General features: G+C 64.9%; 45 protein-coding genes (1 of these 45 running past the window's edge). 25 read left to right on the plus strand and 20 right to left on the minus strand.

The window, feature by feature from the left end:
- From ON43_RS39490 to ON43_RS39520, 7 genes are all read left to right on the plus strand, one after another.
- The coding region (locus tag ON43_RS39490; RefSeq protein ID WP_040815935.1) for a MetQ/NlpA family ABC transporter substrate-binding protein at window positions 1–698 on the plus strand (698 nt) is incomplete at its 5' end.
- A 191-nt stretch (window positions 699–889) separates the two neighbouring features.
- Window positions 890–2101, plus strand: a complete 1212-nt coding sequence (locus tag ON43_RS39495) for an ABC transporter substrate-binding protein (protein ID WP_218003504.1) — start codon at window positions 890–892, stop codon at window positions 2099–2101.
- A complete protein-coding gene (locus ON43_RS39500) occupies window positions 2101–3189 on the plus strand; it encodes an ABC transporter ATP-binding protein (RefSeq protein WP_051180045.1) in 1089 nt (362 codons plus the stop codon). Before ON43_RS39495 ends, ON43_RS39500 begins: the two co-directional genes overlap by 1 nt.
- A complete protein-coding gene (locus tag ON43_RS39505) occupies window positions 3186–4082 on the plus strand; it encodes an ABC transporter permease (RefSeq protein WP_040815936.1) in 897 nt (298 codons plus the stop codon). Before ON43_RS39500 ends, ON43_RS39505 begins: the two co-directional genes overlap by 4 nt.
- Before the next feature lies 1 nt (window position 4083).
- The gene (locus tag ON43_RS39510; protein WP_040815937.1) at window positions 4084–4902 is read left to right on the plus strand and encodes an ABC transporter permease; all 819 of its coding nucleotides are present in this window, start codon (window positions 4084–4086) and stop codon (window positions 4900–4902) included.
- Window positions 4903–4915: 13 nt separating this feature from the next.
- Window positions 4916–6334: an NAD(P)/FAD-dependent oxidoreductase gene (locus ON43_RS39515; RefSeq protein WP_040815938.1), complete on the plus strand. Its 1419-nt coding sequence runs from the start codon at window positions 4916–4918 to the stop codon at window positions 6332–6334.
- A 78-nt stretch (window positions 6335–6412) separates the two neighbouring features.
- Window positions 6413–7807: an aspartate aminotransferase family protein gene (locus tag ON43_RS39520; RefSeq protein WP_040815940.1), complete on the plus strand. Its 1395-nt coding sequence runs from the start codon at window positions 6413–6415 to the stop codon at window positions 7805–7807.
- Window positions 7808–7946: 139 nt separating this feature from the next.
- Here ON43_RS39520 and ON43_RS39525 read toward each other — a convergent pair whose 3' ends face one another.
- The 5 genes from ON43_RS39525 to ON43_RS39545 all read right to left on the minus strand — a co-directional run bounded on the left by ON43_RS39525 (window position 7947) and on the right by ON43_RS39545 (window position 13625).
- On the minus strand, window positions 7947–8975 hold the full coding sequence (locus ON43_RS39525; RefSeq protein ID WP_040815941.1) for a hypothetical protein: 1029 nt from the start codon (window positions 8973–8975) through the stop codon (window positions 7947–7949).
- A 55-nt stretch (window positions 8976–9030) separates the two neighbouring features.
- The gene (locus tag ON43_RS39530) at window positions 9031–9834 is read right to left on the minus strand and encodes a bestrophin-like domain (RefSeq protein ID WP_051180046.1); all 804 of its coding nucleotides are present in this window, start codon (window positions 9832–9834) and stop codon (window positions 9031–9033) included.
- 136 nt (window positions 9835–9970) lie between these two features.
- Window positions 9971–10717: an adenosylcobinamide-GDP ribazoletransferase gene (locus ON43_RS39535; protein ID WP_040815942.1), complete on the minus strand. Its 747-nt coding sequence runs from the start codon at window positions 10715–10717 to the stop codon at window positions 9971–9973.
- Window positions 10718–10729: 12 nt separating this feature from the next.
- Complete coding sequence (gene cobT / locus ON43_RS39540) at window positions 10730–12583, minus strand: nicotinate-nucleotide--dimethylbenzimidazole phosphoribosyltransferase (RefSeq protein WP_245569023.1); 1854 nt, start codon at window positions 12581–12583, stop codon at window positions 10730–10732.
- Between the two features lie 76 nt (window positions 12584–12659).
- On the minus strand, window positions 12660–13625 hold the full coding sequence (locus ON43_RS39545) for a helix-turn-helix domain-containing protein (protein ID WP_040815946.1): 966 nt from the start codon (window positions 13623–13625) through the stop codon (window positions 12660–12662).
- 86 nt (window positions 13626–13711) lie between these two features.
- On the opposite strand from ON43_RS39545, the gene ON43_RS46985 reads away from it, so the two are divergent.
- On the plus strand, window positions 13712–13834 hold the full coding sequence (locus tag ON43_RS46985; RefSeq protein ID WP_281033412.1) for a hypothetical protein: 123 nt from the start codon (window positions 13712–13714) through the stop codon (window positions 13832–13834).
- Window positions 13831–14061 carry a hypothetical protein gene (locus ON43_RS39550; protein WP_040815947.1) on the plus strand — a complete coding sequence of 77 codons (231 nt, stop codon included), beginning with the start codon at window positions 13831–13833 and terminating at the stop codon, window positions 14059–14061. The genes ON43_RS46985 and ON43_RS39550 overlap by 4 nt, the downstream gene beginning before the upstream one ends.
- Window positions 14062–14133: 72 nt before the next feature.
- On the opposite strand, the gene ON43_RS39555 is transcribed toward ON43_RS39550, so the two are convergent.
- Window positions 14134–14781: a DUF3043 domain-containing protein gene (locus ON43_RS39555; RefSeq protein WP_040815949.1), complete on the minus strand. Its 648-nt coding sequence runs from the start codon at window positions 14779–14781 to the stop codon at window positions 14134–14136.
- Between the two features lie 218 nt (window positions 14782–14999).
- On the opposite strand from ON43_RS39555, the gene ON43_RS39560 reads away from it, so the two are divergent.
- On the plus strand, window positions 15000–15350 hold the full coding sequence (locus ON43_RS39560; protein WP_040815950.1) for a HesB/IscA family protein: 351 nt from the start codon (window positions 15000–15002) through the stop codon (window positions 15348–15350).
- A gap of 297 nt (window positions 15351–15647) precedes the next feature.
- Window positions 15648–16613 (plus strand): carbohydrate kinase family protein, encoded by a 966-nt coding sequence (locus ON43_RS39565; protein ID WP_040815952.1) that lies wholly within the window; start codon window positions 15648–15650, stop codon window positions 16611–16613.
- A 22-nt stretch (window positions 16614–16635) separates the two neighbouring features.
- Here ON43_RS39565 and ON43_RS39570 read toward each other — a convergent pair whose 3' ends face one another.
- Window positions 16636–16965, minus strand: a complete 330-nt coding sequence (locus ON43_RS39570) for a hypothetical protein (RefSeq protein ID WP_040815953.1) — start codon at window positions 16963–16965, stop codon at window positions 16636–16638.
- Window positions 16966–17829, minus strand: a complete 864-nt coding sequence (locus ON43_RS39575; RefSeq protein ID WP_040815954.1) for a hypothetical protein — start codon at window positions 17827–17829, stop codon at window positions 16966–16968.
- Window positions 17830–17989: 160 nt separating this feature from the next.
- Here ON43_RS39575 and ON43_RS39580 point away from each other — a divergent pair, with 160 nt between their 5' ends.
- A complete protein-coding gene (locus tag ON43_RS39580; RefSeq protein WP_040815956.1) occupies window positions 17990–18706 on the plus strand; it encodes an MBL fold metallo-hydrolase in 717 nt (238 codons plus the stop codon).
- Between the two features lie 311 nt (window positions 18707–19017).
- On the opposite strand, the gene ON43_RS39585 is transcribed toward ON43_RS39580, so the two are convergent.
- Window positions 19018–20118, minus strand: coding sequence for a branched-chain amino acid aminotransferase (locus ON43_RS39585; RefSeq protein ID WP_040815957.1), 1101 nt, complete (start codon window positions 20116–20118; stop codon window positions 19018–19020).
- A 113-nt stretch (window positions 20119–20231) separates the two neighbouring features.
- On the opposite strand from ON43_RS39585, the gene ON43_RS39590 reads away from it, so the two are divergent.
- Entirely contained in the window at window positions 20232–21068 is an 837-nt protein-coding gene (locus ON43_RS39590; protein ID WP_157514408.1) for a DUF8017 domain-containing protein, read from the plus strand.
- A gap of 3 nt (window positions 21069–21071) precedes the next feature.
- Here the strand turns inward: ON43_RS39590 and ON43_RS39595 are convergent, their stop codons facing one another.
- The 4 genes from ON43_RS39595 to ON43_RS39610 form a co-directional block, all read right to left on the minus strand.
- Window positions 21072–21527, minus strand: a complete 456-nt coding sequence (locus ON43_RS39595) for a GNAT family N-acetyltransferase (RefSeq protein ID WP_040815961.1) — start codon at window positions 21525–21527, stop codon at window positions 21072–21074.
- A 31-nt stretch (window positions 21528–21558) separates the two neighbouring features.
- Complete coding sequence (gene gcvT, locus ON43_RS39600; RefSeq protein WP_040815963.1) at window positions 21559–22659, minus strand: glycine cleavage system aminomethyltransferase GcvT; 1101 nt, start codon at window positions 22657–22659, stop codon at window positions 21559–21561.
- A 108-nt stretch (window positions 22660–22767) separates the two neighbouring features.
- Entirely contained in the window at window positions 22768–23757 is a 990-nt protein-coding gene (locus ON43_RS39605) for an exonuclease domain-containing protein (RefSeq protein WP_040815965.1), read from the minus strand.
- Window positions 23758–23759: 2 nt separating this feature from the next.
- Window positions 23760–24296 (minus strand): hypothetical protein, encoded by a 537-nt coding sequence (locus ON43_RS39610; RefSeq protein WP_157514409.1) that lies wholly within the window; start codon window positions 24294–24296, stop codon window positions 23760–23762.
- 254 nt (window positions 24297–24550) lie between these two features.
- Here ON43_RS39610 and ON43_RS44225 point away from each other — a divergent pair, with 254 nt between their 5' ends.
- From ON43_RS44225 to ON43_RS44230, 6 genes are all read left to right on the plus strand, one after another.
- Window positions 24551–24949 carry a DUF3311 domain-containing protein gene (locus ON43_RS44225; protein WP_083914233.1) on the plus strand — a complete coding sequence of 133 codons (399 nt, stop codon included), beginning with the start codon at window positions 24551–24553 and terminating at the stop codon, window positions 24947–24949.
- On the plus strand, window positions 24946–26418 hold the full coding sequence (locus ON43_RS39615) for a sodium:solute symporter family protein (RefSeq protein WP_040815968.1): 1473 nt from the start codon (window positions 24946–24948) through the stop codon (window positions 26416–26418). Before ON43_RS44225 ends, ON43_RS39615 begins: the two co-directional genes overlap by 4 nt.
- 122 nt (window positions 26419–26540) lie before the next feature.
- The gene (locus ON43_RS39620; RefSeq protein WP_051180049.1) at window positions 26541–26852 is read left to right on the plus strand and encodes a hypothetical protein; all 312 of its coding nucleotides are present in this window, start codon (window positions 26541–26543) and stop codon (window positions 26850–26852) included.
- On the plus strand, window positions 26852–29401 hold the full coding sequence (locus ON43_RS39625; RefSeq protein WP_040815971.1) for a TPR repeat domain-containing protein: 2550 nt from the start codon (window positions 26852–26854) through the stop codon (window positions 29399–29401). The genes ON43_RS39620 and ON43_RS39625 overlap by 1 nt, the downstream gene beginning before the upstream one ends.
- A 711-nt stretch (window positions 29402–30112) precedes the next feature.
- Window positions 30113–30418, plus strand: coding sequence for a hypothetical protein (locus ON43_RS45350; RefSeq protein WP_157514410.1), 306 nt, complete (start codon window positions 30113–30115; stop codon window positions 30416–30418).
- A 52-nt stretch (window positions 30419–30470) separates the two neighbouring features.
- A complete protein-coding gene (locus ON43_RS44230; protein WP_157514411.1) occupies window positions 30471–31127 on the plus strand; it encodes an IS1096 element passenger TnpR family protein in 657 nt (218 codons plus the stop codon).
- Between the two features lie 160 nt (window positions 31128–31287).
- Here ON43_RS44230 and ON43_RS39640 read toward each other — a convergent pair whose 3' ends face one another.
- Entirely contained in the window at window positions 31288–32661 is a 1374-nt protein-coding gene (locus ON43_RS39640) for a hypothetical protein (protein WP_040815978.1), read from the minus strand.
- A gap of 3 nt (window positions 32662–32664) precedes the next feature.
- Window positions 32665–34590, minus strand: coding sequence for a UvrD-helicase domain-containing protein (locus ON43_RS39645; protein WP_083914239.1), 1926 nt, complete (start codon window positions 34588–34590; stop codon window positions 32665–32667).
- A gap of 291 nt (window positions 34591–34881) precedes the next feature.
- Here ON43_RS39645 and ON43_RS39650 point away from each other — a divergent pair, with 291 nt between their 5' ends.
- Complete coding sequence (locus ON43_RS39650) at window positions 34882–38280, plus strand: aminoglycoside phosphotransferase family protein (protein ID WP_167333504.1); 3399 nt, start codon at window positions 34882–34884, stop codon at window positions 38278–38280.
- On the opposite strand, the gene ON43_RS44235 is transcribed toward ON43_RS39650, so the two are convergent.
- Together ON43_RS44235 and ON43_RS39655 are read right to left on the minus strand one after the other, a co-directional pair.
- The gene (locus ON43_RS44235; RefSeq protein ID WP_083914242.1) at window positions 38277–38483 is read right to left on the minus strand and encodes a DUF397 domain-containing protein; all 207 of its coding nucleotides are present in this window, start codon (window positions 38481–38483) and stop codon (window positions 38277–38279) included. The genes ON43_RS39650 and ON43_RS44235 overlap by 4 nt on opposite strands.
- Window positions 38480–39382 carry a helix-turn-helix domain-containing protein gene (locus ON43_RS39655; protein ID WP_040815980.1) on the minus strand — a complete coding sequence of 301 codons (903 nt, stop codon included), beginning with the start codon at window positions 39380–39382 and terminating at the stop codon, window positions 38480–38482. Before ON43_RS39655 ends, ON43_RS44235 begins: the two co-directional genes overlap by 4 nt.
- Before the next feature lie 417 nt (window positions 39383–39799).
- Here ON43_RS39655 and ON43_RS39660 point away from each other — a divergent pair, with 417 nt between their 5' ends.
- Window positions 39800–40027: a hypothetical protein gene (locus ON43_RS39660; RefSeq protein WP_040815982.1), complete on the plus strand. Its 228-nt coding sequence runs from the start codon at window positions 39800–39802 to the stop codon at window positions 40025–40027.
- Window positions 40028–40179: 152 nt separating this feature from the next.
- Here ON43_RS39660 and ON43_RS39665 read toward each other — a convergent pair whose 3' ends face one another.
- The 3 genes from ON43_RS39665 to ON43_RS39675 form a co-directional block, all read right to left on the minus strand.
- Complete coding sequence (locus tag ON43_RS39665; protein ID WP_167333505.1) at window positions 40180–42111, minus strand: DUF262 domain-containing protein; 1932 nt, start codon at window positions 42109–42111, stop codon at window positions 40180–40182.
- A 334-nt stretch (window positions 42112–42445) separates the two neighbouring features.
- Entirely contained in the window at window positions 42446–43087 is a 642-nt protein-coding gene (locus ON43_RS39670) for a hypothetical protein (RefSeq protein WP_157514412.1), read from the minus strand.
- A gap of 724 nt (window positions 43088–43811) precedes the next feature.
- Window positions 43812–44375, minus strand: coding sequence for a hypothetical protein (locus ON43_RS39675; protein ID WP_051180056.1), 564 nt, complete (start codon window positions 44373–44375; stop codon window positions 43812–43814).
- A 36-nt stretch (window positions 44376–44411) separates the two neighbouring features.
- On the opposite strand from ON43_RS39675, the gene ON43_RS39680 reads away from it, so the two are divergent.
- The 4 genes in view from ON43_RS39680 to ON43_RS39695 are tightly spaced (at most 4 nt apart) and all read left to right on the plus strand, a layout consistent with a single transcriptional unit that may run on beyond the window.
- Window positions 44412–49775: a DEAD/DEAH box helicase family protein gene (locus ON43_RS39680; protein ID WP_245569031.1), complete on the plus strand. Its 5364-nt coding sequence runs from the start codon at window positions 44412–44414 to the stop codon at window positions 49773–49775.
- A 4-nt stretch (window positions 49776–49779) separates the two neighbouring features.
- Entirely contained in the window at window positions 49780–52593 is a 2814-nt protein-coding gene (locus ON43_RS39685; RefSeq protein WP_040815990.1) for a DUF8741 domain-containing protein, read from the plus strand.
- Window positions 52594–56517, plus strand: coding sequence for an Eco57I restriction-modification methylase domain-containing protein (locus ON43_RS39690; RefSeq protein WP_051180058.1), 3924 nt, complete (start codon window positions 52594–52596; stop codon window positions 56515–56517).
- Window positions 56514–57671: the 5' portion of an McrB family protein gene (locus ON43_RS39695; RefSeq protein WP_040815992.1), read on the plus strand. 1062 nt of this gene lie beyond the right edge of the window; only the first 1158 of its 2220 coding nucleotides appear in the window; the start codon lies at window positions 56514–56516; its stop codon lies beyond the right edge, outside the window. Before ON43_RS39690 ends, ON43_RS39695 begins: the two co-directional genes overlap by 4 nt.

The raw sequence follows: 57671 nt of genomic DNA on the forward strand, positions 1-57671 counted from the left end.
AGGTCGAGTTCACCAACTTCACCGATTACAACCAGCCCAATCCCGCACTCTCCCAGGGCCGCGTCGATATCAACAAGTTCCAGCACATCCGGTACCTGGCCAACTACAACGCCCGCAACAACGACACGCTGGTGCCGATCGGGGCCACGGAGATCTACCCGCTGGGCCTGTACTCCAAGAAGCACAAGACCGTCGGCGAGATTCCGCAGGGCGGCGAGATCACGCTGAGCAACAATCCCGCGAATCAGGTGCGGCCGCTGCTGAACCTCGCCGCCGCCGGGCTCATCGTGCTGCGCAACGGCGGCTCCTGGGATTCGAAGCTCGAGGATGTCGACAAGTCCGCCTCCAAGGTCCGGCTCACCACCATCGACCCCACCCTCACCGCCGCCTCCCTGGACAGCGTGGACGCCGCCTACGTCGACGACACCTGGGCCCGGCAGGCCGGTCTCACCAACGACCAGATCATCTACACCGACGACCCCAACCGCCCGGACCTGAAGCAGTACATCAATATCTTCGCCGCCCGCGCCGCGGACAAGGACAACCCGAAGTACCTGCGCCTCACCGAGATCTACCACGATCCGGAGGTCGAGGCCGCGATCAAGGCCGAGGCGGGCTTCCAGGGCATCTTCAAGACCAACACCGCCGCCGACCTCCAGGCCACCGCCACCGACCTGGAGACCAAGTTCCGCAAGTGACACCGGCGGCAGGGTGATCCAGGGAATCCCACTGAGCGGACACCGAATTTCTTTCACCACGACTGATTTCGTTGCGTAACGCGGATTTTGCAATGGAATCGCTTGTCCCGTAACAAGGCGCTGAGAACCTCGTCCAGACCGCAGCACCGCTGCGATCTTGGTTCTCCCCGCTTGGTGAAGGTGCGCTCCGCATGAACTCCTCCGATTCCCTGCCGCCCCCGATTCGCTCCGCGCTCGCCCGGCCCACCCGGCGCGGCCTGCTGCAGGCCGGTGCGCTCCTCGCACTGGGCGGCGCGGTCGCGGCCTGCGGCACCAAGGGTTCCGCCGCCAAGAACGGCGAGCTGGCCTGCGCGGTACCCGCCGACGCCTCGGCGAGCGAGAAGTCCATCAACTTCTCGAACTGGCCCGGCTACCTCGACGAAGATCCCGGCAATGCCGAAATCCACCCGACCATGGCGGCATTCACCGACAAGTCGGGCATCAAGGTCTCCTATGTCGCCGATATCAATGACAACAACGAGTTCTGGGGCAAGGTCGGCGCGGAACTGACCGCCTGCAAGTCCATCGACCGCGACCTCATCGTGCTGTCGGATTCGACCGCGGTGAAGGTCGTGCGGCAGGGCTACACCCAGAAGCTCGATGTGTCCAAGATGCCGAACTTCGTGCGCAACCTGCATCCCATGCTGCGCGGCGCCTCCATCGATCCGGCCAACGACCACCTGGTGCCCTGGCAGTCCGGACTGGTCGGCATCGGCGTGAACACCAATGTGACGGGCGAGGTCCACAGCATCGACGAACTGCTCACCCGCCCCGATCTCAAGGGCAAGGTGACCTGCCTGACCGAGATGCCCGACACCATGGGCCTGATGCTGCACTCCATCGGCAAGAGCGCCGCGCAGTTCACCGACGCCGACTACGACAACGCGCTCGCGAAACTCCAGAAGGCCGTGCAGTCCGGCCACGTTCGCAAGTTCACCGGCAACGAGTACGTGCAGGATCTGGCCAAGGGCGATATCGCGGCCTGTATGGCGTGGTCGGGGGACGTCATCCAGCTCACCGCCAACGATCCGAAGATCAAGTTCATCATGCCCGACGAGGGCCCGGTGCTGTACTCCGACAATGCCATGATCCCGGTGACCTCGAAGCACGCCGCGAATGCCATGGCGCTGCTGGACTTCTACTACGACCCGGCCATCGCCGCCAAGCTCGCCGCCTTCGTGAACTACGTCTGCCCGGTGGCCGGCGCGCAGGAGGAGATGGCGAAGTTCAACCCGACCCTCGCGCAGAATCCGCTGATCTTCCCCGATGCCGCGACCCAGAAGAAGCTGCAGATCTTCATGTCGCTGGACGAGGCCAAGGAGAAGGACTACCAGGCCAAGTTCCAGACCGTCACGGGTGCGTGATGAGCGCCCAGGACCTGCGCCTGGACGGCGTGACAAAGACTTTCGGCGATTTCACCGCGGTGCGGGAGCTGAACCTCACCATCCCCGACGGCTCCTTCTTCGCGGTGCTGGGCGCCTCGGGCTGCGGCAAGACCACCACGCTGCGCATGATCGCCGGGCTGGACGAGCCGACCGGCGGCCGGATCACCCTGGGCGAGCAGGACATCACGCACCTGCGCCCGTACCGGCGGCCGATCAATACGGTGTTCCAGAGCTACGCGCTGTTCCCGCACCTGACCGTCGCCGAGAACGTCGGATACGGCCTGCGCCGCAAGGGAATCGACAAGCGCGCCGCCCGGCAGCAGAGCGATCAGATGCTGAAACTGGTGCAGTTGGAGGGCTTCGGCGCGCGCAAGCCCGCCCAGCTCTCCGGCGGCCAGCAACAGCGCGTGGCACTGGCCCGCGCTCTGGTCAACCACCCCGAGGTGTTGCTGCTCGACGAGCCGCTGGGCGCACTGGATCTGAAGCTGCGCCGCCAGATGCAGCTGGAGCTCAAGCGGCTGCAGACCGAGGTCGGCATCACCTTCGTGCACATCACCCATGACCAGGAGGAGGCCATGAGCATGGCCGACACCGTGGCGGTGATGAACGGCGGGCGGCTCGAGCAATCCGGTGCGCCACAACAGATCTACGATTTCCCGGCCACCGCGTTCGTGGCGAACTTCCTCGGCCAGTCCAATCTGCTCGAGGCGACCGCGACCGGCGGCGAGGACACCGTCGGGCTGGACGTGCACGGGCATCGGCTCTCGATCCCCGCGTCGCGGTGCCGGGTCACCTCGGGCGAGGCGCTGCTCGGGATTCGTCCCGAAAAGCTGGGCCTGGCAGCGGATTCCGCGGACGTGCCCGCCGGACGGGAGCAGATTCCGGGCGTGGTCACCGACACCATCTTCCTGGGCGTCTCCACGCAATACCTAGTGAAATCCAGGTGGGGCCAGGAAATGTGCGCGCACGTCCCCAATACGGGCGCGGGGACGGTGCTGGCGCCGGGGACACAGGTCAGCGTGCACTGGAGTCCCGAGCACGCCTTCCTGCTGGGGCGGTCCGAATGACGGCCGTCCTATCCGCCCCGCCGGCCGCCGAGGCCGCCGAACCCCGTGAAAAACGCGGCCTCACACCGTATTTCCTGTTGGCGCCCGGCATGCTGTTCCTGCTGGCCTTCTTCGCGGTGCCGGTGGTGCAGTTGCTGGCCGCCAGCATGTACGACCGCGCGGGATCGCTCGAATCCGGTTATGCCCAGACGTTTTCCCTGGACAACTTCGGCTACGCCTGGCATCTCTACCATCCGCAGATCCTGCGCTCGATCGTCTATTCGCTGCTGTGCACCGGGATCTGCGTGCTGCTCGGCTATCCGCTGGCGTATGCGATCGCGCTCAAGAGCGGCCGGTGGAAGAACCTCATGCTGATCGCCGTCGTCGCACCGTTCTTCACCAGCTTCCTGGTGCGCACCTTCGCGTGGAAGGCGATCCTCGCCGACAGCGGTGAATTCGTCGGATTCCTGCGCGCCATCCATCTACTCGGCCCGGACGGGCGGCTGCTGGCCACCCCGTTCGCGGTCATCGCCGGACTCGTCTACAACTTCCTGCCGTTCATGGTGCTGCCGTTGTACGCCAGCCTGGACAAGCTCGATCCGCGACTGCTGGAGGCCTCCGCGGATCTGGCGCACGGACCGGTCCGCACCTTCCGGCGGGTGACGCTGCCCTTGACGCTGCCGGGTCTGGTGGCGGGCACGCTGCTCACCTTCGTCCCGGCGACCGGCGACTACGTGAACTCGCAACTGCTCGGCAACACCAATACGACCATGATCGGCAATGTGATCCAGTCCCGGCTGCTGGTGGTCAAGGACCTGCCGGTGGGCTCGGCGCTCTCGGTCATGCTCATGGTCGCGATTCTGGTGCTGGTGCTGCTGTATCTGCGCAAGACCGACAGCGACGAGGTGGTGTGAGATGCTCCGTCGCCTGCGCGCGAACTGGGTGCTGCTACTGGGCCTGCTGATCCTGATCTACCTGCTCACCCCCATCGCCGTCGTGCTGCTGCTGTCGTTCAATCAGCCCGGCAGCCGCAACACCACCTATGTCCTGGACTTCGACGACTTCCACTTCACCTGGCACAACTGGACCGACATGTTCGGCCCGGCCGGGCTGCGCGACGCGCTGATCATGAGCCTGATCATCGGCGCCCTGGCGGCGGTGATCGCCACCGTGCTCGGCACCGCGATCGCGTTCGCGCTGGCCCGGTATCGCTTCCGCGGCCGATCCGTGGTGCAGGCGTTCATCTTCCTGCCCATGGCCACCCCCGAGATCGTGATGGGCTCCTCGCTGCTGACGCTGTTCGTGAGTTTCGGTATCCCCCTGGGCTTCTGGGCTGTCCTCATCGCGCACATCATGTTCTGCCTGTCGTTCGTGGTGGTGACCGTGAAGGCCCGGGTGGCCGGGCTGGACCCGCGGCTGCAAGAGGCCGCCATGGACCTGTACGCGACGCCGGTGCAGGCGTTCCGTTCGGTGGTGCTGCCGCTGGTGTGGCCCGGCATCATCGCCGGTGCGCTGCTTGCCTTCTCGCTGTCCTTCGACGATTTCGTCGTCACCAATTTCACCGCCGGTACGGCGGAGACCTTCCCCATGTACGTGTGGGGCATCAACCTGCGCGGCATTCCGCCGCAGGTGAACGCCGTCGCCAGCGCGACCTTCCTGATCTCGCTGGTGTTCGTCGTCGCCGGGCAGGTTTTCACCCGGTCGGGCGGCCGGACCGCTCGCCAAGAGAAATAGGAGTTGATCGGCCATGCAGGCCAAAGGAAGCAAACTGTGGGCGTCGGCACTCGCTGAGGCAGCGCCGACGCCGTTCTGGACCGACCGGAAGGAGCGTCCCGCTCCGACCGACCCATTGACCACCGCCACCACCGCGGATCTGGCCGTCATCGGCGGCGGCTACAGCGGGCTCTGGACGGCCCTGCTGGCCAAGGAAAGAGATCCGGGCACCGATGTGGTGCTCGTCGAATCGGCCATGTGCGGGCACGCCGCCTCCGGACGCAACGGCGGGTTCTGCGCGGCCAGCCTCACCCACGGGCTCGCCAACGGGATGGAGCGATTCCCCGACGAGATCGACGATCTCGAGCGCCTGGGCCGCGCCAATCTCGATGCCATCGAGGCGGCCATCGGCCGATACGGCATCGACTGCGATTTCGAGCGCACCGGCGAAATGGAGGTGGCCACCGCGCCGCACGAGCTGGAGTGGCTGCGCGAAAGCCATGACGCCGCAACGGCTCTCGGCCATCGCAGCGAGCTGCTGGACGCGCCCACCGTGCAGAACATGGTGCACTCGCCCACGTATCTGGGCGGCTGGTGGGATCGCGACGGTGTCGCCATGCTCGATCCGGCGCGACTGGCCTGGGGACTGCGGCGCGCCTGCCTCGAACTGGGTGTGCGGATCTTCGAAGGCACTCCGGTGCAGCGGATTTCGAAATCACGCGGTGGCGCGCTGACCCTGCACACGCCGCACGGCGAGGTTCGTGCGCCCCGGGTCGCGTTGTGCACCAGCGCCTTCGCCGGGCCGCTGCCCAAGGTGTCGCGGCATGTGGTGCCGGTCTACGACTACGCGCTCATGACCGAACCGCTCACCGCCGAACAGCTCGAGTCGATCGGGTGGGCGCGGCATCGCATGGGTCTGGGCGACGCCTCCTACCGGTTCCACTATTACCGCCTGACCAGCGACAACCGCATTCTGTTCGGCGGCTGGGACGCCATCTACCACTACGGTGGCCGGGTCTCGCCGAGTCTGGAGTACAACGAGGCCACCTTCGAGACCCTGGCCGCGCACTTCTTCCAGACCTTCCCTCAGCTCGACGGTCTGCGCTTCACCCATCGCTGGGGCGGCATCATCGATACCTGCGGGCGGTTCTGCGCGTTCTTCGGCTCGGCGTACAAGGGCAGGCTGGTCTACGGGGCCGGATACACCGGATTGGGTGTCGGCGCAACGCGATTCGGCGCTGAGGTGATGCTCGATCAGCTCTACGGGCTGGACACCGAGCTGACCCGGCTGCGAATGGTGCGTTCCCGGCCGCTGCCGCTGCCGCCGGAGCCGCTGCGGTCGGCGGGCATCAATCTCACCCGCTGGTCGCTCGCGCGCGCCGATTCACGTCAGGGTCGCCGCAATCTGTGGTTGAAGACCCTCGACTACACGGGTCTGGGCTTCGACAGCTGATTTCGCCCCTCGGCGGCCCGGCTTCCGCGCCGGGCCGCCGGGATGACCGGAGTACCAACGACATTCGAGGAGTCCCTCATGACCGCCACCGCCGAGCCCTTGTCTTTCACGGGCGGCAACACCGCGTCGCGCGTGCTGCGCGACAACCTCTGGATGCACTTCACCACCCACAACGGGCGCGATGAAGGCGACGCGCCACTCATCGTGCGGGGGGAGGGCGCATATCTCTTCGATGGCTCCGGCAAGCGCTACCTGGACGGGCTGGCGGGCCTGTTCGCGGTCCAGGTAGGGCACGGGCGCACCGAACTCGCCGAGGCCGCGGCCCGGCAGATGCGGGAATTGCCGTACTTCCCGCTGTGGGGGTACGCGCATCCGCCGGCCGTGGAACTGGCGGAGCGGCTGGCGGATTCGGCGCCCGGCGATCTCAACCGCGTGTTCTTCACCGTCAGCGGCGGCGAATCCGTGGAAACCGCGTGGAAACTCGCGCGCCAATATTTCAAGTTGGCCGGGCAGCCGACCAAGCACAAGGTGATCAGCCGCTCGATGGCCTATCACGGCACCTCGCTGGGGGCGCTGTCGATCACCGGAATCCCCGGGGCCAAGGCGCCTTTCGAGCCGCTGGTGCCCAGCACACAGCGCGTCCCGAACACCAATTTCTATCGCGCGACCGAGCATGCCGACGACTACGAGGCGTACGGGCTGTGGGCGGCGGACCGCATCGAGGAGGCCATCCTCTTCGAGGGACCGGAGACCGTGGCCGCGGTCTTCCTCGAACCCGTGCAGAACACCGGCGGCTGCTTCGTGCCGCCGCCCGGGTACTTCCAGCGGGTGCGTGAGATCTGCGATCGCCACGACGTGCTGCTGGTCTCCGACGAGGTGATCTGTGCCTTCGGGCGGCTCGGAACCGCCTTCGGCGCAGAGCGTTTCGGGTATCAGCCGGACATGATCACCACCGCCAAGGGACTCACCTCCGGCTACGCCCCGCTGGGCGCGGTGCTCATCAGCGACCGCCTGGCGGAGCCGTTCCACCGGAGCGGAACCCCGTTCATGCACGGTTCCACCTACGGCGGTCACCCGGTCTCCTGCGCGGTGGCGCTGGCCAACCTCGACATCCTCGAGCGCGAGGGACTCTACGAGCACGTTCGCACCAATGAAGCGGGCTTCCGGAGCACCCTCGAGCGGCTCACCGATCTCCCGATCGTGGGCGAGGTCCGGGGGGCCGGATACTTCTGGGCCGTCGAACTGGTGAAGGACAAGGCCACCAGGGAACGGTTCACCGCCGAGGATTCGGTCCGCATCCTGCGCGAATTCCTCTCCAAGGAGCTCTTCGCCAACGGCCTCTACTGCCGCGCCGACGACCGCGCCGAACCGGTGATCCAGCTGGCTCCACCGCTGATCTGCGACCAGGCGCAGTTCACGGAGATCGAGCAGATCCTGCGCGAATCGCTCACGGCCGCTTGGAAGTTGGTCTAAGCACTTCGACGGAATCCAACCCGTCATCCCGGCGTGCCAACCCGTCATCCCGGCGTGCATTTGGCCGGGATCTCGCTGCACGGGGTGGATTCCGGCCAAAGGCACGCCGGAATGACGAGGTGAGCTTTCAACCAGGCGCTTAGCCGACGCCGCCGGGGCGATGGCTGCGGGCGATTCGGGCGCGGGCACCGGCGATGATGGTGATGATCATGACGGTCATGACTTGCAGGGCCGTCCAGTTGATCGGTGCCGGAGCAGGAGTCGGTGCGACGTAGGCGACCGGCGGGGGCGGTGGCGGCGGTGGTGGCGGCGGAACCGGCTGCGGCGCAGGCGGAACCACCTCTGGCGCCGGTACCACCGCCACGGGCGCCGCCACCGGCGCGGCGGCTGGTGGGTGCGGAATCTCCAGCGGTACAGCGGGTTCCGGTGGCATCGGGATCGGCAGCAGGAGCAGGCAGGTGAGCAACGCGCTGCCGGTCACGGCACTGCCGACCACCACGCTGCCCGCACCGACGGAACCGGGGCCGACCAAACCGCTGGAGCCGGGGATGAATCCTGGTCCGAGCAGGCCGGATCCGGTGCCGCTGCCGGTCAGCAGTCCCAGACCCAGTACTGCGCTGCCGACGACCGCGCTGCCCGCGCAGGCGGTGAGGACGCTGCCGGAATCCAATCCGGCCAGTCCGCCGAGCGTGTTCGGTGCGGCGACCGGCTGCGGCGGAGCGGCATCCACCGGCCTCGACCGTTCCATCAGCGGATTCACGTGCGGCAGCGCCAGACTCGCGACATTCGCGGCGACTCCGCTGCCGGTCTCGGCGCTACCCGACACGCTGCTGCCGGTGCTCAGCCCGCCGCCCGCGGCCGGTGTCGGGTTGAGGCCCAGGGCACTGCCGGAGGTTACGCCGCCGGTGCCCGGCCCGGACTGGCTGCCGCTGTAACTGCTGCCCGTGCCGAGCCCGAGCGCGCTCCCGGTCGGGGCGTCGATCTGGCCGAGGGTGCCGGTCGATCCGTCGGATCCCGCACTGCCGCTGAGGATTTCCCCGATCGGCGGCACCGCGGGCGCGTCCGGATCGGCCGCGGCCGGGCCGGGCCGCACGGCTAGCAGCGCCGCGGCCAGCGGTACCGCCGTCGCCACCGCGAATCCCCGTGCCGCCCTGCTGGTTCGGTTCACGCTGCCTCCCTGTCCCGAATCTGTGAGCACCGAAAGCCCTCCGCCGGCACCGGTGTCAGCGCGGGTTGGCGCTGGCCGCCGGGGCCGAGGAGGTGAGGTGCTCGAATCGGGACAGCGCCAGTTCGTAGGCGTCCTTGGAGACGTGGTTACTGCCGGAGAACGGCTGATCCAACTGGTGGACGGCCACCATCACCGCGCCGATCACCAGTCCGAACAGGCCGGTCATGATGACGCTGCGCTTGGACACCACCACGCCGGAGAGCACGGTGCCGAACAGCAGCATGCCGGTCGCGAACCACAGTGCCACATAGAGGAATCCGGGCAGTCGATAGGCCGCGTCCAGGCCCCGGTCGTAGCGCGCTTCCACGATGGCGTCGACGCCGTCCTGCGCCTTGTCCTGTGTAGCCTTGGCGTTCTCGTCACCGGCCGGGGCGGCGGCCACCGCCTCCCGCAGATCGTCGAGGGTGGCCTGCGCGGCCGGGCTGAGCCGCCGCTGCTTGTCCATCACCCGCCACTCGTCGCCGATGACCTGCTTCGTGTAGTCCTTCACCAGTCCCTGGATCTGCTTGCGGTCCTGCTCTGGCATGTCATTGGCGGTCTCGTACACGCTCACCAACGCCTTGCCCTCCGACACCGTGTGTGCGTGCGAGGTGTCGTACTGCTGCCACAGGATCACCACCACGAAGGCCACGATGGCGGCGAAGAACATGTTCACCAGGTCCATCATCATGTGCCCGGCCCCCGCGTCATCGCCGTGCTGCCACGACTTGGGCCGCACCCGGTCCCCCACCACGAATATCAGCACCGCCACCACCGCGAACAGCACCAGCACACCGAGCTGCAAAACAACTCCGAGCATTTGCGCGACTCCATTTCCGGACCAGGGCAGCGGTTGCGATCACGTTGTATTCGCCACCACTGGTCGGTCGGATTGCACCGGCAAATTATCTGCTACACCGCAGCGCACCAACGGAAATACTTCGAGCGCCCGACCCCTACCGAGCGAAGGACAACACCGCGGCGGCCACGCTCACGCTCAATTCCAGTGCGGCCCCGAGCACATCACCATTGAGCCCCCCGAACCGCCGCACACAATGCCGCACCACCAACGCCGCCACCCCCAACGCCAGCACCACCGCCACCGGCCCCTGCCACCGATTGCCAACCGCGAAAACCGCAGCCGCCGTAGCGATCCCACCCCACACTAGCCCCACCGCAGGCCCCTGTGTCCCCGCCACCAGTGCCCCGAACCCGGCCCCGGGCGCGGCCTCGATACCCCTCCGGCAAGCCATCACCACGGCGACCCGCCCCACGGCCACCGCCAACCCGATGGCCAGCCACCGCCCCGCGCCAGCCAACGCCGCGAACGAAACCGCCTGCACCCCAATCCCGAACACCAGCGCCGCCACCCCGAACGGCCCCGCCCCACCACTCTTCATGATCTCCCGGGCTCGCTCCGGCGGCCCATAACTCCCGAGCCCATCCATCGTGTCCGCGAGCCCATCGATATGCATCCCCCGCGTGAGCAACGCCAGCCCACCCACCGTGACGAGCCCGGCCAGCAACCACGAGGCCCCTACTTCCCCGAGCCCCCACATCAGCCCGGCGGCCGCACCGCCGAGCAGAATCCCAACCAACGGCGCGAACGCGATAGCCTGCCCGGCGGCGGCCCGATCCACCTCATTCGGACCCCGCACCGGCAACACGGTCAGCCACGAAATCGCCAGCCGTATCCCGTTCACGCCGCGACTCGGCTAGGCGCCGGTTGATTCGGCGGGGGCGTCCGCGGTGCTGACGCCCGCTTCGGCGAAGGTGGCCATCTCGGCGAGGGTGGCGACGGCCGCGCGCAGGAGCGGGAGGGCGGCGACCGCGCCGGAGCCCTCACCCAGGCGCATGCCCATGTCGACGAGCGGCTCGAGGTCGAGGCGCTGCAGGGCGATGGTGTGGGAGGGCTCGCTGGAGCGGTGACCCGAGACCCACCAGGCGCGGGCGCCGGGGGCAAGCTGGTCGGCGACCAGGGCCGCGGCGGTTACCACGACGCCGTCGAGGATGACCGGGGTGCGGCGGGCGGCGGCGCGGGCCAGGAAGCCAGCCATGGCGGCGAAGTCCGCGCCGGAAGCGGTGCGCAGCAACGCAACCGGATCCTTGACGACCGGGCGCGCCCGCCACATGGCGTCGCGGATGGCGGCGGTCTTGCGGATCCAGCCCGCATCGTCGACACCGGTGCCACGCCCGACGGCGATCACCGGTTCGGTGTCGGTGATCGACGCGATCAGCACGGTCGCGGGCGTGGTGTTGCCGATGCCCATGTCGCCGGCGATGAGAAGGTCAGCGCCGGAATCGATTTCCTCGTCGGCGATGGCCGCCCCGGCCGCCAGCGCCGCCTGCACCTCAGCCTCGCTCATGGCGTCCTCGCGGTCGATCGACCCGCTGGACCGCCGCACCTTGTGCCGCGAAATCTCCGGCGCGGTATCCCCTTCCACCGCAATGTCTTCCACCCGCACACTGGCATCGGCCAACCGCGCCAGCACATTCACCGCAGCCCCGCCATTGAGGAAATTGGCAACCATCTGCCCGGTCACCTCACTCGGATACGCCGACACCCCATGCCGAGCCACCCCGTGATCCCCCGCGAACACCACAACCCGAGCCCGCTCGAACTGCTTGGGCGGGCAAACCCCCTGACAAGCCGCCACCCAATTGGCCAACTTCTCCAACCGCCCCAAAGCCCCACCAGGCTTGGTCAACTGCAACTGCCGCTCCTCAGCAGCCGCCCGTACCCCCGCATCCGGCCCCGGCACCGGCCCGAACGAGATCCGCACCGGCTTGGTAAGCCGCGGTGCTTCGGTCGCGGCCGCGTCGGCTTCGAGCGCGGCGGCGGTCACCGCCCCGGCCGCGGTCATGCTCAAACCGGCGGCGGCGTCCACCACGGCGGCAGCGGCCGGAACCGGCTGCGGCGCAGACTCATCCACGGCGGGGGTGGCCGGAGCGACCGAAGTCTCCACCGCGGCCGCGGAACTCGTGGCCGCGTCGGTGAGGGCCGCGGCCGAGGCGGCCGCGCGGTCAGGCTTGATCTGGAGGGCATGCCCGGCGACGACCAGGAACACCTCGTCGCAGATGTCGGCCAGGCGCTGGTTCAGGGTGCCGATCTCGTCCCGGAAGAGGCGGCCGGAGGCGGTGGCGGGAATGACGCCCAGCCCCACCTCGGGGCTGACGATGATCAGCCGCTCGCGATAGTGGTCGACAGCCGTGACCAGGGTGTCCATCTCCGGGCTCAAAGTCCCGCGCGGCGAGTCCCACGCGCCGCGAGCATCGAGCCGCGCAGTCAGCCAAGTGCCGAGGTCATCGACTAGCGTGACGGGCGCCGCCTCGCGCAGCGCCGCAACCAGGTCCCCCTCCACGATCGTCCAGCTACCGGGCCGCCGAGCCCGGTGCGCCGCAATACGTTCGGCAAAGTCGGCATCGGCGGGATCGGCCACCGCGGTGGCCACGTACCGCACCGCCTCCGACCCGGCCAGCTGTTCCGCGAACGCCGACTTCCCGGACCGGGCGCCACCGAGCACCAGGGTCCGCAACGGCCGATCGGTTGTCTGAGCACTGTGCGACACGTCAGCACGGTATCAATTGCCCCGCCACTCCGGCGGAGTCGGCACGGCCATTCCCGGTCCTGGACGAACCGCACCTTCAGGACACGCGTACACCGAAGCGGCGGCGGTATTCGACCGGGGCGATGCCTACGACGCGCTGGAAGTGGTGGCGTAGGAGGGCGCCGGAGCCGAAGCCGCAACGGTGGGCTAGGGATTCGAGGTCCATGTCGGTGTCTTCGAGGAGTTGTTTGGCTAGGAGGACGCGCTGGCCGGTGAGCCATTTGACCGGTGTCGTGCCGGTCTCGGCGGCGAAGCGGCGGGCGAAGGTGCGGGTGGACATGGCGGTGCGGGCGGCCAGGGCCTCGACGGTGTGCGGCAGTTCGAGGTGCTCGCCCATCCAGTGCAGGGTTTCGCTGAGGCTGTCGGAGTCGCAGTCCACGACGGGCCGTTCGATGAATTGCCGCTGCCCGCCGTCGCGCTGGGGCGGCACCACCATGCGGCGGGCGATGGCATTGGCAACGCTGCTGCCGAGTTCGCGCCGCACCAGGTGCAGCGCGGCGTCGATGCCCGCGGCCGTGCCGGCGCTGGTGATGAGGTTGCCCTCGTCCACGAACAGCACGTCCGGATCCACGGTCGCCTGCGGGAACTTCTCCGCCAGCAGGTCGACATACCGCCAGTGTGTGGTGCATTTGCGGTTGTCGAGCAGTCCGGCCGCCCCGGCGAGGAACGCGCCCGAGCACACCGTCAACACCGTCGCCCCGCGCTCGGAGGCGTCGCGCACCGCGTCGATCATGCGCTGGTCGAAGGGATTGTCGGCGTAGATCGGAAACGCCGGAATGGCAACCAGATCCGCGTCCCGCAGCTCCTCGAGCCCGTATTCGGGCGTCACGTGGATGCCCGGTGAGCTGGAGATGAGCGGTTTCCCGGGTTCGATACCGCAGACCCGGAAGTCGAAGCCGGGCAATCCGTCGGCGGTCCGGTCGAGGCCGAAAACCTCACAGACGACGCCGAATTCGAACATGGCGAGGTGGTCGTTGAGGACCACGGCGACCTTCGAGAGCATGTTCCGATCCCATCTGGCCGAATATTTGCGAACTATGTCAGAACTGCCACTGTTGGCGGTATGTTCTCTATAGAAAACTTACTGCCATGCAAGCACTGTCCGCAATCGTCGCAGCCGGAACCGTCATGACGGCGCTCGGCACCATGACCTTCGGCCTCATGGCCGGAGAAACCACCGATCCCACCGATGAGGGCGAGGCCCACGCATGACCACCATCACCTCCGGACACGGCACCTTCCACACCGCGACCGGCACCTCCGAAGCAGTCACCATGTTCCGTCGATTCGTCGCCCTGCTCGCCGCGGCCGGCCGGGCAGTCCCCTTCCACCGCGAAAACAGCTGGGAATTCGCCGGATCCAGCAATGCCCTCGACCGCGACCGCGATCGCGTGGCACTCGAGATCCGCGCCATGTCCACCTACCGCGAACACAACTGACGGGCGGCTCCGAACCGCAATGGTTCGAATCCGCCCGCCAGGGCACAACTTCTGGCCGACTCGGCCGATGTGCTAGACCGCGTCGCCCGCGTTCACCCGCGGCTTCGGCGCACGCATCCGGCGCACCTGCGAGGCGCGCACGAAGGCGTACCAGCCCAGCGAGAACGAGGAATCGGTGGTGTCCGGGTAGCGCTCCCGGACCCGCTTGTTCACGATGCGCCCGAGCACGATGCCCTCGATGATCATGAACAGCATCATCACCAGCATGGCCAGCGTCACGATCGCCTGCAGCGCGGGCGAGAGGATCATGCTGAGAATCAGCACCAGCGCCAGCGGCATGAACAGCCCGAGCAGATTGCGGCGCGCATCGACGATGTCACGCACATACCCCTTGACCTTGCCCTTGTCGCGCGGCAGCAGGTACTGCTCCTCACCGGCGAGCATGCGGGCCCGGCGATCCTGCGCGGCGGCGCGGCGCTCGGCCGAATCCGACTTGCGCTCGGCCTTGGTCCCGCGTAGCTCCTTACGGCGCGCGCGAGCCTCCTTGGCGGTCTTCGGGGCGGGCGCGACCGGGCCACGCTTGCGGCCCTCGGCCTCGCGTCGCTTCGGGGTCGGACGACCCTTACCGAGGGTGACGGTCTTTTCCGCCACCGCGGCATCGGTTTCGACGCTGGAGCTGTCGGAGGTGGGAGTGGTCTCGCCACGGCGCAGGAACTTCACGCCGACCAGGCTATTCGATGGCACGTTTCCCGGAAAATCCCGGTCCGCCCGTTTGTTGTGTCGCACACCTCTCCAGCAATCTGTCAGCGACTGCGCAACCTGGCCGTTCCGGCGAATAAGTGCCGCGTAGGATGGGGAATAGTCGCCCGCCGACTGGTGTTGACAGGCATCGAGCCGTGCGCCTTCACGGGTTGAAAACAGGTCCCTTAGGAGAGTTCATGACTGTTGAGAACGAGACCACCACTCACGGTGCGACTCTGACCGAAGCCGCCGCCCTCAAGGCCAAGGCGCTGCTGGATCAGGAAGGCCGCGACGATCTCGCGCTGCGCATCGCCGTCCAGCCCGGCGGCTGCGCGGGCCTGCGCTACCAGCTCTTCTTCGATGACCGCACCCTCGACGGCGACCTGGTCGTGGAGTTCAACGGCGTCAAGCTCGCGGTCGACCGGATGAGCGCCCCCTACATCCAGGGTGCCTCGATCGACTTCGTCGACACCATCGAGAAGCAGGGTTTCACCATCGACAACCCCAACGCCACCGGCTCCTGCGCCTGCGGCGACAGCTTCAACTGAGCTAGACCGCACAGCGCGGAACATCCGCTGACCGGATGTTCCGCGCTGCTGTGTGTCCGGACGCGACTTCCTTCCCGATCGGGTACGACCCGCCTTCACTCATCCGGGGGTGCGGGGGCAGAGCCCCCGAAATTCTCGGGTTCAGGGGCGACGCCCCTGAAGAGTTGGGTTAATGCGTCTCGGACAGTGTTATTTTCTTTAATGCGAGCCCTTTTCGGTTCGCCTCCCCCATCCACCGGCCCCCGCGTTGGCGTCCCGCATGCAGGTGTGCGCAGCGCTCGTCACTGAAGGAATCTCGTGACCATCGCCGTGTCCGCGTCCATCGCGACCGACCACCTCATGCGTTTTCCGGGCAAGTTCTCCGATGTGCTGCTCGCCGACCAGTTGAATCATGTGTCGCTCAGCTTCCTCGTCGACGACCTCGTGATCCGCAAGGGCGGCGTCGCGGGCAACATCAGCTACGCGATGGGCCTGCTCGGCCGCACCCCCCTGCTCGTCGGCGCGGTCGGCCAGGACTGGGGCGACTACCGGAAGTGGTTGGAGGACAACGGCGTCGACTGCTCCGCCGTGCGCGTCTCCACCGACCTGCACACCGCCCGCTTCGTCTGCACCACCGACGAGACCATGGCGCAGATCGCGTCCTTCTACCCCGGCGCCATGGCCGAGGCCCGCGACATCGACATCACCCAACTCGGCCGCGACCTCGAGCTGGTCCTGATCGGCGCCGACGACCCCGAAGCCATGCTGCGCCACACCGACCAGTGCCGCACCGCGGGCATCCCATTCGCCGCCGACCCCTCTCAGCAGCTGGCATTCATCGACGGCGAAACCGCACTCCGCCTCATCGACGGCGCCGACTACCTGTTCTCCAACGAGTACGAGTGGGGCATCCTCCTCCAGAAGACCGGCCTGTCCGAAGCGGAAATCGGTGAGCGCGTAGGCATCCGCGTCACCACCCTCGGCTCCAAGGGCGCGAAAATCGTCGACCGCGACGGCACCGAACTCCACGTCGACGTAGTCCCCGACATCGCCAAGGTCGACCCCACCGGCGTAGGCGACGCCTTCCGCGCCGGCTTCCTCACCGGCCAATCCGCCGGCCTCTCCCTGGAACGCTCCGCCCAACTAGGCTCCCTCATCGCAGTCCTGGTCCTGGAAACCGTTGGCCCCCAAGACTGGACCCTCGACCACGACGTAGCCATGAAGCGCCTCCGCGACGCCTACGGCCCCGAAGTAGCCGCCGAAATCGAACCCATCCTCCGCTGAGCTGGTCGAATCCGCACGCCGGTCATTGGCGTGCGGATTCCTCTCGCGGCACCTGCACCGCCGGACGCCGTCGCCCGAATATCTCATCGGCTGATTCGGCGGTTGCAGCCCTCTCCAACCACACCTCGAGCCGTCCGATATCCCCGCTGGCGGCGCGATCTTTGACCCTGGCCACGATTGCCGCGTCCACGGCTATCCCCCGGCTCCGCAAGACCAGAAGCAACGCCTTCGCTTCACCACGGATCTCAGCGAGTGCCTTACCCAGGGTAAAGACCAGGGGCTCGTCCTCGGTCCGGCCCTCGAGGAAACGTCGGCCGAACTCGGTCTTGTACCTGTATGTTCCGGCGGTCATTCAATCTCCGAAGACTTCGTCGGCTGAGCTGGCTGTCACTGCCCTGTCGATCCAGACATCGAGCAGCTCGAGATCGGTACACGCGCCGACGCGAGCAACGGCCGACTCGTCCACGGCAATCCCTCGCTTACGCAGGATCGCCAGGATGGCCTTCGCCTCTCCTTTGGCTTCTCCTTTGGCCTCGCCCTGACTGAAGTAACGCCGGGCGAACTCGCTCTTGTACTCGTATGTTCCGGCGGTCATGAGGCTCTCCAAGAAGTGCCGGGCCGCTTCTGGCAAGACGGCCGTTACCAGGTCAATGTACATTTCGCCGTTAGGCGCGTCGACCAAGTTGGTGGCGACCACGCCGAAGACGGCATCCCTATGAGGATCGTTGTGGTGGGCGATCGCGGAGAGAACTGTCAGTTCCGGATTCGCCGTGGCGATAGCGGGGTCTGCCACCACCGGTACATCCGATGGTCGGATGACGATCGGTCTCAGGGTAAAGCCCGGGGCGACTGTGATCGGTCTTCGGCAGTAGGCAGCCGTGTGGTCATCCGGACACAGCACGAGCAATACCGTGCCGCAACGCAATCGGGCGCGCAGGGTCGTGAGATAGACAGGCCAGCTCCAGATCTTTCTCCGGTCCGGTCGCAGTTGGACTTCCACGATCACGGCCAGCGCCGGATCGGTCCCGGCGGCAAGGACCACGACGGCGTCGGCCCGGTACTCTGTGGGGTCGATGTCGGGGCAATCGCCGGATTCCATTCGGGCATTGTCGAATTCGGGTAGCGGGGTCTCGGTGACGAGCGGCAGTAGCTCGGCGACGAGTTGCGGGCGGTGCCGGAACAGCTCGATGAGTACTTCGTGCAGTACCGAGGGCATGACGGCAGGTTAGCAACGGCTACCGACAAGAAACTCCTGGTCAGGCGGCACTTTCGGACATTTGACGCGGATGCGAATGCTTGGTTTTGGCAGGTGGTGTTTCGCGGCCGTAGCCGGTCCGGGTGTGGGGAGATACATCGCGCGCAATACGCTGTGGGGCATGGCCTCCGACGACCGTTTGTACTTTCGCCAGCTGCTCTCCGGCCGTGATTGGGCCGTGGGCGATCCGATCGCGACGCAGATGCGCAACTTCGCCTACCTGATCGGGGATCGGGACAGCGGGGAATGCGTGGTCGTGGATCCGGCCTATGAGGCGGGACAGTTGGTCGAGATCGCCGAGGGTGATGGGATGCGGCTGACCGGGGTGCTGGCCACGCATCATCATCCCGATCACGTCGGCGGCACGATGATGGGGTTCACGCTGCGGGGCGTGAAGGAGCTGCTGGAGAAGACCGATGTGGCGGTGCACGTCAATGCAGAGGAGCTGCCGTGGGTCGCGAACGTCACCGGGATCGCGCCCAGTGAGCTGACCGGGCACGCGCACGGGGACAAGGTCGCGGTCGGCGGGTTCGAGATCGAGCTGCTGCACACGCCCGGGCACACGCCTGGCAGCCAGTGCTTCCTCTTCGAGGACCGCCTGATCGCGGGCGACACCCTGTTCGTCGACGGCTGCGGCCGCACCGACTTCCCCGGCGGCGACTCCGACGCGATGTTCCGCAGCCTGCGCTACCTTTCGGACCTGAAGTCGAACCCCACGGTCTACCCCGGCCACTGGTACTCCGAAGAGCCCAGCGCCACCCTGTCCCACATCCGCGACCACAACTACGTAATGCGCCCCCAAACCCTCGAACAGTGGCACATGTTCATGCCCAGCTGATTCCGCCGAGCGGCACATCCTGGAGGGGAACTTGGGGAGCTTCCAGACATTTCACCTCCAGGATGTGCCACTCGATGATCGCGTGGCTGGGTGAGCGGATGCGCTCGATCGGGGGTAGTCGATCTCGGCCACGCCATGGGGGCAAGAACCCTCGAGCCGCGGTCGGGGCGGGACGCCCGAGCCGACCCGGCGGTCAGGACGCCTCGAGCCCTACCAGCGCCAGTCTCGGCCGAGCCCGCCGCCGGAGAGCACCCTTCACAGCAATCCGCCCGCCCGGAAGGTATTCGGGGCGGGCGGATTTGGTGCGTGGGTCAGACCATCGTGCGGAGCCAGCCGTGGTTGTCGGCGAAGGTGCCGCGCTGGATGCCCGTGAGGGTGTCGCGCAGGGCCATGGTGACCTCACCGGGTTCGCCGTTGCCGATGGTGAATTCGCCCTCGGCGGAGCGAACCGAGCCGACGGGGATGACGACGGCGGCGGTGCCGCAGCCGAAAACCTCGGTGATGTCGCCCGTTTCGACGCCCTTGCGCCATTCGGCGACCGAGATCTTGCGCTCCTCGACCTTGTAGCCGGAGTCGGCGGCCAGGGTGATGAGCGAGTCGCGGGTGATGCCGGGGAGCAGGGAGCCGGAGAGCTCCGGGGTCACCAGGCGGGCGTCGGAGCCGCTGCCGAAGACGAAGAACAGGTTGTTGGTGCCCATCTCCTCGACGTAGCGGTGCTCGCAGGCGTCGAGCCAGACCACCTGGTCGCAGCCCTTCTCCGCGGCCTGCTGCTGGGCCAGCAGCGAGGCGGCGTAGTTGCCCGCCACCTTGGCCTCGCCGGTGCCGCCGGGGGCCGCGCGCACGTATTCGGTGGACAGCCACACCTTGACCGGCTTCAGCCCGCGCGGGAAGTACGCGCCGGCCGGGCCGCCGAGCAGCAGGTACTTGTAGCTGGCGGCGGGCTTCACGCCCAGGCCGACCTCGGTGGAGAACATGAACGGGCGCAGGTAGAGCGCGTCTTCACCACCGGCCGCGGGCACCCAGTCGGCGTCGACCTCGAGCAGCTGGCGAATGGATTCGATGAACAGCTCGTCGGGCAGCTGCGCCATCGCCATGCGGGCCGCCGAGCGGCGGAAACGCGCGGCGTTCGCATCCACGCGGAAGGTGGCGATGCTGCCGTCGGCCTGACGGTAGGCCTTCAGGCCCTCGAAGATGGCCTGACCGTAGTGGAACACCATGGTCGCCGGGTCCATGGCCAGCGGCCCGTAGGGTTCGACGCGGCCGTTGGTCCACTGCCCGTCCACGTAATCCAGCGACACCATGTGGTCGGTGAAGAAACGCCCGAATCCGGGCTCCGCGAGAATCTCCTGCCGCCGCTGCGCCGGTAGTGGCGCGGGATGCGGGACACGGGTGAACTGCGCGGCAAGTGTCATGACCTGGAGTCTAATTCGCCGGTCTCGACACGCCGGTGCGGGATACCCATCTTGGTCGGCGGGTGCTGTTCGGTAACCGGCCGCGGTCCACGGGGCTGGATAGGGTGGGCGGGGTGTACCCGGAGTATCCGACGTCCAAGCCACCCCGTTCCTCCCGGCCGCTGGTGATCGCGCTGGTCGCGGTGAGCGTGCTCGGACTGGTCGCCATCCTGGTGGTCGCGGCGCTGGCACCCGCGCACACGGTGACCGGAACCGCGCTTCCCGCAGACCAATACGGGTTCCAGGACACGGCGACCAAGACGAAGCCGCTGCCGACGACCACGACCTCCGCCCCGAACCCCACCATCGCGGCGGTGACGCCGGGCTGGCAGACCGCGTACTCCATCTCCCGCAATGCCGTGTACGACGTCCCGCAGGACTGGACGGTCCCGACCCCTACGACCATCATCGGCTTCGAGAGCGGCAGCAACCGCGTGGTCATGAGCGGCGCGGCCGAACTCCAGCCCAAGTCCTGCGAAGGCCACCACTCCCGAGCCATCGCAGGCGTGACCGGCTCCAAACTCGGCGACACCGCCGCCGCGGCCACCGACGTCGCCAAGAACTGGGCGACGGTGAAAGCGATGAACGACGACCGCCCCAACGACACCTACACGGTCAGCGGCGCCGAAACCCTCACCGTCCAAGGCAAACCCGCCGCCCACGTCACCGCAACCCTCACCAACCCCGGCTCCGTCGACTGCTCCCACCCGGCCTCGGGTGTCGTCCACACCCTCGCGATCGCGGGCAACAAGGGCCAGTCCGTGGTCATGGTCATCTATGCCGACCAGGCCGTCGACGGCGCGGCGACCGACGACATCCTCCGGCAGGTGCTCACCACCCTGCGCCCCGCCGGCCTGAAATTCGACGACTGCAAACAGGACAACGACGTCGTCGGCACCTGGTGCGGCTGAAAGTCATCGATCCAAGCGCAGTTCGAAGGTGATCATGTCGCGCCCCGGACCGTTGTAGTCCACGACCGGGCCGTTGACGGTGAACCCCAGCGTGCGGTGGAACGCGATCGAGCCGCGATTGCCGGGCGAAGTGATCGCGGTGATCACCGTCCTGCCATCGGCTTTCGCCGCCGCGATGAACCGGTCGTAGAGTTCCCGGCCCAGCCCGGTTCCGCGATGGTCGGGGCGAACACCGACGAAATGGATATACGCCCTGACCGGGTCGTCCGGCACGAAGAATCCGATCAGGAATCCGACGAGCCGGTCGGACTGCTCCGCGACCAAGCTGGTTTTCGCGAAATGATCCAGAAACAGCCGGGGCAGGGCCGCCACGACCGAACGGCCCCACCAGTCGTCCACGACACCGGACACGGCGTCATAGTCGGCCGGGACCGCCGGTCGGATCAGCGGCTCGACCACCGGAGACTCTCGCTCTGAACCGGAAACCCGCTCAGGCCGTGCGGGTTTCGACGAACGGCGGGCGGATGACCTCGCAGCGCAGGCGTCGGCCGCGCACGTCCACCTCGACCTGATCGCCCGGCTCGATACCCGCGGCGGTGTCGAGGAGCGCCAAGGCGATGCCGACCTTGAGACTGGGCGAGAAAGTGCCGGAGGTGGTTTCACCGACCTGGTCGTCGCCGCGCATCACGGTCTGCCCTTGACGCAGCACACCCTTGTCGATCGCCTTGAGCCCCAGCAGAATTTGACGCGGCCCAGCGGCCTTCTCGGCTTCCAGCGCCGACTTGCCCCAGAACTCCGGCTTCTTCCAGCCGACAGCCCATCCGGTGCGGGCCTGCAGCGGCGAAATGTCCAGGGACAGTTCATGTCCGTGCAGCGGGTAGCCCATCTCGGTCCGCAAGGTGTCACGCGCACCCAGCCCGGCAGGCTGGCCATCGGCTGCCTGCACCTCGGCGACCAGCGCACGGAACACAGCCTCGGCATCCTCCCACCGAGGCAGCAGCTCGTAGCCGTGCTCACCGGTGTAGCCGGTGCGGCAGACCCGGACCGGGCGGCCATCCCACTCGGCATCCTCGTAAGCCATGTATTCCATGTCGGTCGGCAGGCCGAGCTTGGCCAGCACCTCCGCCGACCGCGGCCCCTGCACAGCGAAGACCGCGTAGCCGCGGTGCTCGTCGGTGATGGTGATGCCCTCGGGCGCGACCTTCTGCAGCTCCGCCACTACGGTCGCGGTATTCGCGGCATTCGGCACGAGGAAGATCTCGTCATCGCTCACGTAGTAGGCGATGAGGTCATCGATCACGCCGCCTTCGGGCGTGCAGCACAGCGTGTACTGCGCCTTCCCCGGGCGAATCCGGTTCAAATCATTGGTGAGCGCCGAGTTCACGAAGGCCGCCGCCCCCGCCCCCTTCACGGTCGCCTTCCCGAGGTGGCTGACATCAAACAGCCCCACGGTGGTCCGCACTGCGGTGTGCTCCCCCACGGTGCCCGCATACGAAACCGGCATCTCCCACCCCCCGAACGGTGCGAAGCTGGCTCCCAGCTCGACATGAACAGCGTGGATGGGTCCCTGCAGCAGTTTCTCGTCGGTCACCCGAAGCAGCTTATCGGTCCACCGTCATCCGGTTGCCTCCGGAACCGATCCACCACCGCGAAGTATCCCCATTCCTCTTGCCGAGCCGACCGGGACCTCGCAATAACCTCACAGGCTGTGGGCCTGGGCGGTCGTCTCGATCGGGCCGAGACAAGCGAGGAATCCGGCTTCGTCCATCACCTCGATCCGCTGTCCGCGCGCCCGAAGCTCGACCACTCGCCGCGCCTTCGATGTCGTGAATGCGGCGGGGTCGGTGCCCTGGAAGCCGTCGCCGATGACCAGACCGGTGGTCCGCCGCGTGACGTTCCGGGCCGGTGTCGCGCCGTGGGCGGCGATCGCGTTCCATGCCTCCTGGCGTTTCATAGCCGTGAGATCGCCTGTGAACACGATGATTTCGCCGCACAGCGGGTGTGTGGGGTCGGTGCCGGTCACGGTGGGGATGACCAATTCCTCATGCCCGAACCAGGATCGGCGCGGCCGCTCCCTCACCTCGGGCTGGGCGCGAGCTATCCCGGATGCGGCGCGGACCGGTTCCGTCCGCAATGGGCGATCGACCACCAGGCGCTCGAGCGCTGCCAGTGAATCGACACCGGACCGTTCGGCCAGGGCGATCACGATGTCGGCGGCGGCCGCGGCATCTGCGGCGGCGTCGTGGTGGTTGGTGAAATCGATGCCCAGTGCGGCCGCGACGTGCGGCAGGCGGTAGCTGTCGAGGTTCAGGTGGCGGCGGGCCAGTGACAGGCTGCAGCTGAAATCCCATGCGGGCGCCTGGATTCCACTGCGGACGCAGGCTTCCCGGATCGCGCCGCTGTCGAACCCGGCGTTATGGGCGATGAGCGGCAAATCTCCGACCGTCGCGACCACCTCTGGAAAGCGCTCGCCGAAGCAAGGCTGATCGGCGACCATCGCCGCCGAGATCCCGTGCACGCGAATGTTGTGCCAGTTGAAGAAGTCCAGCCCCGCGGGCGGGCGGCACAGCCACGAGGCAGTCGCCTCGCGCCTTCCGTCGCGCACGACGGTGACGCCGACCGCGCAGATACTGCCCCGCGCGGAATTGGCGGTCTCGACATCGATGGCGGCGAACGACAGTCCCGCCATGTTCACCGCACCGCGAGCGGCAACGGCCGCGCGACGGGACCACCGAGCTCGACCAGGAAACCCCGGGCCAGCCGCAGAGATTCGAACGCCGCCCAGGCATCGGCCAGATCCGCGAGCCCCCGGGCGAGGGTGAGCACCGGGCGGATGTGATCGTCGACCACGTCGACCTGCGAGTCGGTCAGCGACACCTCCGTCGGTGACACGACCACCGGCCAGCGCGGCCGAACGAACTTCCCACCCGCCGCGTCCTGCTCATCGAACTTCTGATCCGCGGATTCGACCGCGCCACGCACGGTTTCGACCGTCGCCTCGAGATCAACGACGCCCGCGGCCTCCTCGACCCGGACATCGTCGGTCGGCACGACCGGGAATCGCGCTGTGAGACTCTCGATCTCCACGTCTCGCGACCGCTCCAACACCCAAGCGCCCGATAGCCGCGACTCCCCCAGCGCCATCCCCACATTCACGTGCCAGATAACCAGCCGATCCCCGGCCGAGCCGAGCACCGCAACGGAATGAAGATCGGACGAGGCAGCCATAACGCTCCACAGTCGAGGCGAACAGATACCCGGCCACGTTAGAGCATCCCACCGACAAACTCCCCGCGAACCCCACACCAATTCCCAACGCGCCCAAACAATTCCAACCGCCGGGTTTGCCCGATCCTCTCCACCGCACTCTTCGACCCACCCCATCGGCTGCCGAAACCACCCCGCCGCGCGCCGGACCAACGATCTTGCTCCCGCCCATGGAATAGTTCGCGACGACAGCGACCCGCCCACCCGGAGGATCCATGTCCGACTCGGAATCGACAGCGCCCGCCGCGCCTCTACGCCAACGCGGCCCAGCGCTGCTGCTCCTCACGGTCCCCGGCATCCTCTTCTGCCTCGCGCCGTTCGTAGCGAACCGTATCGAACCGCGCATTCTCGGCATCCCATTCCTGATCGCCTACCTCATCGCCGTCACCGTCCTGACCGGGCCGCTGATCTGGCTCGCAGCTCATTTCGATCCCGCATACCGTTCCGGCGCAGCGGAATTCGTTCCGGCTGATGACATCTCCGTGGCTCCCACCGACGCCGCATCAGGTCCCGCAGACCCGGCCACAGGCGCACAGGTTCAAGACCCTGATGCGAACTCGGCGTATCCGGAAAGCCCCGGCCCCGGCGCAGATCTCCCCGAGGACCTTCGATGACGGGCCGTGCGACGGTCGCCGTCAGCCTCTTCGCGATCGCCATGGTTGCTACCGTCGCGATCGGCATACTCTCGGCACGTGGCCGGGCCCGATCCATGTCCGAATGGTCGATCACCGAACGCGGACTGGGCACGCTGTTCGTCTTGGTGTTGATGGCGGGCGAGAGCTACACGAGCTTCTCGTTTCTCGGCGCGGCCGGTTGGTCCTACCGCTACGGCGTTCCGATCTTCTATCTGATCGCGTACCTGAGCACCGGGTTGGCCGTCGCTTATCTGGTGGCGCCCGCGCTCTGGACCTATTGCGCGCGACACCATCTGGTGTCGATCGCGGATATCGCCGAACACCGTTTCCGCTCAAGGCCTTTGGGCATAGCCGTCGCATTGATCTGCACGATCTTCCTGGTTCCCTATGTGCAGCTACAGATCCAGGGCATGGGCGTAGTCGTCAACGCCATGTCCTACGGCGCCATCAACCTGAAAACCGCCGCGGTCATCTCATTCCTCGTCGCCGAGACCTTCATCCTGACCTCCGGCCTCCGCGGCTCAGCCTGGGTAAGCGTCCTCAAGGACAGCCTCGCCGTCCTCTCGATAGCCATCCTCGCCATCTACCTCCCCTGGCACTACTTCCACGGCCCCGCCGAACTCCTGAACCGCCTCGTCACCGAAAAGCCGCAATGGCTGACCTTCCCCGGCGCAGGCGGCGGCACCTTCGGCGCCTCCTGGTTCATCTCCACGATCATCCTGAACGCCATCACCATCTGCGTCTTCCCCACCACAGTCGCCGGCTACCTCTCCGCCAAATCCCCAAACGCCCTCCGCCGCAACTCAATCCTCCTCCCCTGGTACCAGGTCCTCCTCCTGGTCCCCATCCTCATCGGCGCCGCCGCCCTCTTCGCCGCCCCAACCCTCCACAACCCTGACCTAGCCCTCTTTACCCTCGTAACCGACTCCCTCCCGCCCCCGGTCGTAGCCCTGATCGGAATCGCAGGAGCCCTGTCAGCGATCGTCCCCATGAGCGTCTTCCTGGTTGCCATCGGCACACTCTGTGGCCGAACCATCCTCGGCGGCGGCCTCCGCGGGGGCGGCGCCTCCGATTCCCGCCAACGCCAAGCCTCCCAGCTCATAGGCCTCCTCGTCGGCGCAATCGCCCTAGCCGGAGCCCTCCTCTACCCCAAACTCCTGGTCAACCTCTCCGTCCTCTCCTACGAGGGCATTGCCCAACTGGTTCCGGCGGTCCTCCTCGGCCTGTACTGGCGACGTCTGACCGCGCTCGGCGTGGGTGCCGGGCTCCTGACCGGCGGAGCGGCGGTCCTCCTTCTCCACGCCACCGGCAACGACCCGCTTTTCGGAGTCAATGGCGGCATCTTCGCGCTGGCGGCAAACCTGATCGTCGCAGGCGCAATCTCCACGGCACGTCCCAGTGCCGACCATTCGCCCACAGCGATCATTTCTTCAATAGAGCAGGTGTAAGCACCACCCAAGCCCTCTCTCAAGCCCTCCTATCTGACAAGATGCAGATCTCGGGCAATTCCTGAACCCAACTAGGCTCATGACCAGAAGGTTGCTGGAGACCCAAAGGGGAGGGTGAACACATGTTCCAGGCCGATATCGACCAACTGAAGACACTCGCCACCACAGTGACCTCGGTCGGCGATGAGATCGACAACCTGGACGTGCGCACCACCGCCGACACGATCGGCGACGCACTTCCCGGGATTCCCATCGGCGCGGCATGCTCGCAGGCTGGCGGATACACAGAAGGCGCATGGCTGCGCATCGCGGAACGCATGCGCAAGCTGGCCAGCATCGTGAACCAGTGCGCTGACGACATCAAGGTCACCGACACCGAGTTCAAGAACCGGCTCGAGCAGATGCACTTCTTCCATACCGGAGAGGGCGTCTGATGCCGAGCCGAAAGGAAGTCGAGGGCTGGAAGCCCGAGAAGCTCAGTCAATGGGCTGGCGAGCTCGACGCCAAGACCACCAGTTACGAGGACCAGCTGGATCGCAGCCTGACCCAGTTCCAGGGGACCGACTGGCAGGGCAAGGCCTATCTCGCCGCCTACGACCGATTCGCCGAAGAACGCGCCGAGGGCCGCAAACTCTCCCAGGAAATCCGTGACATCTCCGCCGCGCTGCGCACGGCGGACAGCCGGCTCTCGGACGAACGCCGCATCCTGCTCGGACGGGTGTCCGACGCCGAGCACGACGGCGAATGTCCTGTCGGGCTCACCGTCGATGACGGCTGGAAGGTGCACGCCAATCCATACACCGCCAGCGACTACACCGATCAGGACAAGAAGAAGATCAAGGAGCGGATCGACCATCATCAAGGCCTGATCGACACCGCGAAGTCGGCCTTGATGACAGCGGTCGGCGAAGTGATCGCGGGAATCACCAACGCCGCGAACGAGGTCCAGATCCGCGGTGACCAACTCGGCAAGGGAATCGACACTCCTGCATTGACCTCTGTCGACCCGGCCGAGCTCGGACGCAAGGACGGGGCAGACGTCGCCGACGGGAAGCTCGCCGACGACAAGATCACACAACTCGCGGATCGACTAGCCGGAATGGGCCTGCCCCCTGACCAATTGGAGATCCTGGCCAAGGGCGGTCAGATCACCGTCCCACAGTCGACGATGGACTACCTATCGGGCTTCTACGACAAAGCCGGTCGCGACGGCCTATGGAAGCTCTCGGAATCATTGCAGGCCAACGGATCCCCGCAAGCGCTGCAATTGCGACAAGAGCTCGTCAACAACATGATGACCCTGTCCAATGAGAACGTCGTCACGCGCGGCCCCGACGGACAGGTGGCCGACCGCGGCGGCTGGAACAAACTCAACTCCGAAGTCCGCGAAATGATCGGAACCCGACCGAATTTCGCCGGCGCACCGAACTCCAACACCCGCGACCTCCCCGACGACTATCGCGCGGTCCTATTCGGCAAGGGCCCCATCGACGACCGCCACGCCCTCTTCGACTACACCGAGGACATGGCCAAGTTCGGTCGTTTTCTCAATAGCGGCGATCCGAGTTACATCCCGGGTCAGCGTATGGGCGTCGAGTTGGAGCGCCAAGCCGCACACCAAGCGTGGATCGCCGACCATGGCGGCTACGCGCCATACGGTGATGTCAATCTGGAAGAGTCGGATTGGGTCAGAAACACCAACCGCAGCGCCCAGGACTTCCTCAGCGTCGGAGCCCGCAACCACGAAGCCTCCTACGCGATGCTCACCGGCCACGGCAGCGATGAACTCTTCGGCAAAGGCGTTCCGGGCCAGAGCTTCTCGCAGTACGACCCTCAGATGGCCACAACACTGTTCCAGCACAAATGGGATGACGGCGGTGCAGCCGTAGGCAAGATGGTCGACTGGATCGGCTCCGACTCTCATGACCTCGGCCCAGACGGCAAGCCCACATTGCAAGCACTGCATGCACGCGAATCTCTCACCCGACTACCCGGAATCCTTGCACCCTTGGAGGCCGCTCAGGACCCCGCCCATCACGGCGACCAACCGCTCCTGAACCGAAGCGGTGGCGCACTCGACGCGGACAAGTTCGGAAAGACCGCCCAGAGTTTCGCTGCGAACCCAGAACTGGCCCGAGCCCTCGGACACGCAATGGGCTCGAACATCGATGCGTTTGCCGATGCCAAGAACCTGCCGAAGACCACCTACCTGCCCGACGTCGGAGAGGCCCAACTCCGGCCCACCGACGCCAACCGCCTCCTGTTCCTGGCCAGCCAGTCCGATCAGGGTCGACTGACCCTGGAAGTCGCCAGGCAGAGCTACGAATCCCACATCCTGAACGAGGCATTCGCCCAACACGATATGCCCCCGGGCGAATACGCGAAGTCCTCGCTCCAACAACTGGCAAGCCTCGACGGCCGGTTCACAAATGCCGAGCAAAATGCCTTGACATATCAGGACACTCATAACATCCACGAATACAACAGCAAGATTCAGGAGATCTACGAGAAGAAGAAGGCTGCCGCCGAGATCGTGGCAAAGCTGGGCCAGAGTTCGCTCGAATTCACTCCGGGCGGAGAGGCTAGTTCGAAGGTATCCGACGTCCTGGGCGATAAGGTCACGGAAAGTTTGATCAAGAAGTTCGTCCCGGAACCACAGAATTTGGAAACGCAGTATCCGAACGCTGCCGAAATCAACAACCAGGGCTCACGGGACTTCCGACAGGAATTATTGAATACCGCATACGATCAGGGCCAACTACCCGGCAATCTGATGGACGAGCACACAGGACGCCCGATCGATCTCGGAAACTCGCCGAACTCAGATCAGATAAGATCAATAAAGAAATACTTGGACGAGCAGGGTTTCGACCAAGTCTTAACCGACTACGACCAGACACATGACATCGAAGTTCTGCAGGGCGTTGGCCAGAACGGCACCAGCCTCTCGGTGATCCTTTACGGCAAGGAGGGAAAGATTTGACTCCCAAGCTCTCGGTCGCAATACTCCTGGCCCTGACGTCCGTAGCTTTCGCAGCATGCTCTGACGAGGACGGCTCGAACATGGCGTCATCTACGCCTCCGCCAACAAGGCCGACCACAACATCACACTTCCCATACCCTCCACTCGAGTTCAGATGGGATATCGCCGTCCCTTTGGGTGAGCAGGAACGAGCCGCCGCAACAACAGCCCTCGAAGCAGAAGTCTTGGAATCCAGGTTGCGGTCAAATAAGGAAGAGGGTGTGATTCAGCAACTCAATTCTATGGTGACCTATGGCCATAGGTGGGCATCTGACGGAATTCGCCCCTTACCCGAGACCGGCGGTTCACTGCTGCGAGCGGTGGATGTCGAGAAGAAATCTGATTCACAATGGATTGTCACCTACTGCGTTTACAACACGCCGGGAGGATATAGCAATGGGGACAACGGTCAACTCCGATTGAGTGACCCGAATTGGGTATACAGCCCATACGCCGATGTAGTCGATTTGACAACGGATCGCTCCGGAATCAATGAGACCTCCACGACACCGCGCCTACTAGTATCCGGTTCAGCGCGCCCCGAATTGCAAACATACCCGGGCAGGCCAAACGACCTCCCACGCCAGACGTGCGAGCCTTTCATGCCCAGCCCCTTCATCCAGCAACCCCCTGCGCCTCTACCTTCTGGCAAGTAACCGCCCACGCTGCCGAATGACCGGCCCCCTAGACAGCCAGCGACGTGAGCAGGCCACTGAAGCTGTCTCCGGCATCCTCGCAATGCTGGATGCCGAGATTCGAACGAACGAAATTCTGCTCTGGCGCAACAGATTTCTCGACATCGCAGATCTGCTCGCGAGCTCCGAGCTGGCCGATGCGGACGTCTTACAGGCCATCGCTGAACACGCGATCTCCCTTCGGGGCGGCGCGGATCTCCGGTACGCGTACACCTCCCGCAGCGCACCACCACCCCGATTCACCTTGCCAGACAACGGAGAATCCACAAACCGAGCCATCTAGTCGCCAACCGAACGCGGCCCAACATGTCAGCCCTATCGGCTACGGTCGCCTCGTGGCCGAAGAACAGCCGCTCCTCCCCTCCCGCCGCGGACCGCGCCGAAAGAAGCCGGTCACCTACCACCTGCGCGTAACGATCCAAGGCATCGACCCTCCAGTGTTCCGATGGATCGAAGTCTCCTCCGAGCTGTTCCTCAACGATCTCAACGAGGTACCCGGCGCGTCCATCGGCTGGGTCAACTTCGCTGCACACGAATTCCGTTGTGGCCCAACGTTCGATGACCCAACCTCGGAGCGTTATGTCAGTGCCGACGCGGTCGCACACGGCGACGCCGCCGTCGCCGAGGACCAGGTCCGCTTGGACGAACTCTTCACCACCCCGGGCGACACCCTCTACTACCTCTACGACTACGCCGACTACTGGATGCACCACATCGTCCTGGACAAGATCCTCCCCCGCACCGCGAAAACACCCCGCACCATCTGCGCCAGCGGCGACCGAGACGGCCCTCCCGAAGGCTCCGGCGGGCCGGCCAACTACGAATACTGGTGCCGCAGAGCCGATCCGGACGACGAAGGCGAATCACTGGAGTACATCACCCCGGAAGCCCTCATCAACGGAACCGAGTACCACCAGCCCAACCTCTTCGTCATCGAGGAGATCAACTGGTACCTGACCCGCCAGTTCGGCTACGGCAGAGGTCCGAAGTAGACCAACCTGGCGCGCAAAGTACAACAGCAACACCCACAACTGCGTTTCCGGTGCGAAAAGTATAGTAAGAGCACCGATCACAGAGGGGTGCAGTGGACTCAGGCAGCATCGCCGGCTGGCTACGGCAGTGCGCTCTCCGCAGCAGGCGGTTTGCAAGAAGTCAGTCGATGAAACCGTCTGCGCGCAACGCCCTCTCGAGATCGGGGTAGCAGTAGTAGCTATCTTCGCCGGCCAGTTCACCGACCTCGTTCAAGAACTCACCGAAGACCGATCCGCGTTTTCGTCCGAGGTGGGCTGTCGCACCGAGGAGATGAACCGCGGTGCCGGGCATCTCGATTGCCTGACGGCACTGGTAGTTCGCACACCAGTTGCCCAGCGCCTGCGTGAGGCTGTCGATGTCGAGGAAGGCCGCGTGCTGCAGGAGAAGCGTTCCCGCTACTTCCCCGTATCGGAATGTGCTCACCTCTCGGAGGATCTCGAGGATCGAGGGTACGAAATACTGATCCGGCGCAGCGGCGGTGATTACCGCGATGCGATGCAACCATGGAAGATCGGTGAATCGAGCTTCGAGGCCGGGCAGCCGCTCCCTCGCGAATCGGCTACGCACCAGCGCTATCCCCGCCGCGATATCACCCGGTAGCGGTTCGAGCTCTCCTTTGGGGATCCGGGCGTACAGCAGCCCTTCGAGCCTCGGTATCACCGACGGATCCAATGCCTCCCAGAAGTAGTCCTGTGCACCGAGCCTCACCAATGCCCAAATCTGAGTGGCGCCGTCCTGGGTTTGAAATCTATCGGCCACTCTGGCCAGGGCGGTCCGAACAAGCTCGCGGTCTCGTTGAGCCAGAGCTTCCAGCGCCGTCGCCATTCGATCGGCATGCTCGGCCGGCGGCATTCGACCGGCCGGATCCAGTTCGAGCAGAGCATGTTTGGCGGCAACCTTGATGATGTTGCCACGGGCTGCTGTCCTCACCCGATCGAAGAAGGTCGCCTGGATATGCGGAGCACTCGCTATGAAGTACGGATCGCAGACATAGGTGTTGAACTCCTCCAGCACTTTTCGTCCCTGTATCGGCTGATGAGTAAGCAGGGTCGTCAATGCCACCGCGAGATGTCCACGTGCCACCTCGGGTCGGGGTTCATAAACATCGTCGAGCGTTCGAAGCGATGGATGCACACAAAGGTTTCGGTCCTCACGGACCCGTTGCAGCTCGCGCAGTCCGATCGAATCGATCAGCTCGAATTTTTCGGCCTCGCCGAGCAATCCGCTCTCGATCTGCTGCATTACTCGGACACCTTCTTGGGTCAGCCCCTGTCTCTGGGCGCTGACCAGCCGCTCCCGGAACTCGACAGCCTTGCTGTCCCCGTCGTCGGCGAGCCGCACGAGTTTGGTGATGATGTCCGCGGTCACCGCCGTCCAGGTGGCCGCGATGCAGGCACGGACTGCGCCCGCGTTGTAACATCGCCATGCTTCCTCGGCCAGTGACCGAACCTCGGGGTTCCAAACCTGGCCGACCAGAATCTCGAGATCCGCCATGCCCTATCCCTCGACGATTCCCAGCCAGACGTATTCCCTTGCTCTGGTTATCGCGACGAATCGCTGGTTGATCACGAGATCAGCGCGGTCGCGGGCGGTATCGCTGAGCGGCTCCCCAGGAAGGGCTTTCGCGAAAAATGGATGCAGCACCGCGCGGAAGTCCAGCCCTTTCGCACGGTAGACGGTGCCGACCTTGACTCTCTCCTCCTCGACACCGATATAGTCCTCGAGGTTCCGGAAGGGCACATTCCACCTGCGTAAGGCAGCCCGGAAGCGATCCGCGTCGTGGTTGGTCAATGTCAGGAGGGCGATCGCCGACAGCGGGATTCCCTTCGCCGCGATCTTCTCCAATTGGATCGCCAGCTCGCGTTCCACGGCTCCGTCACTGCCGCTCCAGGTTTCGGCGATCCCACCGTCCAGGGCGACGTCGGAGTGGCTCAGGGCAATCCCGGCGGCTCCCTCGAGGTCGTCGATCCCGACTCTTCCTTCGAGTGAGGCAGCCAACGCGAGTACCGCCTGGCAGTTGCGGTAATTGACGCGAAGCACCTCGCCACGACCGATGATCGGAATACCCGCGTCCGATAGTCTCCAGCCGCCCGCGTAGATCTTCTGCTGTCCGTCGCCGACCAGCAGCAGCGCATTCGGCGCATTCCCGGTGAGCGCGTGGACGAGTCGTAGCCCGAGCACGGTCATGTCTTGCACCTCGTCGACAACGACCATGTCGTAAAGCTCGTCGAGCGGATTCTCCTCCAGCTCGATCAACGCGGCGGCAATGAGATCGTTGGCGTCCAGGAAACCTTCGCTCAGGCGGATCTCCTCGTAGCGATAGAACAAATCCCAGACGGCCTTTCGCGCTGCGCCGTCGAGCGCGGCGCGACGCCCGCGACGATCGAGCCGCGCATACTCGTCGAAGTCGTGTATCCCACGACCTTTGATCAGTCGGTCGACCTCTTCACGCCAATAGCGAATGTCGGGTTCGATGGCCGCGAGCGGGCCGCGGCTGCCGACTCGAGACCACGCCAGGTTGAAGGCGTTGTCGGCATGCTTCAGATTCATCTCCGAGTGCTCACCACGGATGTTGAGGAACTCGCGAGCCCACGCGTGCAAGCTCTTGAACTCCGTGCGGTCCATCGCATCCGGCGCCAGCTGAGCGAAGGCCTGCTCCTGGCACCTCGGCAGGTTACGCACGAAGGTCGTGAACAGTAGTTTTCCGGTGGTCTTTCGCGCTCGGCGCGCCATCCGGTGCAAGGCGACCACGGTCTTCCCGGTTCCGGCCGGGCCGGCGATACGCGCCGGACCGTTGTAGTTCTTCGCCACCAGTGCGCGTTGGGCCGGATCCAGGAACGTCATCCAGGTCGGGAAGGGCCTGTCGAGTGCCTGTCTGCGTTCCTCTTCGAGCAGACGTTCGGGATCGATCAGGCTGGCCTCGTCGGATAGGTCGCGGGCTGGCGCAGCGAGCGATACCAGCGTGTAACCACTGTCGCGAGCGGCGACGATCTCCGCGATCCGGCCCGCAACGCCGCGTTCCAGTCGCGACCCGCTCTTCAACAGCGATCGGTAATCCAGTTCGCTGACCACCCGAAAATCACCCGGCGGTCGCACACGGCCATACGGCGCAGTGACCAGGACCAGCTCGATCGTCTCGGGCACGAATACATTGCGATGATTTCCAACCGGGAGATCAGCAAACAGCTCTTCGGCATGGACTTCGATGTCCTGAGCTGTCGACTCGTCCGGCTCCTCGAACACCAGACCGAACACACCGCCGGTTCCGATCAGAAACCCATCGGCATATCCAGGCGTCCGCAGTTGAGAATTCCGAACCAGGAGGTGCCACCCGCGGCGCCCCTCCGCCAGTAGCCCGGCCAAAACATTTCTCGCCCGCGCGGCCATGGGCCCGGCGACCGCCAACGCCTTGTCCGCCTGCACTCGCCGAATTTCTCGATCGTGGTTGCTTACCCGTGTCACCGCGAAACCCCCATTCGCCTTGCGACGACCTCCGCCCGAACGAGCGGCGTTCTGACAGAGTGACGCAATTCTCCTGCTAGCCACAAGTTCCGGTCGGTTGGTTTGTTAGCCACAAATTGTCGCTTGTGAAATGCCAGAACCCCACTCTCCCGAACTGATCGTCAGGGACAATCGCAGTGTGCAAAGGGCGAGGGGGAATGCCTTATGGCGCTGATCGCACGCTATCGGCCGGGCGCGATTGACCGTCCGTTCGTGAACCGGGACAATGCGATTGCTCTGTTCGACCGGTTGCTGGCCGACGCCTCGGATACGCCGAAAGTTCTGCTGCTCACCGGAGTAGGCGGGATCGGGAAGTCCCGGCTGCTGGCCGAACTCCGCTCGCGAGCCGCCGACGAACATCCCACCGCGATGGTCGATTTCCAGGTGCCCAGTCACAGGCAGTCCATCGAAGCGTTGGCGGTACTGCGATCGCAGTTCGGTTCTCGGAAGATCAAGTTTCACCGCTTCGATATCGCCTACGCGGTGCTGTGGCAGCGGCTGCACCCACACCTGCGCGTGAGCTTCGAGTCGATGGCGTTCGCCGAGAACAGCGAGGTGCTGACCGAGATCCTCAACGATGCGACGGGGATCCCGGTCTTCGGCACCGCGGCCCGCCTGTTGGAGCTCGGGACGCGAAAGGCAAAGCGGTCCTATCGCATTCGCCACGATCAGGTCCTCCAGGAGCTCGACAAGCTCACGCTGAGCCAGCTCGAAGGAGCCGTTTCGTACCTGTTCACGGCAGACCTTGCCGAGGACACGTCCGAGCGTCCACCCTATGTCGCGTTCTTCGACGCGTATGAGGCGCTGGTCGGCGGTATCGACCGAATCGGCCGGGCCGCGGTATCGGACGGATGGCTCCGGGACATCGTGGCTCAGTTGGACAAAGGACTGGTCGTGATCGCCAGTCGTGAGCCACTCGGCTGGGAGCGGCATGATCGCGAATGGACCGACCGCATCGAGTCGGTGGCGATCAACGACCTGACAATGCCCGATCGACACCGTCTGCTCGACGCCTCGGGTGTCCATGACCCGGATGAGCGGCAGTCGATCGCCACCGCGAGTGCCGGCGTCCCCTTCTATCTGCATCTCGCGATCGATGCACGGGCCTACGTCGGCGCCTCCCCCGACCTGGTCTCACCCGGCGCGATCCTGGAGCGATTCCTCCAGCACGTCGGGCCTGACGAGATTCGCACGCTCGAGCTGCTGGGCCTCCCACGAGTCTTCGACTTCGAGATCTTCACCCGCGTAACAACAGCTTTCGGGCTCCCTGCTCACCTGCCAGCCTGGAAGTCCTTGATCAGCTATTCGTTCGTCCACCCGGCCGAGCAGGACCGCGCCGAAGGCCGCTTCCAACTGCATCAGCTCATGGTGACGGCGTTGCGGCAACGCCTGGACAACGAGGTGGCCGTTACCCTTCATGATGTGCTGCACAGCCTCTGGCGAGACCGCGGGAACTCCGGATCCGACCGGGTCGCCGCGCTGCGCGAGGCCTGCTACCACGGGTTGCGCGCCGGAACGCTGACCGCGGTCGCACTGCTCGACTACGTGGACCGCATCGCGGCGGCCGGCGGTAAGCACGGTATCGACGCGGTGCGCGTCGACTTGAACGAGTTCTTGGCTGCTGAGGGCGCCCACCGATCGGATACGCCCGAACTGCGTGAACTGACACGGTATTTGGCAGCCGAAGGAGCGATCCTGCTCGGCGACGCCAAACGAGCCGACGAAATCACCGCGACGATCACCGCGGGCCGAACCGGACCGATCGCCGAACGGCTGGCGCTCGCCGCCGCCAACGCCCGCCGCATCCTCGGTCGCACCGACGACGCGCTGGCCATGTACACCGCATTGTGGGCGAACGGAGCCGGTCGCGTTCGACTCGACGCAGGCTTGTGGGCCGCCGATCTGCACATGTGCCAGGGACGCTTCGCGCAGGCCGTCGAACTGTGCGACCGGCTCAGCGACCTCGCGGACGCTAATGACCACGAATTCCTCGGCGACATAGCCAGATTGCGGCACCTCACCTACCGCATGGCCTTCGACACCGACACGGCCGCACGCTATCTCGCCGACGCCGACACCCAGTACGCCGCAGCGGGAAGCGTTGTCGGACAGGCGAACATCGCAACCAACCGAGCCGAGTTGTTGGCCCTTACCAACCCCGCCGAGGGCATCGTCGCCGCGGCCACAGCCCTCACGATCCAGCGCGAACTCGGCGCACTCCACGAACTCGGCAAGGCCCACACCGCACTCGGCATCGCCCACCTGGCTCTCGGCGAACTCGACGCAGCCGAACGCGCCTTCGCCGACGCCTGCGAAACCCTGGACCGCGCCGGCTATCGCTCCGGCCGGGCCCGCGCGGAACTGTTCCGATCCGGCGTCCACGCCCGCCGCGGCCAGCGAGCCGAAGCCGTGGCGGGGGCCCGCTGGGCCGTCTCCGAACTCGAAGCCGCCAACGTCTACCCGGCCCTCGTCCTCCTCGCCCGCGCCGTCCTGGCCTTGTTCGGATGGTCCGACCCCTCGGTCTCCCTCGCCGCCGCCCGAGCACTCACCCGAATCCAATCCCCCACACCGGATCTCGACCTCGACCACGCGGCCCAGCACATCTTCGCCAAGGTCCTGGGCGTCGACCCCGACGCCTACTACCGCGAAGCCATCTCCCGAACCGACTCCGCCGCAGGCTATTACAACCACAACATCCGCGTCGAAACCTCCACCGGCCCGGTCAACGTCCGAATCCCCGTAGACGGCGCAGACGTAATGGACCTCCGCCTGTGGCCAGAAGTCCAAGTCCTCCGCACCATCGAACCTTTCGTCTCCGCTGCACCCCGAGTCCGCTGGGAATCCACGAATCCGGCATACCAACTCCAAGACCACATCGACGGCGACCTACTCGACCACATCGCACCCCGCGGCCAGGCCGTACCGGCGTGCGTCCCCCGAGCCGTCGCCCAACTGTTCGCAGAACTCCGCACGATCCCCCGCGAACTACTGCCCGCCGCCCCACGCCCGCTCTCCGATGACCCCTTCACCTTCGCGAACCAACTCTCCGACGTGACGCGCAGGGTCTTCCGAGATAACCACAACGACTTCGGCCCGCTCTACCGACAGCTTGGCGTGCCCGAGGATCCCTTCGCCACCATCGAAACAGGCTGGCGCACAATAGAACCCCGCCCATTCCGCCTGGTACACGCCGACGTCCACCGCAAGAACATGATCATCCGAAACAGTCGCGAAGTCGTCTTCCTGGACTGGGAACTCGCCCTGTACGGCGACCCTGTCTACGACGTCGCCACCCACCTCCACAAAATGGGCTACCAGCCAGACGAACACGCGAGCTTCCTCAGCCAGTGGGCAACCGCCGAGCCCGACGCATCCGTCGGCCGCTGGGAAGCCGACCTGCGAACCTACCTGAGCCATGAGCGAATCAAGTCCGTCATCGTCGACTCGGTCCGCTACGCGAAAGTGCTACGGGAAGGCAGCCGATCCCCAGACCAAGAAGCCGCCTTGGTCGCGAATCTTCTAGGGAAACTCACACTGGCTCACGAGGTTTGGGGTCAGCCTCAGCGGTTAGAACCGGCGTTCGTCGAATCGGCACTCCGAGCGAGCACCTAAGGATGATCGAAGCTGCCAGCCTGCACGGCATAAGTAAAACGATCCCAGGCCAGGCCATCAAAGACCAAGACCGGGCTGGACTCTCCTAACTTGGAGTCCCGCACCGCAACCCGACCGAAGCGTAGATGGGCAGCTTCGACGCAGGCCTCACCCCCTGCGCTCCAGCTGCTTTTGAACCAACGTGCTTCGATCAGATCTTTCACGCTTCGAACTCCCTCGCTACCAGTCGGAGCAGATGTTTGCTGTCTGCCCTGTTCAGTGCCGCCCGTCCAAGTTCATTGTGCGCCTGCATGAATCGCTCCACCACTGCACCATCGTCGTAGTAGAGCCGCGAGCCGTAGGATTCCGTGTAGACCGTCGTGGGCTCAATCGGCTCGTTGATCGTGGGATCGTTCGGGAACCGAAGGATCACGAATGGCCCCGGAGCCGTACCAAGCGGGAACCCAATACTGAAGGGGATGATTCGGACGTTGATATTGGCCGGACCATCAGCGAGCTTCCGTGACTGAGCAGCCATCACCTTCCGATGCCCGACCACCCGACGAATCACCGCCTCGTCGAGGATCAAGTCCATTTCCACGGGAGACAAGCGGCGTGTCATTGCTGTCTGCCGCTGCATACGTACCTGAATGCGCTGTTCGATCTGCATCGGAGTTTCCGCGCTGAAGAAGACTCCGTCCAATGCTCGCGCGTAATCGGCAGTCTGCACCGCTCCTGGCACGAGATCGGACTGATACATGATCACCTGCGCTGCAGCCGATTCCAGGCTCACGTACGTTTCGAAGTCATCCGGAATCAGATCGTCATAACGATGCCACCATGCCCGCTCATCCACAGGCCGCATCCGCTCATCCGCTTCCTTCGCGAGCGCCTGAAGAGCCCGCATCTTGCCCCTCGGCGCCCCGTAGATCTTGCACAGTGCCTCGATATCCAACAGCCGAATCCTAGGGCTCTCCCCCTTCTCCAGACGTTGTAGCGTGCCGGCTCCGCGCTCGATGAGCCGCGCAGCATCGGCAATGGAAAGCCCTGCACCCTGCCGCATCTCACGAAGTTGCCGACCGAGCTGCCGACGAGGAATCGTGGTCGGATTCTTGCCACTCATTAGCGTTGCTCCCGAGTTTGGATGGCCTACAGGCCAATTCTTGGGTGAGGCAATGAGGATCTATGGATCCGATTGTCCACGATTCTGGATCGGCCCGTGCGCAGATTGACGAATTCTCATGGGTCATCCAAATGCGAGCTACACCCCGCCTGACCAGGGCGTCTACTCAGGATCACATCGTAGGTCGATCCTGAAGGAGGTCGTAATGTCCTGGGACTCATGGGCACTGCTGTCCATCATCGCCCTCTGCGCCACCGTCATCCTCTGGTCCTGCTGGGGCTTCTACTCAGACAGCCACCCGAAAACCCCCACTTCCCTCCGCCTCTCACTCACCGGAGGCGGCCACCTCGACGTCCCTCGCCCAAGCGGCACCACATCGGGGAGACATCGAACTCGTATACCGAAGATGGTCGAACGATGACCCCCGTCGAGGTGGCCGTCCTGACAGCCCTCCACCCCGACAAAGCTCTCACTGCAGCCCAGATCAAACAGTCATCCACCCTGACCAGCTGGCGAACCCGAAACGCCCTCGCCCAGCTCGAATCCCGGGGCCTGATCATCCCGAGCCACCCTCGCGGCCGCTGGCGGATCAGCACCCGCGGTCGCATCACGCTCGCCATGAAGGGAACGAGATTTGCGCCGTGACCAGAAGTTCCGACTCCCATCGACTCGGGCGCGCCATCGGGGACTCGAACCCCGAACCCGCTGTTGTGTCCCGGGTGTCGGTTGGGTGTACTGCCCAGTTGTGCCTGGAGGGTAGTGCGCCACCACGAAGCGGCGACGCACTACGTCCGCCTTCAAGCTCGCGATGCGCTCCAAGGCACCGATCTGAGCTCTATCAATTCTCCCTGCAGCGAATCCTGGAAACGGTGCGGTCCCGGCCACACTGTGCAGATCAACTCCGCCAAACGGATCGAACGCTGCTCGATATCGGCTTCGATCCACGCATCGGGGTGGTGGTCCAGCAGTTCCTTGTTGAGCGCCAGCAAGCTGAATCGGCCGAGCAGCGAGTGTTTGCCCCTGCCTGCCTCTTTGCCTGTAGGGGCGATGACCGTAGCTTCGGCATCGGTCCAGGGACGGTTGGACAGCGAACCATTGAGCTTCTGAGTTACCAGGGTCAGGTTGCCGAGGCTGTTGACCAGCCGGTCGCGCAGCTGTGCGGCATCGTCGTTCAGGGGTGGCTGAGCATCCCAGTGCTGCCGCCATTTCTGCGGCATCACGTGCTCGATCTGCAAGGCCTCATCGATGCTGATGTTCTCGTGACGATCCGTCCGAAGCTGACGCTCGACGGCTTCGAGAACGACCCGCAGACGATTCTGCCGGACGCTGCCGTACATCCGAAGCTCAGGAATCCAGCCCCGGAGATCCTCGTCAGTCGGCCACAGCCGCGCATCGGAAGCCTGCGCGCTGAGATAGTCGACGATGGCGATACCGACCTGCTTCGCGTCAGTACGGTCGAGCACGCCCAGCATCGAGACCATGAATCGGTTGACGTCTTTCGTGGTGTAGCGCAGCAGGCTGCGTCGCACCACCCAGCTTTCCAATGCCGATAGCGCCAGCTCGATCTGGCCATCCGGGATGTGGTGATTGTCGGACACTATCCACATAAGCAGAGGCGTGGTGGCGGCGAGCTCGAATTCCTGGATAACGCGTCGGTAGAAGCGGCCCGCGGCGGCATTCGGCGGCAGTTCGGCGAGTGCCCGAAACGTCTCGGCGTCGCGAACGAGTTCGTCGAGCAGAGCCTCGGCTGACTCGGCGGTCGTCATATGCGCTTGCGCATACTCGGTGAATCCGCGAAAGGTTTCGTCCACCAAGACATCGTCACGGGTGCGCATGGTTAGCCAGTACTGCAGGAATACGTCGATACGGGAGCGCAGGTGCCGACCTTGCGGAACCTCCTCACGCCACCAGTCGTCGTCGAAATCGGCCCAGTACCGATCCGGCCAGCTATCGATGTCCGCGTGCAGTCGTTCACCTTGCTGGAAGACCCAGTTTTTGATGAGATCGGCCTTGAGCAGCGGGGTTCCGCGATCGTTGAGCGTTTCGAAGATCAACTGATCGTCGTCGTGCCCGGACAAGTTGATGGCGACGACAAGGAGCCTCGACTCCAGGACATCGGTGAGAGCTTCGACTCGCTGCCGTTCTGTTCCTGCAGGTTCGTGCGCTTCGTCATCCTCGCCGACCACCCAGGACCTGATCGCGTTACTGAAGAATCGGTGCGCCTCGGTGATCCGATGATCGGCATATCCGTCGGCGTCCGTACCCGACATGGCGGCCTCGAACGCTGCACGATCGTGCCGGGACGGCCAGAGCTTGAACTGTTCGGGTTTGCTGCGAAACCGTTTGGCGGAGTTAGTGGTCAGCTCTTCGAGTGCTTCGCTCTTATCCTCGTGGCCGAGGTCGGCGAGGACCCTCTGAGCGGCATCCAATAGCACCTGCAGGGTAGTCGTCCGTTGCTGTCCGTCGATCACCGAGTGGCGTGTGACATCCCCAGAGAGCGCGGGTTTGGACTTGAACACGATCGCACCGAGGAAGTGCCCACCGATCGCTTTCAGCGCGTCCGTGTCGCCTGCTGCGGCGATCACGCGTTCCGCGACGCGCTTCACGTCCTGCCAGAGGGGAGCCCACTGATCTTCCTCCGACCATACATACGGTCGCTGGAATACCGGGATCTCGTAGTGCACTGCACCGTCGAACAGCGCTCTGGGCGCGAGCGCGTCTGCCTTCATCAGCTCGTTCTCCTCGTCTTCCCTCCGGGGCCAGCCCAGCATAGGCAGTGGCTACGACAACCGTCAGCCGGATTCTCATACTTGGCCGCGTGTCCTCATGTTCAACGGAAGATGGAGTGGGCCAATCGAATTCATAAGCGTGGTCCAGCGAGGATCCGTACGCACACCGGGCCACCGGTCCGGTCGCCGGGATGGGGCAGTCAGGGAGCAGCGGCCCCCAGAGGTTTGCTGTAATGAGCTGGGCTGTTGCCGAGCCTAGGTGGGGCGAGCGTGGTGCGTACGCAGTTGGGAGCCAATTTCGCCTGTCCAGCACGGAATTTCACGAGTTCGTTGTTCACCATGAGTTGCGGTGGGACAGATCCATGCCGTCGGATACCCATGCGTAGGCCGTGAGCTTCTCGGGGCTGGGCGAGTTGCAGATTCCTGCGACTTCTTCTGTGGTGAGCGGGTATTCGGATGTTTCCTCGCCTTGCGGACCTGCACACCACAGGGACGCGAAGGTGTCTGGCTCCCCGAGGCATTTGCTCAGGGCGATGACGACGTCATCGGCGGCATAGGACACCAGTTGGCGCAGCATCATCGAGACTTCCGTATCGAGTTCGTCGTCTGCGGGCGGTGCGCCGTACTCCTCGATGTGGTCGGAGAAGTCGAACTCGGCGAGAACCCGGTTGACGATCCAAGGCCTGGGAAGTAGTGGCCTTTCCCCGACGGCTTCGCCGACTTCGTAATCCCAGTCGGTGTCGTACCCCTCGTCGAAGGCATGCACGAAGAACGACTTCGTGATGGCCCACAGCGCGATTGCGCGCAGTTTCACCTCATTGTGGTCGTCCTCGGAGTCAGCCTGAGCCTCTCCGGCGTCCTCCAAGACACCCCAGGCGTAGCGGTACCACTTGGTTTCAGAATCGCCTATCCAGGTCTGCCCGAGCTGATCGAGGATCGGCTCGACCTCGCTGAAGGGGACAACGGTCTTGGTCATGGGTATCCGTTCAGTCAGATTGTGCAGCTGACGATTTGAATCGATCGGATGAGATCTGGACGGGGATCGGGGCAGGATTCGCGGAGTCAGGAGGACACCGTACAGGGTTCCGGTGAGATTCCACCGATGCATGTCATCGATTGGATCCTCAAGCGGGAGGACGAGATTCGGTACTGTTGTCAGCACAGTCATAACAGATTCAAACCAGCGCACAAGCGGGTGGACATCGGATCGAAGGTTCGGGGCTGTTGCCGACTGCGACGTCGATCAGTGATCATTTGGTATGGGGAACGCCAGCACTCGCGTTGGGCACATCTGTGAAGCCTGCGGTAAGGACACTTTCGTCAATCTGCGCACTGGCTGCATGTACGGGCATCACCAGCCCGGGACGAGAACCCAATGCGAAGAATCCGGGCGGCGCATGGTCGAGCCGGACGGCAGTTTCGACGGCGTGAGATCGGAACCGCACAATTCGAATGCTGTCGCCTACCAGTGCTGCCGGTGCGGAGCTCGAACACGCGCTAACCAGCGTACGGGAGTCCTGTACTCCCACAACGAACCTAAGACGACACGCTTGTGCCCGGACTCGGGCGCATGTGTACTGCCGCCGTCCGGTGGACCGGCACCTGAGCGGCTGGAACGCGTCGAGCCGACTCCTCCCCCGCCGTCTGTGGAAGTTCGACAGTCGACTCGATCCGTTAGTGTTCGCGCTGTCCAGGGCGGCTCACCCGGGATGGGAAGACGGCGGTAGCAGCGGCATTCGATTTCCCGACGCGGCTACAGGCCGGATCTTGGCGAGGTATTCGGGGATGAGATCGATTGGCCGGCCCGACATCTCGTTCAGCTTGTTGCGTATGCACACGTCATCCGAGTCGTCGATCTGGAGCAGTGGACGCCGTAACCGCAGTGACCATGCTCCGGCACGCTTGTCGGGGAAACAGCGCAACTGCGGCACCAGGGGTACCAGTTCAACGCCTGTGAGATAGGGGCTGAGCTGGTGGATGTCGATCTCACAGCTTCTCGTGAAGTCTCGACCGGCGATGTTCAGCGGCTTCTCGTACGGCAGGACGGGTGTCGTCACCTCGGCGGAGCCGATCACTCGCGTTCGGTCGCGGGTCGGGTTGTGCCAGCATCCTCGCGTGGTGAGAACCAGCAGCCGGTCTCCGATCCGGAGCCTGTTCACCTCAGCGCGGTGTGTGGCGGGGAACGCCATTCTAGATTCGCGCAGCACCCAGGCGACGGCCTCGCGTTCGCCGAGGATCAGCAGGTAGGTGGCAGGTGGTGTCACCTCTCCATCCTGGCGTACGGGACCGACTTTGATGCTGTGCGGATTGCCAACTTGGCGGGCGCTGACACGATGGGACGTGTCGGTACCCACGCATACGCTCGACACAACGGTGACGGTGGACGATGCGAGCACCACACGACGGCGCGTACCGATGAAGTCGGGTGGCGGGCCTGGGATTCGGACATTACAACTGAAGAGTCCGGCGGGTCATACACTGAGATCCGCTGCACACAATGCCGCACACAATTGGAGGCGAGGGGGACGATGGACGTTTTCGACGTGCATGAACGGCTGGTCGAGGACTATAAATCGTTCACAACTTCTTCCGTCGACCCTCGCGAGCCGAGGATCGCGCAGCACGTGGACGAGCGTATCCGCGATGGTGAGCAGTGGCCGCCGCCGTGGGTGTCGTTGAATCCCATGTTCGCCGGCGGCGGTTCGATCTCCGAGCTCGTCGCGCAGGATCTGCTGCATCCTGAATGCGAGCGGATCTTCCGGCACAAGGACGAGAACGGGCCGGTGTCGGATTCGACCATCACTCTGCACCGACATCAGCGGGAAGCGGTCGAGGTCGCGCGTTCGGGGCTGAGCTATGTGTTGACGACCGGCACCGGGTCGGGCAAATCGTTGTCCTACATCATTCCGATCGTGGACCGGGTGCTTCGTCAGGACCGTCAGCCTGGCGTCAAGGCGATCATCGTGTATCCGATGAACGCGCTGGCCAACAGTCAGCTGGGCGAGCTGACCAAGTTCCTGCGCTGGGGTTATCCGGAGGGCGCGGAGCCGGTGACGTTCGCCCGCTACACCGGTCAGGAGAAAGGCGAGGAGCGGGAGCGCATTCTGCGTGACCCGCCGGACATCCTGCTCACCAACTACGTCATGCTCGAGCTGGTGCTGACTCGTCCCGAAGAGCGGCGGCGGCTGGTCGACGCGGCGCAGGGCCTGCAGTTCCTGGTGTTGGACGAGCTACACACCTACCGCGGTCGTCAGGGTGCGGATGTGGCGATGCTGGTGCGTCGGGTACGCGATGCGTGCGAGTCGCCGAATCTGCAGTGCGTAGGCACCTCGGCGACGATGGCCAGCTCGGTGACCACCGCCGAGCAGAAGCGGGTCGTGGCGGAGGTGGCGGGCAATATCTTCGGCACCGAGGTCACCCCGGAGCGGGTGATCGGTGAGACCCTCGACCATGCGACGGTCGGCGATCCAGAGGACCTTGCGGGGCTGGCCGCGAATGTTAGGGCGGGCGGTGTGAGCGGTGGCTACGCCGAGATCGCCGAATCGCCGCTGGCGGCGTGGATCGAGAAGACCTTCGGACTGGCCATTGAAACCGGGACCGAGCTGGTGGTGCGGCAGAGTCCAGCCCGGGTGCGGGATGCCGCAGCGCATCTGGCCGAGCTCACGATGTCGACGGTCGACGATTGCGAGCGCGCGATCCGGAACACGCTGCTGCGGGGATCGGCCGCGACGAATCCGGTTACGCATCGCCCGTTGTTCGCGTTCCGGCTGCACCAGTTCCTGTCCAAGGGCGACACGGTGTACGCGTCGATCGGGGAGGAGAGCGAGCGGTACCTCACCTCCCAGTACCAGGTGGCGGTGCCCGATCGTCCCGATCACATCCTGCTGCCGCTGGCGTTCTGCCGTGAGTGCGGTCAGGAGTATTACGTCATCACCCGCACCGAAGAGAGCGGGCAGATCCGGTACCGGTCACGTCAGGATCGTGACGAGAGCGGCGACTCGCGCACCGACGGCTACCTCTACATCTCCTCTGAGCACCCGTGGCCCGCGGACCCGGTGGCCGACGGCAGACTTCCCGATACCTGGGTGGAGGACGGTGATGTCCTCGAGCGGCTCCAGCGGTACTTGCCGCGTCGGGTGCGCCTGGATGTTTCGGGTGACGAGGTGTCCGCGGGCGGCGCCTTCGCCGCGTTCGTTCCGACTCCGTTCCGCTTCTGCCTGCGCTGCCGGGTCGCCTATGAGCAGACTCGCGGCCGCGACTTCGCCAAGCTGGCGACGCTCGATGTCGAAGGCCGCAGTTCGGCCGTGTCCGTCTTGAGCTCGTCGATCGTGAGTTCTCTCAAACGGCTTCCACCGGAACAGCTTTCCGAGACGGCGCGCAAGCTGTTGACGTTCGTGGACAACCGCCAGGACGCGAGCCTGCAGGCCGGGCACTTCAATGACTTCGTGCAAGTGACTCAGCTGCGCGGCGCGCTGCACCGGGCACTGCTGGACTCGCCTGCGCGACACGATGATATCGCGCAGCGGGCGGTCAAGGCACTGGGCATCGACTTCGCCGACTATGCCAAGAACCCGGAGGCGGTCTACGGTCCTCGGATCGCCGCACAGCGCGCGTTCACCGCGTTCGTCGAGTACCGCCTGTATGTCGATCTGCAGCGCGGATGGCGGGTCACGATGCCCAACCTCGAGCAGACCGGTTTGCTGCGCATCGAATACGAGTCACTGCCGGAGATCGCCGCCGACCAGTCGGTGTGGGCTGGGGCCGCTCCGGCGTTGCGGGAAGCGCACGGCGAGCAGCGTGAGGAGCTGTGCCGCATCGTGCTCGACGAGTTCCGCCGGGAGCTGGCGATCGAGGTTGATTGCCTGAGCGAGGATGGCTTCGACCGTGTCCGGCGTCAGTCCGACCAGCATCTGACGGGCCTGTGGTCGATTCCGCGGCACGAGTCGGCCCCGCAGCCCGCGACCGTGTCTACGGCGGCGGGCAGTGCGGGCAAGCCGCGCGCGGACATCCGTCTCACCTGGCGATCGCTGTTGGGGCGCTACGTCCGTGACCGCAGCGGGCTGCGCCAACTCGACGGCGAGAAGCTGAAAGGCCCTGACATTCAGCAGGTGATCGATGATGTGCTCAAGGTGATGGAGCGGACCGGTCTGCTCACCACGGTGCACGCACCGCACCTGGCAGGCCCCGCGTACCGGCTGAAAGCGTCCTCGATCATCTGGCAGGTCGGTGACGGGAACCAGGCCGCAGTCGATCTCCTGCGCAAGACCGTCGATCCGGATCTCGGATCGAAGGTGAACGGATTCTTCCGGGATCTCTACCGCGACAACGCTTCCGCGCTGGCGGGCCTACACGCTCGCGAGCACACCGCGCAGGTCGATTCGGCACGTCGCGAGGAGCGTGAGGAGGAGTTCCGGTCCGGCCGCCTGCCGGTCATGTACTGCTCGCCGACCATGGAGCTGGGCGTCGACATCGCCGACCTCAATGCCGTGGCGTTGCGCAATGTTCCACCGACGCCGGCGAACTACGCTCAGCGCAGCGGCCGGGCCGGTCGCTCCGGGCAGCCCGCGCTGGTCGTGACTTATTGCGCGACAGGCAATTCCCACGACCAGTACTACTTCCGCCGGTCGGCGGACATGGTGGCCGGTTCGGTGGCCGCGCCGCGGCTGGATCTGACCAACGAGGCGTTGCTCGCCTCGCACCTGCACGCGGTGTGGCTGGCCGAGACCCGTGCCGACTTGCACTCGCGGATGCCTCAGCTGCTGCAGATCGACGTGGAGGGAATGCCGCTTCACGATGAGCTGCGTAAGACTCTGGCCGATCCGGGTGCCGTTCAGCGAGCGAAAGATCGTGCGGCCGACGTGATTTCACCGTTGATCCCGGATCTGCGGAAGACTTCCTGGTGGCATGAGCAGTGGGCCGACGAGGTGATCGTCGGGGCTCCGGCGGCGTTCGACTGGCACTGTGGCCGCTGGCGTCAGCTGTATCAGGCCGCGCTGGATGATCAGGAAGAACAGAACCGCATCGTCCGGGACGTGTCGGCCACCCACCGGGAGCGCAAGGCGGCCGAATCCCGTCGTCTCGATGCCGAACGCCAGATGGTATTGCTGCGCAACGAGGATTCCGACCGGACCCATTCGGACTTCTACACCTACCGCTACTTCGCCTCGGAGGGTTTCCTACCCGGGTACAGCTTCCCGCGCCTGCCCCTGGCGGCCTACATTCCGGCGCTGAAAGCCGGTGGCACCCAAGCCGACGGCCAGTATCTGCAGCGGCCGCGCTTCCTGGCCATCCGGGAATTCGGTCCGGGCGCGATCATCTATCACGAGGGTGCGCGCTACCAGGTCAAGCGCATCCAGGTGCCGACGTCCGCACAGGGCGAGGGCGTCGTCGACACCCAGAACACCCGTCGCTGCGAGGAGTGCGGCTACCACCATGTCGCCAAGCCCGGCCTCGACCGCTGCCAGTATTGCAATGCGGTGCTGGGACCCCCGCAGTACGACCTGATGCGGATGCAGACCGTCTTCACCCGCCGCCGGGAACGCATCTCCAGCGATGAGGAGGAGCGTCGCCGCGCCGGATTCGAACTGCACACCTCCTACCGCTTCCACGACGTCGGTTCGGAACCCAGCAGGCTGCGCGCGACTGTCTTCGATGAACAGGATTCGCTGGCCGTCGTCGACTACGGTGACACCGCGACTGTTCGAGTGACAAATCTCGGCCTGCGGCGACGCCAGAATCCGGACGACCGCGGCTATTGGCTCGACACCGTCAAAGGCAACTGGCTGTCTGAACGCGACGCCACCGACGACCTTGCCGGCGACGACGGCCTCGATCCTCGTACATCCTCGACCAGGCCGAAGAAGGTCATCCCCTTTGTCGAGGACACTCGCAATATCCTCGTAATGCGCCTCACCACTGCGGTTTCCGACGAGCAGGCCACCACGCTGCGGTACGCCCTCGAACGCGGTATCGAGGCCGAGTTCCAGCTCGAAGACGGTGAACTGTCCAGCGAGGCGCTGCCCGACCCGAACGGCCACGCCCGCATGCTGTTCACCGAGTCGGCGGAGGGCGGCGCGGGAGTGCTGCGCAGGCTGCACGCCGAGCCGGACGCGCTATCCCGCGCCGCTCGCCGTGCCCTCGACATCGCCCATTTCGACACGGCCGGAAACGATCTCGGCAAGGCGATAGGCGCCCGTGAACGCTGTGAGAAGGCGTGCTACGACTGCCTGCTGTCCTACAGCAACCAGAGTGAGCACGAGCTGATCGATCGGCACACTGTACGCGACCTGCTGCTGCAGCTCGGGAGCGCGACCGTCGAACCCGACACCAAGCCCAATGACCGCGCAGAGCGGATCGATGCTCTGCGTGCTCTGCTGCGAACCCCGCTCGAACACAAGCTGCTAGATCTGCTCGTGGAGCACGATTTCGCGCTCCCGACCCGGGTGCACGAACGGATCGACGGTGCCGACGCGACACCGGATCTGGCGTTCATCGGTCCCGATGCGGGCCTGGCGGTCTTCGTCGACGATTCGACGACGACCGACCCGGACGCCGAGGACCGGCTCAATGACTTCGGTTGGTCGGTGCTGCGGTTGGGGCCCGACGATGATTGGCTGGACCGGTTGCGTGAGCACTCCTATGTCTTGGGCGAGGGAAGGAAGTAATCGAATGGGTTTCGCCGCAGGCAACCTGGTGTCGGCGCGAGGCAGGGAGTGGGTCGTGCTGCCCGACAGCACCGACGAGTTCCTGATTCTGCGTCCATTGGGCGGCTCGGACGACGACATCGCCGGAGTGCTGATCAGCGAGGGCGTCACCCCCGCGACCTTCCCGGCCCCCGATCCGAAGGATCTGGGTGATCATTTCAGCGCGAGCCTGCTGCGCAGCGCACTGCGCATCGGATTCCGTTCCACCGCAGGCCCGTTCCGCTGTCTGGCCAAGATCGCCGTGCAGCCGCGTGCCTATCAGCTGGTGCCGCTCATGATGGCGCTGCGGCAGGATGTGGCGCGGCTGTTGATCGCCGATGACGTCGGTATCGGCAAGACCATCGAGGCGGGCCTCGTCGCGACCGAACTGCTCGAGGTGGGTGCGGCCCGCGGTCTGAGCGTGCTGTGCAGCCCGGCGCTGGCCGAGCAGTGGCAGCGGGAGTTACGTGAGAAGTTCGGTCTGGAAGCCGAATTGGTGCTGCCGAGCACCGTGCGCCGGCTCGAGCGCGCCCGGCTGGGCACCGAGTCGATCTTCGAGCGCTTCCCGATCACTGTGGTCTCCACCGACTTCATCAAGAGCTCGCGCCGCCGCCACGAATTCCTGCGCACCTGCCCGGATCTGGTGATCGTGGACGAGGTGCACACCTGCGTCTCCGACGGCACCCGCGCCAGCACCGGCCGCACCCAGCGCTATGAGCTGCTTCGCGACCTCGCCAAAGACGTTCAGCGGCACATGATCCTGGTCAGTGCCACTCCACACAGCGGCAAGGAGCAGGCGTTCCGCAATCTGCTCGGCCTACTCGACACGGACCTCGAGACGATCGACCTCGAGCAGGTCAGGGGCCGTGAGCGGCTGGCTCGCCATTTTGTGCAACGCCGTCGCGCGGACATCAGTCAGTATGTTGGCGAAGACACACCCTTTCCGGAAAAGCGTGTCCCCAAAGAGGTTTCGTACACCCTGAGCCCCGAATACCGGGCACTGTTCGAGAAGGTACTCAACTACGCCCGCGAGACAGTGCGCACGGAGAACGGCGATCTCGCCCGCAGGGTCAACTGGTGGTCGGCGCTGGCTTTGCTGCGCGCCATGGCGTCCTCGCCACGCGCGGCCGCGCAAACACTGCGCACTCGCGCCGCCGCCGCTGCTGCGGATTCAGTGGCTGATGCCGACGCCATCGGACGCTCGGTGGTGCTCGACCTGTCCGACGACGAAACCGGCGAAACCCCCGACAGCAGCCCCGGCGCCGACACCGGAGAGAATGGCTCGAGCGCCACCGAACGACGGCTACGCGGCTTCCTGAGCGAGGCACGCAAGCTGGAAGGCAAGGCGGACAATAAGATCCGCGCTCTGATCGAAGAGGTGGAAAAGCTGCTGGAGCAGAATTGCGATCCCATCGTATTCTGCCGATTCATCGACACCGCCGACTACGTCGCCGAGCAGCTGACCAAAGCGCTCGGCAGCAAGGTCACCGTCCGATCGGTCACCGGCACCCTCCCGCCGAATGAGCGAGTGGCCCGCATCGACGAGCTGACAGCCACACCCGGACGCCACGTACTGGTTGCTACCGACTGCCTTTCCGAAGGCGTGAACCTCCAGAAGTCGTTCCAAGCGGTCGTGCACTACGACCTGGCTTGGAACCCCACACGCCACGAACAGCGGGAAGGCCGCGTCGACCGATTCGGTCAATTTGCCAATCAGGTGCACGCGGTCACGCTCTACGGCCTCGACAACCATATCGACGGCATCGTGCTCGAGGTATTGCTGCGCAAGCACGAAGCTATTCGCAAGGCAACGGGTGTCTCGGTGCCGGTGCCGGACTCCAACGATGCAGTGGTAGAAGCCCTCATGGAGGGCTTGCTGCTGCGCGGTCACGACACCGAACAGCTGAGCCTCGACCTCGGTATTCAGGCCAAGCAACGTGGCCTGTACACGGAATGGGAATCAGCGGCGAACCGCGAGAAGATCTCCAGGACCAAGTACGCCCAGCACGCCATCAAGCCCGAAGAAGTGGCAGCCGAAGTCGCCACCATCCGCGAGTCCCTCGGCACCCCAGCCGAAGTCGCCGAATTCACCGAGCACTCGCTGCGCGCATTGCGCTCCACCGTGACCCCGAACAGGTCGGGGTTCACCGCGACCCTGGTGACCCTGCCGATCGGCCTGCGCGATGCGCTGCCGTCCGATCGGCGCGATCCCCAGCGATTCGTCCGCGATCTGCCGGTCCAGCCCGGCGAAGCGCTGCTCAGCCGCACCGATGCGGCGGTGGAGTCCATCGCGCGGTATGTCCTGGAATCCGCACTCGATGACAAGGCCGACACCGAGACTCGGCCCGCGAGCCGTTGCGCAGTGGTGCGGACGAACGCGGTGAACGCCCGCACCACCCTGCTGCTGGTGCGTTACCGATTCCATCTTCAGCTGCCCGCTCGCGGCGGCGGGCGAGAATTGGTCGCCGAGGACGTGGCTACCCTCGCGTTCGAAGGCTCTCCCGCACAAGCACGCTGGCTGGACGAAGCGTCCGCACCGGTGTTGCTGGCGGCGCAGCCGTCCGGCAACGTTCCTGAAACCCAAGCCCGCCAATTCATTTCGCGCAGTATCGACGGTCTCGCCGATCTGGATGGATATCTGGAAAAGCATGGTCGCCTGTTGGCCGACCGGCTGTTGCAATCGCATCGCCGAGTCCGGCAGGCGTCGTCGGAGATCGTGCGTGGTTTGAAGGTAACTGTGGAGCCGTCCGCGGATGTGCTCGGCGTGTTCGTGTTCGTGCCGCCGGTGGGAGGGGCGTAGATGAGTTCCGATTCATTCGTGGGTGTCCGGATCCAGGGCGGGTTGCTGCCCGCTGACCTGCCGCAGCGGCTCACTCAGCCTGGCTCCGATATGAGCGGCCTGAAGTCCGGCGACTATCACCTCGCCACTGGGGAATCGGTGCGTGACGCCGCCAACCGAGTATGGGCGTACCTGCGGGGCGTGTGGACCGGATACCGGGAAGCGTTGGCGAAACTGCCGGAATCCGATCCGGCGACCACGCTGACCCGTGAGCGATTCACCTTGGTGTTGTTGGATCAGCTCGGCTACGGACGTGTCCCGCGCACGCCGAAGGGCGGCCTGGTCATCGAGGGTGACCCCTACCCGATTTCCCATGTGTGGCAGGATGTTCCGATCCACCTGCTGGGTGCGCGGGTATCCCTCGACACCCGCACCAAGGGCCTTCAGGGCGCGTCGGGCGCATCCCCGCAGGCAATGGTTCAGGACGCGCTGAACCGCTCCGAGAACCACGCGTGGGCGATCCTCTCCAACGGCGTGCTGCTGCGACTGCTTCGAGACTCCACCTCGCTGGTCGGGTCCGCCTACGTGGAATTCGATCTGGAAGCGATCTTCGACGGCGACTTGTTCGCCGACTTCCTACTGCTGTACACGCTGTGCCATGTCTCCCGATTAGAGGCGCGCGACCCGGAAATAGGTCCGGCGTCAAGTCGGCTGGAACAATGGCGCACCGAATCCCTCGAACGTGGTTCACGCGCCCTGAATCTGCTGCGCGCCGGTGTCGTTGACGCGCTGCGCATCCTCGGATCGGGATTTCTGTCCCACCCGGACAACAAAGTCCTCCAGCAAGATCTCGCCGATGGAAAGCTCGCCAAAGAGGACCTCCATCACGCCCTGCTGCGAGTGGTTTACCGGATGCTGTTCACTTTCGTCGCCGAAGATCGCGGTATCCTGCTCGACCCGGACGTGTCCCCGCAGGCGAGGCGCCGCTACAGTGACTATTTCTCAACCGCGCGCCTGCGCGATACAGCGCAGCGTCGTGTCGGCGACCGCTACGGCGACAAATGGCAGGCCCTGACTCTCGTATGGCAGGGACTGGGCACTGAGACCGGGATGCCGGAACTGGGTCTGCCCGGACTCGGCGGCCTGTACGAGCACGGTGAACTCGACCGGCTCACCGATTGCTCACTCAGCAATCACGCCCTGCTCGGTGCGGTGAAGGCGCTGTCCACCGCACGAGAGCCGGGCTCACAGATGTTGCGAGTGGTCGACTACCGCAACCTCGGTGCAGAGGAACTCGGCAGCATCTACGAGTCCCTGCTTGAGTATGTGCCGCACTGGGATTCCGCGCGCAACACCTACTCACTCGACGTGGTGGCCGGCAATGAACGCAAGGACACCGGCTCGTACTACACCCCGACACCGCTGGTCGAATCGCTGCTCGACACCGCTCTCGACCCGGTGCTCGACGACGCCGAGAAGAACGACGACCCGGAAGCCGCGCTGCTGCGAGTCAGCATCTGTGATCCCGCCTGCGGCAGTGGGCATTTCCTGGTCGGCGCGGCACGTCGCATCGCCAAACGGGTCGCGGTGCTGCGGACCGGCGATCCCGAGCCCACGCCCAAGGCCATCCAGGCAGCTATGCGAGATGTGGTGTCGCACTGCGTTTACGGCGTCGACGTCAACCCCCTGGCAGCTGAACTGGCCAAGGTCTCGCTGTGGATGGAAGCGATGGAGCCCGGCCGCCCGCTGGCATTTCTCGACGCCCAGATCAAGGTCGGCAACGCACTCGTCGGCACGACACCGCTGCTGCTGGATCGCGGCCTGCCCGACGACGCCTTCAAACCCATCGAAGGTGACGACCGCAAGATCGCCTCGGCACTCCGGAAACAGAACAAGGCAGAGCGCGACTTCGGTTCACAGACGAGCCTTTTCGATATGCCCGAGCGGGTTTCCAACGATCCCCTACGCTCCCGCATCGAGGACGTAATCGCCACCCGCCCGCTCTCCCTCGCAGATGTCCACATTCAACAACAACGACTACGCGCCTACGCCAACTCCGACGAGTACCGCCGCCAGCGCCTCGCCGCTGATGCCTGGTGCGCGGCATTCGTGTGGCCCAAGCACGAAGGCGCGCCGAAAGCACTCACCCATGCCGTGGTCAGCGCGCTCACGGCAGGCGAGGACGTGCTCGACAGCGCCATGCGCGCGGAGCTGCAGCGGCTCGCCGCCGAATACCGGTTCTTCCATTGGCATCTGGAGTTCCCGCACATCTTTCCAACCGATGGAGCGGACAGCGTAAACAACACCACGGGCTGGGCAGGTGGTTTCTCCGTGGTTCTCGGCAATCCGCCGTGGGAACGGGTGAAACTCCAAGAGCAGGAGTTCTTCTCGGCCCGCAACCCAGACATCGCCCAAGCGCCGAACGCGGCGGCCCGCAAGAAGTTGATCGCCGCACTACCGCATACGGATCCGTCCTTGCATCAAGCCTTTATCGCCGAGAAACGCCGAGCAGACGGCGTCTCGCATTTGCTCCGTATGTCCGGCCGCTACCCGCTCGCTGGTCGCGGCGACATCAACACATATGCAGTGTTCGCCGAGGCGGACCGCAACCTGCTTGCGGGGCACGGACGGCTCGGTGTCATCTTGCCGACGGGTATCGCAACGGACGATACAACCCAGTATTTCTTCAAGGATCTCGTTAGCCATGCGTCGCTCGTGAGCCTGTACAGCTTCCGAGAGATCCGTCGCTGGTTCAAGGGTACAGACGATCGGAAGCCCTTCTGCCTCTTGACAATCTCCGGACGCGACACTCGGGAAGATGCTGCCGACTTCGCGTTTCAACTCGACAAGACCACGGATCTAGAGCGGCCCGGAACCCGCTACACCCTTACCCCGGAGGAGATCACCCTCCTCAACCCGAACACCGGCACTTGTCCGCTATTCCGCACTCGCCGCGATGCTGAGATCACCCTCGGCATCTACCGGCATGTCCCTGTCCTCATGCGCGAGGGCGAGCCCCACGGCAACCCTTGGGGCATCAAATTGATGAGCATGTTCCACATGTCCAACGACTCAAGGCTCTTCCATACACGTGAAGACTTGGAAAAAGAAGGCTGGGCACTGCGCGGCAATGAATATGAGCGCGACGATGAGCGAATGTTGCCGCTGTACGAGGCGAAGATGATCCATCACTTCGACCACCGATGGGCGACGTATGAGGCCGACGGCACGGTGCGTGACGTAACGCTCGCTGAGAAGCAGGACCTTAGCTTCGTTGCTATGCCGCGCTATTGGGTTAGTAGCAGAGAGGTTGATGCAAAGCTCGAGAATCGCTGGCAACACAGCTGGCTGCTTGGCTGGCGCGATATCTGCCGAAGTACTGATGCGCGTACGGTGATTGCCGGAGCCATTCCTCGTGCAGCAGTTGGGGACAAGTTCCTGCTGGCACTGCCATCTAATCAGTCCGTCGAAGTTCTGCAAGCGATGTGGTCATCATTCGCTCTTGACTATTCGGCGAGGCAGAAGATCGGTGGGACTTCTCTCAAATTCTTTACCTTCATGCAGCTTCCATGCATTACTCCACCGCGGTTGGAGACGGGTATGGAGCCGATTCAACACGGAAAAAACTGGTCCGATTGGATCACCCAACGCGTTCGCCATCTCAACAGCTGTTGGAAAGATGCAAATCGTGACCAAGTCAAGGCCGAACTCGACGCTGCATTCTTCCACCTCTACGGCATCGATCGTGACGACGTCGACTACATCATGGATACATTCCCAATCATCAAGCGCAAGGACGAGTCCACCTACGGCGAGTACCGCACCAAACGCCTGATCTTGGAGATCTACGACGCCATGGCCGAGGCTGAGCACACGGGTATTCCGTACCAGTTCCCGTTCGATGATCTAGTCGCTTCGAGGCCAGAGAGTCGGGGACAGGCATGACCGCCGCAACCTCCCCATCGTTCGGCCGCCCGGCGACGGTAGCCGTGGAGTCCTTGGGCCGACGTATCATCGAGCAGTGCCTGGCGGTGGACGGGTCGATTCTCACCCCCGGACAGTCGATTTGGACCGCTGCGAATCTGGCCGAACTCGAATCTCGCGATGTGGCGATTCCAGCGGACGGGTTCTTCGACAAGATCGCGCAGCGTCTGGTTCTGGCGGCCCCGGAGGAGGTTCAGCTCTTTGCAGAACTCCTGCTGCTGAATATGCTGCCCATCAGCGATTTCAAGGGGCCGACGAAACTCAAGTACCTGAATCAGGTGCTGGACTTGGCACCGCCACGCGTCGAGGTGCCCACGCCGGTCGCTAATGTGCTGGGGCAGGGTGGGTCCTTCGGTACGGGTGGCGCGTTCACCCTGAATCGCGGCCAGCAGCTCGCGTACCTGATTCAGGTCGCCCAGCACGTGAAATCGCTTTCACCGCAGCGTATTCAGGAAATCCTCGCCGATCCGGTGGAGTTCCGCGCGGAGCTGGACGCGGTCGAGACCAAGCAGCAGGCGCAGCGCATGGCCCTTCTCTACCTCGCTTTCCCGAAGTTCTTCCTGCCTATCGTCAGCGTGACCGACCGGCGCACGATCCGCAACGCCTTCGCCAATTACCTCGAACGTGAGCCCGGCGATGTGGACGTGGACCTGTTCGAGATCAACGAGGCGTTGATGCAGGAACACGGCGGCCCGGTCGACTACTACTTGTCGCCCTGGAAGGAGCTTTGGCAGCCGCCGTCCGAGAACGCCGAACCCACCGATGAGATCCAACACGCCTGGCGGGTGCGTGGTTCGAATGTGCTCGGCTACGACCTGGTTCCGAAGTGGCGGCAGCAGGGCATCGTCTCCTTGTCGGCGCGGTTATTGCGCCCGGTGGAGCCCGGTGTCACCCGCGACGAGCTCAAAGGTTTCATCGAGGAGGACTACCGCACCTCCGGGTACGCGGCGCGGCAAGAGAAGCTGGATGAGTTCTACGCATTCCTCGCGCGCATGCACATCGGTGATCTGGTGGTCACCTTCAGCCAGCGTCGCCTCTACTTCGGCACGGTCACCGGCGACGCCGAGTACGTCAAGAGCGAGAACGGCCTGTCCAATCTGCGGCGCACCGTGAAG

The sequence above is a fragment of the Nocardia concava NBRC 100430 genome (assembly GCF_000308815.1).
Lineage (GTDB): Bacteria > Actinomycetota > Actinomycetes > Mycobacteriales > Mycobacteriaceae > Nocardia > Nocardia concava.

Excerpts from the sequence above, each read along its gene's own strand:
- ON43_RS39585 (WP_040815957.1), bottom strand. The coding sequence starts at position 20,118 with ATGACACTTGCCGCGCAGTTCACCCGTGTCCCGCATCCCGCGCCACTA.
- ON43_RS39530 (WP_051180046.1), bottom strand. The coding sequence starts at position 9,834 with ATGCTCGGAGTTGTTTTGCAGCTCGGTGTGCTGGTGCTGTTCGCGGTG.
- ON43_RS39505 (WP_040815936.1), top strand. The coding sequence starts at position 3,186 with ATGACGGCCGTCCTATCCGCCCCGCCGGCCGCCGAGGCCGCCGAACCC.
- ON43_RS39620 (WP_051180049.1), top strand. The coding sequence starts at position 26,541 with ATGTTCCAGGCCGATATCGACCAACTGAAGACACTCGCCACCACAGTG.
- ON43_RS45350 (WP_157514410.1), top strand. The coding sequence starts at position 30,113 with ATGACCGGCCCCCTAGACAGCCAGCGACGTGAGCAGGCCACTGAAGCT.
- ON43_RS39580 (WP_040815956.1), top strand. The coding sequence starts at position 17,990 with ATGGCCTCCGACGACCGTTTGTACTTTCGCCAGCTGCTCTCCGGCCGT.
- ON43_RS39500 (WP_051180045.1), top strand. The coding sequence starts at position 2,101 with ATGAGCGCCCAGGACCTGCGCCTGGACGGCGTGACAAAGACTTTCGGC.
- ON43_RS39575 (WP_040815954.1), bottom strand. The coding sequence starts at position 17,829 with ATGCCCTCGGTACTGCACGAAGTACTCATCGAGCTGTTCCGGCACCGC.
- ON43_RS39660 (WP_040815982.1), top strand. The coding sequence starts at position 39,800 with ATGACCCCCGTCGAGGTGGCCGTCCTGACAGCCCTCCACCCCGACAAA.
- ON43_RS39665 (WP_167333505.1), bottom strand. The coding sequence starts at position 42,111 with ATGAAGGCAGACGCGCTCGCGCCCAGAGCGCTGTTCGACGGTGCAGTG.
- ON43_RS39605 (WP_040815965.1), bottom strand. The coding sequence starts at position 23,757 with ATGGCGGGACTGTCGTTCGCCGCCATCGATGTCGAGACCGCCAATTCC.
- ON43_RS39510 (WP_040815937.1), top strand. The coding sequence starts at position 4,084 with ATGCTCCGTCGCCTGCGCGCGAACTGGGTGCTGCTACTGGGCCTGCTG.
- ON43_RS39610 (WP_157514409.1), bottom strand. The coding sequence starts at position 24,296 with ATGGCTGCCTCGTCCGATCTTCATTCCGTTGCGGTGCTCGGCTCGGCC.
- ON43_RS39515 (WP_040815938.1), top strand. The coding sequence starts at position 4,916 with ATGCAGGCCAAAGGAAGCAAACTGTGGGCGTCGGCACTCGCTGAGGCA.
- ON43_RS39615 (WP_040815968.1), top strand. The coding sequence starts at position 24,946 with ATGACGGGCCGTGCGACGGTCGCCGTCAGCCTCTTCGCGATCGCCATG.
- ON43_RS44225 (WP_083914233.1), top strand. The coding sequence starts at position 24,551 with ATGTCCGACTCGGAATCGACAGCGCCCGCCGCGCCTCTACGCCAACGC.
- ON43_RS39560 (WP_040815950.1), top strand. The coding sequence starts at position 15,000 with ATGACTGTTGAGAACGAGACCACCACTCACGGTGCGACTCTGACCGAA.
- ON43_RS39495 (WP_218003504.1), top strand. The coding sequence starts at position 890 with ATGAACTCCTCCGATTCCCTGCCGCCCCCGATTCGCTCCGCGCTCGCC.
- ON43_RS39625 (WP_040815971.1), top strand. The coding sequence starts at position 26,852 with ATGCCGAGCCGAAAGGAAGTCGAGGGCTGGAAGCCCGAGAAGCTCAGT.
- ON43_RS39520 (WP_040815940.1), top strand. The coding sequence starts at position 6,413 with ATGACCGCCACCGCCGAGCCCTTGTCTTTCACGGGCGGCAACACCGCG.
- ON43_RS39570 (WP_040815953.1), bottom strand. The coding sequence starts at position 16,965 with ATGACCGCCGGAACATACAGGTACAAGACCGAGTTCGGCCGACGTTTC.
- ON43_RS39550 (WP_040815947.1), top strand. The coding sequence starts at position 13,831 with ATGACCACCATCACCTCCGGACACGGCACCTTCCACACCGCGACCGGC.
- ON43_RS46985 (WP_281033412.1), top strand. The coding sequence starts at position 13,712 with ATGCAAGCACTGTCCGCAATCGTCGCAGCCGGAACCGTCATGACGGCG.
- ON43_RS39685 (WP_040815990.1), top strand. The coding sequence starts at position 49,780 with ATGGGTTTCGCCGCAGGCAACCTGGTGTCGGCGCGAGGCAGGGAGTGG.
- ON43_RS39655 (WP_040815980.1), bottom strand. The coding sequence starts at position 39,382 with ATGAGTGGCAAGAATCCGACCACGATTCCTCGTCGGCAGCTCGGTCGG.
- ON43_RS39640 (WP_040815978.1), bottom strand. The coding sequence starts at position 32,661 with ATGGCGGATCTCGAGATTCTGGTCGGCCAGGTTTGGAACCCCGAGGTT.
- ON43_RS39545 (WP_040815946.1), bottom strand. The coding sequence starts at position 13,625 with ATGCTCTCGAAGGTCGCCGTGGTCCTCAACGACCACCTCGCCATGTTC.
- ON43_RS39690 (WP_051180058.1), top strand. The coding sequence starts at position 52,594 with ATGAGTTCCGATTCATTCGTGGGTGTCCGGATCCAGGGCGGGTTGCTG.
- ON43_RS39670 (WP_157514412.1), bottom strand. The coding sequence starts at position 43,087 with ATGACCAAGACCGTTGTCCCCTTCAGCGAGGTCGAGCCGATCCTCGAT.